A 56,596-nucleotide genomic window follows, 5' to 3' on the forward strand; every position below is an offset into this window, starting at 1 on the left:
CGCCAACGCAGGCGATAACCGCATCCGGCAGGCGTCCTTCTTTCTCCAGGATCTGCGCTTTAGTCTCTTCGCCAATCATCCGCTGGAATTCACGCACGATGGTCGGGAACGGATGCGGGCCAGCGGCGGTGCCGAGCATGTAGTGGGCTTTTTCATAGCTGCCTGACCAGTCGCGCAAAGCCTCGTTACAGGCATCTTTCAGGGTGGATGAGCCGCTATGTACCGGGATCACTTCCGCACCCATCAAGCGCATGCGGAAGACGTTCGGCGACTGGCGTTCGATATCTTTGGCGCCCATATAGATGCGGCACTTCAGGCCGAGCAGGGCGCTGGCAAGGGCTGAGGCAACGCCGTGCTGACCGGCGCCGGTTTCGGCGATAATTTCCGTTTTGCCCATGCGTTTTGCCAGCAGCGCCTGGCCGAGCACCTGATTAGTTTTGTGTGCGCCGCCGTGCAGCAGATCTTCCCGCTTCAGATACAGGGTCGTGCGCGTACCTTCGGTGAGGTTACGGCATTGGGTCAGCGCCGTCGGGCGACCGGCGTAGTTTTTAAGCAGGTCGCTAAATTCGGCCTGGAATGCAGGATCTTTCTGCGCGCTGACGAAGGCTTCTTCCAGCTGGCGCAGGGCAGGCATCAGGATCTGCGGAACGTACATCCCGCCGAATTCGCCGAAATAGGGATTCAGTAAAGTACTCATTGTTGCTCCTTAATATGCGCGCAGCGTTTGAAACACCGAGGCCAGCTTGCTGGCATCTTTAATACCCGGCTGTGACTCTACGCCTGAATTAAAATCGAGTCCGGCACAGCCGCTTTTCGCGGCTTCCACACAGTTATCGGCGCCGAGGCCGCCAGCCAACAGAACGTTACGCAGATCCTGGCCTTGCAGCAGAGACCAGTCGAAACGCTGGCCGGTGCCGCCCTGACCATTGTCGAGAACGTATTTGTCGACATGATTCAGATTGCGCGGCGGTAGCGTTTCGCCAACGCTGAGGGCTTTCCAGATTTGTACCTTGCCCGGTAATTCGGCGCGCAGGGCGTCGATATAGGCCTGGTCTTCGCTACCGTGGAGTTGCACAGCGGCTAAGCTCAGATTTTTCGCGCGGGCAATCACTTCCGCCACCGGCGAATTGCGGAACACGCCGACATAGCTCAGAGGCGCGCTGGCAATTACCGCTTGCGCCTGAGCCTCGTTCACCGCTCGCGGCGACGTCGGAACGAAAATCAATCCGCCATAGATCGCGCCGGATTCATATGCCACCTGGGCATCCTGGGGGCGGGTCAGGCCGCAGACCTTATTCTCACCGAGCAGCACGCGTTTTACGGCGGCGTTCAGATCGTCATGCTCCATCAGGGCAGAACCAATCAGGAAGCCGTTGGCAAAGTGGCTTAATTCGCGCACTTCAGCATAAGTATGGATGCCGGACTCGCTGATGACCGTGACGCCATGACCGAGGCGGGGTGCCAGGGTGCGGGTGCGGTTGAGGTCAATCGACATATCGCGCAGATCGCGATTGTTGATGCCGACCACTTTAGCCTTCAGCGCAATTGCGCGCTCCAGTTCCTCTTCATTGCTCACTTCGGTCAACACGCCCATGTTCAGGCTATGCGCGACGGCGGAGAGCTGACGATACTGCTCATCGTCCAGCACCGAAAGCATCAGCAGACAGGCATCAGCCTGGTAGTAGCGCGCCAGGTAGATTTGATAAGGATCGATAGTAAAGTCCTTACACAGAATCGGCTGCGGCGCGACCTTGCTGACCATCGGCAGAAAATCGAAGCTGCCCTGGAAATACTTCTCATCGCAAAGCACTGAGATAGCCGAGGCATAGTGCTTGTAGACACCGGCGATGGCCGCCGGGTCAAAATCTTCGCGAATCAGGCCTTTCGATGGCGAGGCCTTTTTGCACTCAAGAATAAATGCGGTGCGGGTGCCGGCGAGGGCATCGTAAAAATTGCGCTGCGTCGGTACCACTTCATTTTGAAAACTGGCTAACGGTTGTTGTTGTTTGCGGGCTTCTACCCAAATCGCTTTGTCGGCCACGATTTTTGCTAAAACGGTCTGCATTATTTACCCTCTTGCCGCTAATGCGGTCACTCTGTCATAGGCCGCTCCGCTGTGCAGCACATCGATGACTTGCTGCGCGTTGGCCTTCAGGTCTTCGCGTCCATGTAAACGCATCAACATGGCGACGTTGGCGGCAACGGCGGCTTCGTGAGCGGCTTCACCTTTACCTTGTAGTAAGCGCGTAAGAATGTCACGGTTTTCTTCCGGCGTGCCGCCTGCCAGCTGCTCCTGATGATACGGCGTCAGGCCGAAGTCGGCGGCGGTCAACTGGTAGCTCTTGATCTGACCGTTGCTGAGCTCCGCGACCACCGTCGGCGCGTGCAGCGATACTTCATCCATACCGCCGCTATGTACCACGGCAGCTCGCTGGTAGCCCAGCACGCGCAGGGTTTCCGCAATCGGCAGCACCAGTTCCGGACTGTAGACGCCAATCAGCGCCAGCGGCGGATGCGCCGGGTTGATCAGCGGCCCGAGCACGTTGAACAGGGTACGGGTTTTGAGCTGCTGGCGTACCGGCATCGCGTGACGGAAGCCGGTGTGGTATTTCGGCGCAAACAGGAAGCAAACGCCCAGTTCATCCAGCGCCTGGCGAGATTTATCGGCATTCATATCGAGATTGATACCGAATGCTGCCAGCAGGTCGGAAGAACCGGACTTGCTCGACACGCTGCGGTTGCCGTGTTTGGCGACCTTCAGGCCGCAGGCGGCAGCCACAAACGCGCTGGCGGTTGAAATATTGATACTGTTGCTGCCGTCGCCGCCGGTACCGACGATATCGGCAAACGGATAATCCGGACGCGGGAACGGCGCGGCGTTTTCCAGCAGCGCGGTAGCGGCGCCGGCGATCTCCTGCGGATGCTCGCCGCGTACCTTCATGCTGACCAGCGCGGCGGCCAGCTGCTCAGGCTTCACTTCGCCGCGCACCACTGCGGAAAACAGCTGGTGGCTCTCCTGCTGGCTCAGGGTTTCTGCCTGATACAGTTTTTCCAGAATCGGCTGGAGGGTATTAGTCTGTTCCAGCTTCTGCAGCGCCCAGGCCAGAGTCTGTTCCAGCAGACGCGCCCCTTGGGTGGTCAGAATCGATTCAGGATGGAACTGGAAGCCGCAGACGCGATCCGCGTCGTGACGCACCGCCATGACCATGCCGTTAAAGTGGGCGTTGATCGTTAGTCCGGCCGGGATATTGCTGCCCACCAGCGAGTGGTAGCGGGCGACCGGCAGAGGATTACTCAGACCGGCAAACATCGCCTGGCCGTCGTGTTCAATGCTTGAAGCCTTGCCGTGAAGGATTTCACCGGCCTGGCCGACGTAGCCGCCGTAGGCTTCAACAATCGCCTGGTGACCGAGGCAGATGCCGATAATCGGCAGTTTACCGCGCATGCGGGTCAGCAGCTCCGGCATACAGCCCGCTTCGCTCGGGGTTCCCGGGCCCGGGGAGAGCATCAATACTGGATTGTCCATGGTGCCGATGCGCTCAATCAGCGCCTGCGCCGGGACGGAATTGCGATAAATCACCACGTTATGGCCGTTCGAACGCAGCTGGTCTGCCAGGTTATAGGTGAAAGAATCGATATTATCGAGCAGCAGAATGTCGGCCATTAGAAAATCTCCTTCGCGTGGTGGGCCTGGGCGATAGCGCGCAGCACCGCGCGAGCTTTATTGCGGGTTTCATCCGCTTCTGACTGGGGAACAGAGTCGAGCACGATACCGGCGCCGGCCTGCACCGTGGCGATGCCATCCTGCACGTAGGCAGAACGAATGACGATGCAGGTATCGAGGTCGCCATGGGCGGTGAAGTAGCCCACCGCGCCGCCGTAGCTGCCCCGGCGCTTGCCTTCGGCAGCGGCAATGAGCTGCATGGCGCGCACTTTCGGCGCTCCGCTGAGGGTGCCCATATTCATACAGGCGCGATAAGCATGCAGAACGTCGAGATCGCTGCGCAGCTCGCCAACCACGCGGGAGACAAGGTGCATCACGAAGGAGTAACGGTCGACTTTGGTTAAGTCGGCAACGTAGCGGCTTCCCGGCGTGCAGATGCGCGCGAGGTCGTTACGCGCAAGGTCAACCAGCATCAGATGCTCGGAGAGCTCTTTATGGTCGGTGCGCATCTCCAGCTCAATGCGGCTATCAAGATCGCGATCCAACGAACCGTCTGCACGGCGGCCGCGCGGACGAGTACCGGCAATCGGGTAGATCTCAATCTGACGGTTGGTGGCATCGTACTTAAGCGAGCTCTCCGGCGAAGCGCCGAACAGGGTGAAGTCGTTGTCCTGCATAAAGAACATGTACGGACTGGGGTTGCTCTTTTTCAGTACATCATAAGCGGCCAGCGGCGACGGGCAGGGCAGCGAGAAACGGCGCGAAGGTACCACCTGGAAAATCTCGCCCGCGCGGATGGCGCGCTGCATTTTACGCACCACGGCGCCGTACTCTTCGTCGCTCTGGTCGCAATCGCAGCGCATCTCGGCTACCGTCGTCACCGGCAGCGGCGCCGGCGGTTCGTTCAGCTGTTGACGAAGCTGAGCGATGCGCTGCAGCAGACGCTGCTTTTCGCTTTCCAGCGGGGTGAACAGGCTCGCCTGAATGCGTGTGTTTTTAGTCTGATGGTCGATAACCAGCAGCGTTTCCGCCAGGTAGAAGCAGTAATCCGGGCAGGCGGTGTCACTTTCCAGCGGCGGTAGGTTTTCAAAGCCGGCGACGAGGTCATAGGCGAACAGACCGCCGAAGAACATGGCTTCGCGTTCGTCCTGCGGTACGGTAATCAGTTCCTGCAGCAGGCGAAAGGCGTCGAATACCGACAGTGAACACAGACGGGCATCTTCATCTAACAGCGCGCTGACCGGCGGGAAAGTTAATACCCGACCGTTTGGCTGACGCTGGTTATTAATGCCTGAAGGCAGAGCGCTGTCCAACAGCTCCAGCAGCGCCGTGCCGTTAGCGGAAAGTGCGTGAATAGTGACAGTGTCACCTAGTGCGGTAATACGCAGCGCGCTATCCACCAGCAGCAGGCTTTTCAAATCATCCTTACTGTCGATATCCGCGGATTCCAGCAGCAGGGTGGCGGGACGCGCGCCGCATAGCTGGTGGAATAGCGCCGTCGGGTTTTCCCGATAGATGGCGTCGCTGGTGAGAAGCTCGAGTGCCGGTTTTGATGTTTGCATTGTTTGTTGTCGCCTGTTCGCTGTAATAATTTGTCCAATAAAAAGCCCGCTCATTGGCGGGCCGGGTATCTGTATGCTGAGTGCAAAACGCGATCACGCCGCCCGATAACAGGAGGTGCGCCACCAGCCGTGCAGAGTGATGAGTTGCGTTTTCATTGATGATACCCCTTCATGTGAACTTGCGTACTAGTTAACTAGTCCGAGAGATTAAAGTCAACCCCCGTTTGCAGATTTTCTCTATCAGTCGGTATGATGATGCGCTTATTACTATCCTTAATCCCTTAAGCTGCAGAACATCAGTCAATTTGCCTGTGACTTAAAGTATGACGGGTACAGGTTCATGTCCAGCAGGAGTCATCTTGAGCAACACCAACTACGCAGTGATTTACGACCTGCACAGCCATACCATTGCCTCTGACGGGCGACTGACTCCAGAAGAACTTGTCCATCGCGCGCATCAGATGCGCGTCGGCACCCTGGCGATAACCGATCACGATACCGTGGCGGCGATCCCCGCGGCCCGGGCGGAGATTGAACGCGCCGGTTTACCGTTGACGCTGATATCCGGAGTGGAAATCTCCACGCTGTGGGAAAACCATGAAATCCATATTGTCGGGCTGAATATTGATATCGCCCATCCGGCAATGACCGCGCTGCTTGATGAGCAGAAAGCGCGCCGCCAGATGCGGGGACAGCAGATTGCAGAGCGGCTGGAAAAAGCGCGGATCCCTGGCGCCTGGGAAGGGGCGCTGAAGCTGGCTGACGGCGGCGCGGTAACCCGCGGCCACTTCGCCCGCTTTCTGGTGGAGGCCGGCTATGCCAACAATATGGCTGACGTTTTTAAGAAGTATCTGGCGCGCGGGAAAACCGGTTACGTTCCGCCTCAGTGGTGTACAATAAAACAAGCGATTGATGTCATTCATCATTCCGGCGGTAAAGCGGTCATTGCCCATCCCGGACGCTACGACCTCTCTGCCAAGTGGCTGAAACGACTGTTGGCCCACTTTAGCGAGCAGGGAGGCGATGCGATGGAAGTCGCCCAGTGTCAGCAGGCGCCGCACGAACGGGCTCAGCTTGCCGCTTACGCCGTGCAGTATGGCCTTCATGCCTCGCAGGGGTCTGATTTTCATCAGCCCTGTCCGTGGATCGAGCTGGGCCGCAAACTTTGGCTACCCGCTGGCGTAGAAGGGATCTGGCGCAGTTGGGAAGTGGCCGTAGAACAAAATTGAGAGGGAAGTATGAGCCAGTTTTTTTATATCCATCCGGAAAACCCACAGGCGCGGTTGATTAACCAGGCGGTGGACATCGTGCGTAAAGGCGGGGTGATCGTCTATCCAACCGACTCCGGCTACGCCTTAGGCTGCAAAATTGAAGATAAAGGCGCGATGGAGCGGATTTGCCGAATTCGTAATCTGCCAAACGGCCACAACTTTACCCTGATGTGCCGCGATCTGTCCGAGCTGTCGACCTATTCATTCGTCGATAACGTCGCCTTCCGTCTGATTAAAAATAATACGCCGGGTAATTACACCTTTATCCTTAAGGGCACCAAAGAAGTCCCGCGCCGTCTGCTGCAGGATAAGCGTAAAACCATCGGTATGCGCGTACCGTCAAATCCGATTGCCCAGATGTTGCTGGAAACGCTCGGCGAGCCGATGCTTTCCACCTCGTTGATGCTGCCGGGCAGTGATTTTACCGAATCCGACCCGGAAGAGATCAAGGATCGTCTGGAGAAGCAGGTAGACCTGATTATTCACGGCGGCTATCTGGGACAACAGCCGACCACGGTTATCGATCTTACTGAAGACGTACCGGTGGTGGTGCGTGAAGGCGTGGGTGACGTGACGCCGTTCCTGTAATGGCCCTGTTTCCAGGGAAGGAAGGGGATACAGCGAACACCATCTTGCCGTTTGCTTTATACTGACATTCAGCGCTGCCTGATGTTTTATCCACTTTAAAAGAAGCTATGATGCCGCCTGGCATCTGTCTGCTTGCCATGCGCCTGCACCGAGGCGCGTGGTAAGTTGTGCTATGTGCGTAATGCAAAGAAGCATTCATCCTCAAGTTCGTGTACCATGTTCGGCCACGCGAGAGGCGTGTCTCTGTTATGTCTGCTGCGGTGACATAAAAAAACGACACGAGCCGATGCATCATTTATTTACAGAACAGGGTGTTAGGTTGAATTCTATCCGACTCCCTGTTTTTCGAAGTATACCAGACGCCTGGGAAGGCGACACCTTAAGGAAGCTCAATGAGCGAGAAATTACAAAAAGTGCTGGCCCGCGCTGGCCACGGCTCCCGCCGTGAAATCGAAGCCAAAATCGAAGCTGGCCGCGTCAGCGTCGATGGCAAAATCGCCACCCTTGGCGATCGCGTTGAAATTGTCCCGGGTTTAAAAATTCGCATCGACGGTCACCTGATTTCGGTGAAAGAGTCTGCGGAACAGATTTGTCGCGTGCTGGCTTACTATAAGCCGGAAGGCGAACTCTGTACCCGTAATGACCCGGAAGGACGTCCGACGGTGTTCGATCGCCTGCCAAAGCTGCGCGGCGCGCGCTGGATTGCCGTCGGCCGACTGGACGTTAATACCTGCGGTCTGCTGCTGTTTACCACCGACGGTGAGCTGGCGAATCGCCTGATGCACCCGAGCCGCGAAGTGGAACGTGAGTACGCGGTGCGCGTGTTCGGGCAGATCGATGATGACAAGCTGCGCCAGCTGGCTCGCGGCGTGCAGCTTGAAGACGGCCCGGCGGCGTTTAAAACTATCAAGTTTACCGGCGGCGAGGGGATCAACCAGTGGTACAACGTCACCCTTACGGAAGGCCGTAATCGCGAAGTTCGCCGCCTGTGGGAAGCCGTTGGTGTGCAGGTCAGCCGCCTGATCCGCGTGCGCTATGGCGATATTCTGTTGCCGAAAGGCCTGCCGCGCGGCGGCTATACCGAGCTGGACCTGGCGCAGACCAACTACCTGCGCGAGCTGGTCGAACTTGCGCCGGAAACCAGCTCTAAGGTTGCGGTTGAAAAAGACCGTCGCCGTATGAAAGCGAACCAGATTCGCCGTGCGGTTAAGCGCCACAGTCAGATGGGCAATAATAATAACAACCGTCGCTCCAGCAGCCGTAATAACGGTAACGGTTAATAATTTCAGTTCCGGCGGTTACCGCCGGAATTCTTCCTCCTGTGACTCCTTTCACACTTCTGCATAAAGACAAAAAACAGGAAATCCCCGGACAAATAACGCAAAGCGGTGCGCCAGGCAACGCCATATACTGAGGCCACTGATTACAAAAACAGGTAGCCTAAAATGGATACAGCAGGAAAACTATCGGCAAGCTATGTGGTTATCGGCGTTAAAGAAAAAATAGGTTATGGCTTTGGTGATTTTGCCTCTAATTTATCGTTCGGTTTTGTTTCTCTGTTCTTACTCTTTTTCTATACCAACATTTACGGCATTAGCGCCGTACAGGCGAGCCTGATTTTTGTTATTGCGCGCGTGGTTGATGCCGCTTTTAATATTCTGATTGGCTTTGCCATCGATAAAACCCACAGCCGTTACGGTAAACTACGCCCGTGGTTGTTATATGGCTCAATTCCGCTCGGCTTTTTAACGGTGCTCTGCTTTGTGCCATTCGGCGGTGAGGCAAAATTCTATTTTGCGCTGATCTCCTATACCATTTATTGCCTGGCGTATACGGCGGTGAATACGCCTTATTCGGCTCTGACTAATCGTCTGACCCAGCATGAAGCCTCCCGCTCATCGCTATCGGTATACCGGTTTGTGCTGGCGATTGTTGGCTATCTGATTGTTTCCACTACTGCCGATATGCTGATTTCCCCGTTTAGTGATAAGCAACTGGGCTACGTCTTTGCGGTCTCTTGCTTTGCGCTGCTGGCGACCTTTTTGTTCCTTGCCTGTTTCGGAATGACCAAAGAGCGCGTTGGCGAGGAAGAGGAAACTCCCGCGCCGACGCTGCGGGAAATGTTGAAGGCGGTGGCAGGCAATGCGCCGCTTATTAACCTCTCGATGTTTACCGTCTTTTTTTATATTGCCTATACCGTGTGGATGGCGATTGCTATTTACTTCATTAAATACATTATTGGCAGCGAAGGTTTTACGTCGACCTTCTTTATGATTCAGTCCGCAGCGTATATTGTCGGCACCGTTATTTCGGAAAAAATCATTGCGCTGATAGGTAAAAAGAAAATGACTCTGGTGGCGCTGTTGATCGGCATTGTCGGCGTACTTATGCAATATTTTATCGCTGGCGACAATATCTGGCTGATTATGACTGGGGTATGCTTGTACAGCATTACGCTGGGGATGGGCTTTGTTTCCATGTGGTCAATGATTGCCGATACCGTGGAATATGCCGAGTGGCACCATGGGGTGCGTACCGAAGGCGCCATCTACGGCTTCTTTAATTTCATCACCAAAATAGCAATGGCTATCGGCGGCGGCTGTGCGGGATGGATGCTGGACTATTATCACTATGACGCGGGTAACATTACCGCCAGCGCAATTAACGGTATTAACGTACTGATGACGCTATTCCCCGGCGCGATGTTTGCTCTCAGCGCCATATTTGTCGCGTGCTATTCGCTGGATGAAAAAACCTATCGCGATATTGTGCAAAAAATCAGCCTGCGTAAACAGAACGCGCTTTAACCTCAGGGAGCCAGAGAGATGAATAACGATTTTAATACCACCCTCGCCGCGATGAGCATCGAAGATAAAGTGGCGCTACTGACCGGCAGCGGCCTGTGGCGTACCGCGTCGCTACCGCAGCACGGTATCGAAGATATCATTATGACCGACGGTACCTATGGCGTTCGCTACAGCAGCGCGCAGATTGATGGCCGGGAAAAGTGGAGCATGGATGATTTTATTTCGATCATCACCCAAACAGCAGACCAGGCCAGCGCGGAAGAACCTACCGCGAAAGGGGGAAGCGAGGCGCTCTTCAGTACGTCGCTCCCGGCGACCTGCTTTCCTAACGGTTCCAGCCTGGCGTGCAGTTGGGACGTGGAACTGGTGCATCAGATGGGGCAGGCGCTGGGAAGAGAGTGCCAGCATATGGGGGTTGGGATTCTGCTCGGACCGGGCATTAACATCCGCCGTACGCCGCTGGCTGGTCGAGGCTATGAATATTATGCCGAAGACCCGGTGGTCAGCGGCGACATTGCTGCTGCGCTGATCAACGGTCTGCAGCAGGAGGGCGTCGGCGCCAGCCTGAAACACTTTGCGGCGAACAACTCCGAGTACCGCCGTACGGAAATGGATTCGATCATTGAAGAACGGGCGCTGCGGGAAATCTACCTGGCGGGTTTCCAGCGGGCGATTACAAAATCCCAGCCGTGGACGGTCATGTCTTCGTACAATCGTCTTAACGGCGTACAAACTTCGCAGGATCCGTTTTTACTCACTCAGGTATTGCGCGATGAGTGGGGATATGACGGCCTGGTCATGTCCGACTGGTACGGTATTAAAGATCGCCCGGCATCGCTGATGGCGGGTAACGATCTGGCGATGCCGGAAACCCGCCGCGATAAACAAACTCTGCTGGCGGCTATTGAATCCGCAGAGGTGCCGATGGCGGTGGTAGACCGCGCCTGTCTACGCATGCTGAAACTGCTCGACAAGGTTCAGCGCCATCGCCGCCCGGAAACGCGAGCCGATTTCCCGGCGCACCACGCGCTGGCGCAGCGCCTGGCCGGCGAATCCATTGTCTTGCTGAAAAACGAAGATAGTCTGCTGCCGCTGCATCCGGAGAAAACACCGCGTATTGCGGTGCTGGGTAAACCAGCCCAGGAGCCGGTGATCCAGGGGTCCGGATGCGCGACAACGGTGCCGTATCTGCTCGACCGCCCGCTGGATGAAATTTTCGATCTCGCCGGGGACGATTTTAGCGTCTCATGGGCCGTAGGCGCGCCGGACGATCTGCGCAGCGATGAACAGGCGCTGTCGCAGGCCTGCCGGGTCGCTCAGGAAGCTAACGTGGCGGTGATTTTCGTCAGTACCGCCGTGGGTGAAGATGGTGAAAATGGCGATCGTCAGGATCTGAATATTCTGCCGGTGCATGAACGGTTGATTCGCGAAGTGGCGGCAGTCCAGCCGAATATCGTAGTGGTGCTGGCAAATAGCGATGCGGTGGTGATGCCGTGGCTTGGCGAGTGCAAGGCGCTGCTGGAAACGTTTTTTGCCGGACAAGGAATGGGGCGCGCGGTTGCGGAAATCCTCTTCGGCCAGCGCAACCCTTGCGGTAAATTGACGGTGACGGTGCCCAATACGCTGGAGGAAACGCCGGCCTGGCTGCACTATCCGGGCGAAAACCTGCGCCATCATTACGGAGAAGGGCTTTTTGTCGGCTATCGCTATTACGACAAGCGTTGTCTGACGCCGCAGTTTCCCTTCGGTTTTGGCTTAAGCTATACCCGGTTTGCTTACGATAATATTGCGCTCTCAGCCTCCCGTGTAGGCGCAAGCGAGACGCTTACCGTTTCGTTCGATCTGACCAACTGCGGAGAGTATGCAGGCAAGGAGATAGTTCAGCTGTACGTGAGCGCGCCTCAGGGAGAGCTGATTCGCGAAGTGCAGTCATTAAAAGCCTTCAGTAAAGTGGCGCTGGCCGCAGGGGAGTGCCGCCGGGTCAGCCTGCAGCTGCCCATCGGCGACCTGGCCTGCTATCATCCTGGCCTCGGCGACTGGGTCGTGACGCCGGGGCTCTGGCAGATCCGAGTCGGCGGCTCATCGCGGGATCTGCCGCTGACGGCGGAAATCGAAGTGGACTGCCCGCAGCGGTACGTCCCGCTTCGCGATGATAATTCGCTGCAGCAGCTGATTCAGCAGCCGGAAGCTTTTGCCCGGGTAGTCAAGTTGATTGCCGATAAGAGCCAGATGCCTGCGGAACAGGTCCGTGAAAAACTGATCCGCCTGGCGCCGGATTTGTTCTGCGGGCTGCTGATTGCGCTGACCGAGTTTCTGGCGCTGGATATTGAGCGCGACGAACTTAACGCCGTGCTGACAGGGCGCTGATCGTTGCCAATGACAGGAGAGTGCGCATGTTTCCTTTTTCAGTGACTCACCCCGGTTCGCTCACGCAGAGCGGACGACAGACGGCGAACAGCGGCTACGAGCTGATTGCCTTCGATGCCGAGAAGCTGAACGTGTTTGCCGCGGAGGTTCGCTACTGCGAGCCGCACTGGCATCCGGCTCCTGAGCTGATTACCGTACTGGCAGGGCGGTTTACGCTCGCCGTCGGCCAGCAGAGCCTGGAGCTGGCGCAGGGGGACATGCTGTACATCAATGCGGAAGAGGTTCATTCCCTCAACGCGGAGGCGGCGGGCAGCCAACTGGTCACCGTTCAGTTTTCGCCCGGCCTGTTTGACGAACTTCACCCCTCGCCGCAGCTGGAATGGAGTACCTGCGGACGATCTTACACTGCGGCGGACAGTGAAGTGCATCAGCGGCTGGCGGGGTTACTGAAACAGCTGATCGACAACCCTGCGCCGTTTCAGCGTATCGCGGCCATTTATCTGTTACTGGATGCGTTAGTCTCCGCTGGCAAGCCGACGCAGCGCGGCGAAAGTTCGCTGCGCGACGAGGCGATGATCAAAAAAGGCATAGATTTTATTAATCAACACTTTGACCAGCCGCTGACGCTGAGCGAGGTCGCCTGCCATAGCGGGATGAGCTACTCCTGGTTTTCGCGGCTGTTTAAAAAGGTGAGTCGCTATAATTTTAAAGAGTATCTGACGCTGGTGCGGCTAAACAAAGCCCGCACGCTGTTGCGCGATACCCGTACGCCGATTACCGAGATTAGCCACAGCTGCGGATTTCAGGAGCATAAATACCTGATTGCCGCCTTTAATAAATACTGCGGCGTTACGCCGACCGAATATCGCAAGCGCTTCGTTTCACGGCAAAATATTGTCGAAAGCGAACTGGCGCCGGGGGAGGATTGCCTGTGTCTGCCGCTCAACCATGCGCTGCTTGAGCGGCTGGTGGCTAGTAGTCGATCCCCATCTGCGCTTTGATACCGGCATCAAACGCGTGTTTCACCGGACGTAGTTCGCTGACGGTATCGGCCAGTTCGGTAATTTCACGGTGGCAGCCGCGTCCGGTAATAATCACCGTCTGCTGCGCCGGACGGTTGCGTAACGCGGTAAGCACCTCTTCCAGCGGCAGATAGTCGTAGGCCACCATATAGGTGAGCTCGTCCAGTAAAACGAGATCGAGGCTTTCATCGGCCAGCATGCGGCGCCCGTGCTCCCAGACCGCGAGGCAGGCGGCGGTATCGCTTTCGCGATCCTGCGTATTCCAGGTAAAACCGGTCGCCATCACCTGAAACTCGACGCCGTGGGGTTCGAGCAGATTGCGCTCGCCGTTCGGCCAGGTGCCTTTAATAAACTGCACGACGCCAGCTTTCTTACCGTGCCCGACGGCGCGGGTGACGGTACCGAAGGCGGCAGTCGTTTTACCCTTACCGTTGCCGGTAAAAACGATCACGATACCGCGCTCTTCCTGCGCGGCGGCGACGCGAGCGTCAACTTTGTCTTTTACCCGCTGCTGGCGTTCGCGGTGGCGTTCATCACTCATTGTGCGATTCCTGGTTTGCGGCCCGGCTGGGCGTCAAAAGTCATTCCCGTCTTACGACGACTGTCGTCGCCCATCAGCCACAGGTATACCGGCATGATATCAGCGGGGGTTTTCAATTTTTGCGGATCTTCCGTCGGGAACGCATTGGCGCGCATTTTGGTGCGGGTGCCGCCTGGGTTAATGCAGTTGACCCGCAGATGGCGGTTCTGATACTCCTCGGCCAGCACCTGCATCATGCCTTCGGTAGCAAATTTCGACGCGGCGTAAGCGCCCCAGTTCGCACGTCCCTGGCGGCCGACGCTGGAGGAGGTAAAGACCAGCGAACCCGATTCGGATTTGAGTAATAAAGGAAGCAGGGCCTGGGTGAGCATAAAGGTGCCGTTCACGTTCACCTGCATCACCTGCTGCCACACTTCCGGCTTTTGTTGATCCATCGGGCAAACGTCGCCCAGCAGACCCGCGTTATGTAGCACTCCGTCGAGGCGCGGGTAGTGGATGGCTATTTTCTGCGCCAGCTGCTGGCACTCCTGCGGCGTGCAGGTTAACAGGTCGAGAGTAAACCAGCTGGCGGGAATGCCGCCAGCCTGCTCATTCTCTTGCGCGACGCCGCGCAGTTTCTCTTCATTGCGTCCGACCAGAATAACGCTGGCGCTATAGCGGGAATAGGTCAGGGCGGCTTCACGGCCAATGCCGTCGCTGGCGCCGGTAACCAGGATGATGCGGTCCTGTAACAGGTGACGTTGCGGTTGATAGTGCACGGCGACTCCTCGGGCGATCTGCTGACGATCGCGCTTGCTGTTCGGTATCTCACTTTTGCGCTTTATGCCTGAAAGCGCCCGCTAATGCAATCGGCGAAGCGGAAACTCTTCGCGGAATTAATATCTTGCAACGATTTCATCGTCGCTGAAAAAAACAGGAAGGCGCCTCGCACGCGACACAAAGCACAAAGACTTCTCGCCGACGGCTGATGTACACTGTGCGCCAACGTCAGTGGTTTACACAAGGTGAAAACGTGGAATTAGTTGCTCAATATGGCCTGTTTTTGGCCAAAATCGCGACCATCGTTGTCGCAATTGCGGTTATCGTCGCCATTATTGTTAACCTGACTCAGCGCAAAAAACAGCGCGGCGAGCTGCGGGTAACCAATCTTAGCGAGCAATATAAAGAGATGAAGGAAGAGCTGGCGGTTTCGTTGCTCGATGCGCCGCAGCAGAAGCTGTGGCATAAAGCGCAAAAGAAAAAGCTTAAGCAGGAAGCTAAGGCGTCTAAGGCGCGGGCGAAGCTGGGGACGCCTGAGCCGGACGCCAAACCGCGCGTCTGGGTGATCGATTTTAAAGGCAGTATGGATGCGCATGAAGTCAGCAGTCTGCGCGAAGAGATCACCGCGGTTCTGGCGGCGGCAAAGGCGCGCGATCAGGTGGTCATTCGCCTCGAAAGCCCCGGCGGCGTGGTTCACGGCTATGGTCTTGCCGCTTCACAGCTGCAGCGTCTGCGTGACAAACAGATCCCGCTAACGGTGGCGGTTGATAAAGTCGCGGCCAGCGGCGGTTATATGATGGCCTGCGTGGCGAACAGAATCGTCTGTGCGCCGTTTGCTATCCTTGGCTCTATTGGCGTCGTCGCGCAAATCCCGAACCTTCATCGCTTCCTGAAGAATAAAGATATCGATATTGAGCTGCATACGGCAGGCCAGTACAAACGTACCCTGACGATGCTGGGCGAAAATACCGAAGAAGGGCGTCAGAAGTTCCGCGAAGACCTCAACGATACCCATCGACTGTTCAAAGATTTTGTTCACCAGATGCGTCCCGAACTCGATATTGAACAGGTAGCCACTGGCGAACACTGGTACGGCGTTCAGGCGCTGGAGAAGGGGCTTGTGGATGCGGTGGAAACCAGCGATGAGCTACTGTTGGGTCTGATGGATAAACACGAGGTGATCGGCGTGCGCTATCAGCAGCGTAAGAAAATGCTCGATCGTTTTACCGGTAGCGCCGCGGAAAGCGCTGATAAACTCCTGCTGCGCTGGTGGCAGCGCGGGCAAAAACCGCTGATGTAATCCAGACAACGCGAGGCTTCGGCCTCGCGTTTTCGTCAGGGCCGGGCAGAAGTGTTAATCCGCCAGGTGATACTTATCAGACAGTTCGTGCGCGAGGTATTTAAACATATTAAATACCGCCGTACTTTTCGCCGTGGGCAGTCCTTGCTCATCAAGATAAAACTCGCCGCTGAACACCAGCACGCCGTTACGCTGCACGACGTCGGTGGCCTCGATCCCGGCTAACGTATCTTCATGTTCGCGAATGAGTTTGTTGGCTTTTTCCAGAAGCGTCTGGCGATCGATGGGTTGGGTTGTACCTTGCATAAATGCCTCCTGTGATTCTTCGCGGGTAGTCTACGCCGCGCGACGGCGAGGGGCAAATTTTCCATTGATCTTACAGGGGTAATTGCAGGCGCCGAATAAACATCAGTTAGTGGCGGGATTTGCTTTTGCATGCTAATAAAGTTGCGTAACGAATTTTATCAGGTACAGTGTGACGCTTTCAGCGATCTGGCAACAGATTTGCTTGACATTCGGCCAAAAATTATTCGTGCTATGTCGCCTGGCAAGAAAAAGCCAGCAAACTCAGCTATCTGGTTTTATGGATGTGAAACCGGTGCAAAGGGTTGATATCCATCGACAACGACGCAACATAGGTTGTGACGTGTCGCCAGTGGATGGTGAATCAATGTGCGATGTATTCCTGGATGAATCAAATTAGGTAAAGGTGAATATGGGTAAAGCTCTCGTTATCGTTGAGTCCCCGGCAAAAGCCAAAACGATCAATAAGTATCTGGGTAATGACTACGTGGTTAAGTCCAGCGTCGGTCATATCCGCGATTTGCCGACCAGTGGCTCAGCATCTAAAAAGAGCGCCGACTCTACCTCCACCAAAGGGGCTAAAAAGCCTAAGAAGGATGAACGCGGCGCTCTGGTCAACCGTATGGGCGTGGACCCATGGCATGACTGGAATGCGCACTATGAAATACTCCCGGGTAAAGAAAAGGTCGTTTCTGAACTCAAACAGTTGGCGGAAAAAGCCGACCACATCTATCTCGCAACCGACCTTGACCGCGAAGGGGAGGCCATTGCATGGCACCTGCGGGAAGTTATCGGTGGTGATGAACAGCGCTATAGCCGCGTGGTGTTCAACGAGATTACCAAGAATGCTATCCGTCAGGCTTTCGAAAAGCCGGGCGAACTGAATATTGACCGTGTTAACGCTCAGCAGGCGCGTCGCTTTATGGACCGCGTAGTGGGCTATATGGTTTCTCCGCTGCTGTGGAAAAAAATTGCCCGCGGTCTGTCCGCAGGCCGCGTCCAGTCGGTTGCGGTACGTCTGGTGGTCGAGCGCGAGCGCGAAATTAAAGCGTTCGTTCCGGAAGAGTACTGGGAAGTTGACGCCAGCACCACCACCCCAGGCGGCGATGCATTGCCGCTGCAGGTAACGCACAACGGCGATAAGCCGTTCCGTCCGGTAAGCCGTGATGAAACCATGGCGGCCGTCGCGCTGCTTGAAAAAGCCAGCTACAGCGTGCTGGAGCGTGAAGACAAACCGACCAGCAGCAAGCCGGGCGCGCCGTTTATCACCTCCACGCTGCAGCAGGCCGCCAGCACGCGTCTTGGCTTCGGCGTGAAGAAAACCATGATGATGGCCCAGCGACTCTATGAAGCGGGACACATTACCTATATGCGTACCGACTCGACGAACCTGAGCCAGGATGCGCTGAGCATGGTGCGCGGCTACATTGGCGATAACTTCGGCAAGAAGTATCTGCCGGAGAGCGCGAATCAGTACGCCAGCAAAGAAAACTCACAGGAGGCGCACGAAGCTATTCGTCCTTCCGACGTCAACGTGCTGGCCGAAACCTTAAAAGATATGGAATCTGATGCGCAGAAACTGTATCAGCTGATCTGGCGCCAGTTTGTCGCCTGTCAGATGACTCCTGCGCAGTACGACTCCACCACGCTGACGGTAAAAGCCGGCGATTTCAAACTGAAAGCCCGCGGCCGTACGCTGCGCTTTGACGGTTGGACTAAGGTGATGCCAGCCCTGCGTAAAGGCGATGAAGATCGTACTTTACCGCTGGTCAATAAGGGCGACAGCCTGAGCCTGGTCGAACTGACGCCAGCGCAGCACTTTACCAAGCCGCCGGCGCGTTTTAGCGAAGCCTCGCTGGTTAAAGAGCTCGAAAAACGCGGCATCGGCCGTCCGTCTACCTATGCGTCAATCATTTCGACCATTCAGGATCGCGGCTACGTACGAGTGGAAAACCGCCGTTTCTATGCGGAAAAAATGGGCGAAATCGTCACCGATCGACTGGAAGAGAACTTCCGCGATCTGATGAACTACGACTTCACCGCGCAGATGGAAGACCGTCTTGACCAGGTGGCGAACCATCAGGCCGAGTGGAAGCAGGTGCTCGACAGCTTCTTCGGGGACTTCACTTCGCAGCTGCAAACGGCAGAGAAAGATCCGGAAGAGGGCGGCATGCAGCCGAACCCTATGGTGCTGACCAGCATTGACTGCCCAACCTGCGGGCGCAAGATGGGGATCAGGACCGCCAGCACCGGCGTGTTCCTTGGCTGCTCGGGCTATGCGCTGTCGCCGAAAGAGCGCTGCAAAACCACCATTAACCTGGTGCCGGAAAACGAAGTCCTCAACGTGCTGGAAGGCGATGACGCCGAAACCAATGCATTGCGGGCCAAACGTCGCTGTAAAAAATGCGGCACGGCAATGGACAGCTACCTTATCGATCCGAAGCGCAAGCTGCACGTCTGCGGTAATAACCCGACCTGCGATGGTTACGAGATTGAAGAGGGCGAATTCCGCATCAAGGGCTATGACGGTCCGATCGTTGAGTGTGAGAAATGTGGCTCCGAAATGCACCTGAAAATGGGGCGTTTTGGTAAGTACATGGCCTGCACCAACGACGAGTGTAAAAACACCCGTAAGATCCTGCGTAATGGGGAAGTGGCTCCGCCGAAAGAAGATCCGGTTCCGCTGCCGGAACTGCCGTGCGAGAAGTCAGACGCCTATTTCGTCCTGCGCGACGGCGCGGCCGGCGTATTCCTTGCCGCCAATACTTTCCCGAAATCCCGCGAAACTCGCGCGCCGCTTGTGGAAGAGCTGTTCCGCTTCCGCGATCGTCTGCCTGAGAAGCTGCGCTATCTGGCCGATGCGCCGCAGCAGGATCCGGAAGGCAACAAAACGCTGGTGCGCTTTAGCCGCAAAACTAAACAGCAGTACGTTGCTTCTGAGAAAGAGGGTAAAGCGACCGGCTGGTCAGCCTTCTATATCGACGGTAAATGGACCGAAGCGAAGAAATAACCTCTCCTGAGGGCCGCGTTGCGGCCCTTCATTCATTTCCCAGGTGACTGATCTCCCACGTTAATCTGCTTTTTTATCTCCCGCCTTATAACTGTCTTATTATTTTTTGTTAGTATCTATACATAGTAGATATAAATGATATAGTGGTTATAGCTAATCTCTTTTTTATTATCAAATCGTCTTATACATCATCGTCTTCAGGATACGTTGTGGCGTCTAAATGGCGAGTCGCAGAGAGGCAGAGCCAGACTGGATTGCCAGCCGGATCGTCGCCTGAACGTAAAATGTATTAAGCGGGTTCATTTTACGCGCTATCGGATATCAGCCATGAAACTACAGCAGCTCCGCTATATCGTTGAGGTTGTTAACCATAATCTGAACGTCTCCTCTACTGCCGAAGGTCTGTATACCTCACAGCCGGGCATCAGCAAGCAGGTTCGCATGCTGGAAGATGAGCTGGGAATTCAGATTTTCGCCCGCAGCGGCAAACATCTGACCCAGGTTACTCCTGCGGGCCAGGAGATCATCCGCATCGCTCGCGAAGTACTGTCGAAGGTGGATGCGATTAAATCGGTGGCCGGAGAGCACACCTGGCCTGACAAAGGTTCGCTGTACGTGGCGACCACGCATACCCAGGCGCGCTACGCGCTGCCGGGGGTTATCAAAGGTTTTATCGAACGCTATCCCCGCGTCTCGCTGCACATGCATCAGGGCTCGCCAACGCAAATCGCCGAGGCGGTGTCGAAAGGCAATGCCGACTTCGCTATCGCTACGGAAGCGCTTCATCTCTATGATGATTTGGTCATGCTGCCGTGCTATCACTGGAACCGTTCCGTGGTCGTGACGCCTGAACATCCGCTGGCGTCGCGAGAGTCGGTATCGATTGAAGAGCTGGCGCAGTACCCATTGGTGACCTACACCTTCGGTTTCACCGGTCGTTCTGAACTGGATACCGCCTTTAATCGCGCCGGTTTAACCCCGCGCATCGTGTTTACCGCGACTGACGCCGATGTGATTAAAACCTATGTCCGCCTGGGGCTTGGGGTAGGGGTAATAGCCAGTATGGCGGTCGACCCGGTTTCCGATCCGGACCTGGTCAAGCTGGACGCCAACGATATATTCAGCCACAGCACCACCAAAATAGGCTTCCGGCGCAGCACCTTCTTACGAAGCTATATGTATGATTTTATTCAACGATTTGCACCGCATCTGACCCGAGACGTGGTCGATACCGCGGTCGCTCTGCGCTCAAATGAAGATATTGAGGCCATGTTCAAAGATATTAAGTTACCGGAAAAATAACCGCAGAAAAAATGATGGCATCCTCACGGGGATGCCAAAACCTATAATGACCTGAATTTGAATATCTAAACGTTGTCTGAATCACAATTTTCGTTAACTCCTCATACCAGATTTGCAAATATACCTGTCGCGATCAAAATAATGATTAAAGATATCTGCCGGGAAGCGAATTCGCTGGATTAATAGCGCATCCATAATTAAGATTTATCTGTGGTTAGCAATTCTTAGCGATTGGTGGTGAAAAAATGATTAGTGATATCGATTATATGAAGTTTACGATGTCACAGGAACGTGACAAGACTGAGATAGATCCGGTTTTGAGAAGTAAGGCCTGGAGCGCCGTTATCCTTGGGCTTGCGATGTTCTGGAGCGTCATTGCTCTGGTTATCTGCAACGTTTGGTTTCTAAGCTAGAGCACCTGCCAGTCAAAATGGTTGTGTCAGTTTTATGACAAGTGAAATATTGAGAATAATTTCCATCTGATAAAAATAGCGGCAATAAGGAGGATATAATCTTTCTCTTTTTAGATTCGCTCAATAAATTTTCTCTATTGGACTAATCGGCAAAATAATGGCGATTAGTCCTTCTTTGTACTCGCGTACTAATACACCTCGGTTGTTGAAGTAAACGCACCTTCTTCAATGCTTCTCAATATTACCACCCTCTATTATTCAAATTTCCTGTCTTAATCCGCTTAACCAATTTTAGCAATTTGAGTTGTTATCAAAGTGTTACATCAAAGATGTGTTATCTTTAATAATGACCCTGAGGAGGATCAGGGGATGCTATCCCTAAGGTAAAGGAGGAGCTATGTCGTCAACCCTACGAGCAGCCAGCAAGGATTCGCTTCAGGTTAAAGATAAAACCTGGCATTACTACAGCTTACCGCTGGCCGCCAAAGAACTGGGCGATCTCTCGCGCTTGCCCAAATCACTTAAAGTGCTACTGGAAAATCTGTTGCGCTGGCAGGACGGTGATTCCGTCACCGCCGAAGATATTGATGCCCTTGCCGGATGGCTGGAGCATGCCCATGCCGACCGGGAAATTGCCTACCGTCCAGCGCGCGTTCTGATGCAGGACTTCACCGGTGTTCCCGCCGTCGTCGATCTGGCGGCGATGCGCGAAGCGGTAAAACGCCTGGGAGGCGACACCGCCAAAGTGAACCCGCTTTCTCCTGTCGACCTGGTCATTGACCATTCGGTTACGGTAGACCGTTTCGGTGATGATGATGCCTTTGAAGAAAACGTCCGGCTTGAGATGGAGCGTAACCATGAGCGCTATGTCTTCTTACGCTGGGGACAACAGGCTTTCAGCCGCTTCAGCGTGGTGCCGCCGGGCACCGGGATTTGCCACCAGGTTAACCTGGAATATCTCGGTCGGGCGGTATGGGGCGAACAGCAAAACGGCGAGTGGGTAGCCTTCCCGGACACGCTGGTCGGTACCGATTCACATACCACAATGATTAACGGTTTAGGCGTACTCGGCTGGGGCGTGGGCGGTATCGAAGCGGAAGCCGCCATGCTTGGACAGCCGGTATCCATGCTGATACCGGACGTCGTCGGCTTTAAGCTGACCGGCAAGCTACGTGAAGGTATCACCGCGACGGACCTGGTCCTGACGGTCACTCAGATGCTGCGTAAACATGGCGTAGTAGGTAAGTTTGTTGAATTCTACGGCGATGGCCTCGATTCCCTGCCGCTGGCGGACCGTGCGACTATCGCTAATATGTCGCCGGAGTATGGCGCAACCTGCGGCTTCTTCCCGATTGATGCGGTCACGCTTGACTATATGCGCCTGACCGGGCGCAGTGAAGAGCAGGTGGCGCTGGTGGAAGCCTATGCGAAAGCCCAGGGGATGTGGCGTCAGCCCGGAGATGAACCGGTCTTCACCAGCACGCTGGCGCTGGATATGGGTAGCGTCGAAGCCAGTCTGGCAGGGCCGAAGCGTCCCCAGGACCGCGTGGCTCTCGGCGATGTGCCTCATGCCTTTGCTGCCAGCACCGAACTGGAGGTGAACCACGCGCAGAAAGATAAGCGACCAATCGACTATACCTTAAACGGGCAGCAGTACTCGCTACCGGACGGGGCGGTGGTGATTGCTGCGATCACCTCCTGTACGAATACTTCCAACCCCAGCGTGCTGATGGCCGCTGGCTTGCTGGCGAGGAAAGCTGTCGAGCTGGGCCTCAAACCGCAGCCGTGGGTTAAAGCATCGCTGGCGCCGGGATCGAAGGTGGTTTCCGACTATCTGGCCCATGCAAAGCTGACGCCCTATCTGGATGAGCTGGGATTTAACCTGGTCGGTTACGGCTGTACCACCTGTATCGGTAACTCTGGGCCGCTGCCGGATCCCATTGAGCGGGCAATCAAGCAGGGCGATCTGACCGTCGGGGCCGTGCTTTCCGGCAACCGCAACTTTGAAGGACGTATTCATCCGCTGGTAAAAACTAACTGGCTGGCTTCACCGCCGCTGGTGGTCGCCTACGCTCTGGCGGGTAATATGAATCTTGACCTGACGCGTGAACCATTAGGGACCGGTAAAGAGGGTCAGCCGGTGTATCTGAAAGATATCTGGCCGAGCGGCAGCGAAGTGGCCCAGGCGGTTGAGCAGGTCTCAACGGAGATGTTCCGCAAAGAGTACGCTGAAGTATTTGAAGGGACCGCCGAGTGGAAGGCGATTAAAGTGGATCGCTCTGATACCTACGACTGGCAGGATGATTCGACCTATATTCGTCTGTCGCCCTTCTTTGATGAAATGGGCGTTGAACCTGAACCGGTGGAGGATATTCATGGCGCGCGCATTCTGGCCATGCTGGGCGACTCGGTTACCACCGACCACATCTCACCGGCGGGCAGCATTAAAGCCGACAGTCCTGCGGGGCGTTATCTGCAGAATCACGGCGTCGAACGCATCGACTTTAACTCCTACGGCTCACGTCGCGGCAACCATGAGGTGATGATGCGCGGCACCTTTGCCAACATCCGTATACGTAACGAAATGGTGCCCGGCGTGGAAGGGGGAATGACCCGCCATCTTCCGGATAGCCAGCCTATTGCTATCTACGATGCTGCAATGCTCTATAAAGCGGAGGGCACGCCGCTGGCGGTCATTGCCGGCAAAGAGTACGGTTCCGGCTCCAGCCGCGACTGGGCGGCTAAAGGCCCGCGTTTGCTGGGCGTCAGGGTGGTGATTGCCGAGTCATTCGAGCGTATCCACCGCTCCAACCTGATTGGTATGGGGATTCTGCCGCTGGAGTTTCCGCAAGGGGTAACGCGCAAAACGCTGGGGCTGAACGGCGAGGAGCGGATTGATATCAGCAACCTGCAGGCTCTACAGCCAGGTATGACGGTACCGGTCAAGCTCACCCGCGCGGACGGTAGTCAGGAGGTCATTGAGTGCCGCTGCCGTATCGATACCGCGACTGAGCTGACCTACTATCAGAACGACGGTATTTTGCACTATGTGATCCGCAATATGCTCTAAACCTGCGTCTGATATAAAAAGGGCCAGCATATGCTCTGGCCCTTTTCTTATTAATGCGGCGGATTATTTACTCAGCAGGTGGCCCATTTTCGCCGCCTTGGTATCGAGATAGTGGGCATTTTTCGGGTTGCGGCCCACGATCAGCGGCACGCGTTCGACAATGTTGATTCCGGCTTCGGTAAGGATCTCAACCTTCTTCGGATTGTTGGTCAACAGACGCACCTGTTCAACGTTTAGCAGCTTAAACATATCCGCGCACAGGGTAAAATCACGCTCATCGGCGGCAAAGCCCAGCTGATGATTAGCCTCGACGGTGTCATAACCTTGATCCTGTAAAGCGTAAGCGCGAATTTTATTCAGCAGGCCGATATTGCGCCCTTCCTGCCGGTGATACAGCAGGATACCGCGCCCCTCTTCGGCAATATGCGACAGCGCCGCTTCCAGCTGAAATCCGCAATCACAGCGCAGGCTAAAAAGGGCATCGCCCGTGAGACACTCAGAGTGTACGCGGGCCAGCACCGGGGATTGCCCCGAAATATCGCCGAAAACCAGCGCGACGTGATCCTGCCCGGTTGCCAGTTCTTCAAAACCCACCATGAGAAAATCGCCCCATGGGGTTGGCAGTTTGGCTTCTGCCACACGTTTAAGCTGCATGTGATTCTCCAGATTCTATCAGCACCTGACTGTGCTTCTGTTTGCCGCTATTTTGCCACAACGGCGCGACGTTCTCCTAATTGCGTACGGTTACCTGCGCGCAAAGCGCACAAACGAACTACTTTCCGTTATGATATTGAGGTCAAAGAATAAGGAGATGAAATGCTGTTGATTGCCAGACGAACCGCCGTTGGCGCGGCCCTGCTATTGATTATGCCTGCTGTGGTGTGGATTTCCGGCTGGAAATGGCATCCGGAACTGTCGGCAGGCATGATGAAGCTGCTGTACTGGGTGACCGAGACGGTGACGCAACCCTGGGGCATCATCACGCACGTTATTTTATGCGCCTGGTTCCTGTGGTGTCTGCGATTTCGTCTGCGCGCCGCGGTAGTCCTGTTCCTGATTCTGGGCGCCGCGATCCTGCTGGGCCAGGGTATGAAGTCGTGGATTAAAGACCGCGTTCAGGAGCCTCGCCCCTTTGTCATCTGGCTGGAACAGGCCCGGCAGGTGCCGGTCACCCAATTCTACACCTTGAAACGCAAAGAACGCGCTAAACTGGTGCATGAGCAGCTGGCCCAGGAGCAGCAAATTCCGCACTTTTTGCGTAAGCACTGGCAAAAAGAGACCGGCTTCGCTTTCCCTTCTGGTCACACCATGTTTGCTGCCAGCTGGGCGCTGCTTGGCGTAGGTCTGCTGTGGCCCCGGCGTCGTTGGGTAACCATGGCGCTGCTGCTGACGTGGGCCGTAGCGGTGATGGGGAGCCGCCTGGCGCTGGGCATGCACTGGCCGCAGGACCTGATCGTCGCGACGCTCATTTCCTGGCTGCTGGTGACCCTGGCAACCTCGCTTGCCCAGCGGTTCTGCGGTCCGCTATCGCCGCCGGGTGAAGAGGCGCAGGATATTAAAAAAAGGGCGGCAGCGCCGGAATAGTGTTGATATTGCCAGCTTCAGGCCGCATATCCTGTACTGGCGTCATGCATTTCCATTTCACCGCTGCGGCGAAAATGATACTTTATAGGGCTGAACGCGGGATTCTTACGCGCAACCCACATAACGGGAAGTCATGTGAAATATTTTCTAATTTTCTTATTGGTGTTAGCAATCTTCGTCATTTCAGTGACGCTGGGAGCGCAGAATGACCAGGTGGTCACGTTCAACTATTTGCTCGCGCAGGGTGAATTCCGTATCTCAACGCTGCTGGCCGTGCTTTTTGCTGCCGGTTTTGCCATCGGTTGGTTGATTTGCGGCCTTTTCTGGCTGCGCGTCCGCGTCTCTCTGGCGCGTGCCGAGCGCAAAATTAAGCGTCTGGAGCATCAGATTGCGCCAGCCGGCGCTGCGCCCGCTGAAGCCGGTGTTCCTGCGGTGAAGGAATAATCATTTATGCTGGAGTTGTTGTTTCTGCTTTTGCCCGTTGCCGCAGCATATGGCTGGTATATGGGGCGCAGAAGTGCACAACAGTCCAAACAGGACGATGCGAGCCGTCTGTCGCGTGACTACGTTACAGGGGTTAACTTCCTGCTGAGCAATCAGCAGGATAAAGCCGTCGATCTGTTCCTCGATATGCTGAAAGAGGATACCGGCACCGTCGAAGCCCACCTTACGCTGGGCAATCTGTTTCGCTCGCGCGGCGAAGTTGACCGCGCTATCCGCATTCACCAGAGCTTAATGGAAAGCGCCTCGTTAACTTACGATCAGCGCCTGCTGGCGGTTCAGCAGCTGGGGCGCGATTATATGGCAGCCGGGCTGTATGACCGGGCGGAGGGGATGTTTAAACAGCTGGTGGATGAAACGGATTTTCGCCTTGGTGCATTACAGCAGCTGCTGCAGATTTATCAGTCAACCAGCGACTGGCAGTCGGCGATTGAAGTGGCGGAACGCCTGGTTAAGCTCGGTAAAGAGAAGCACCGCGGCGAAATCGCCAACTTCTGGTGCGAGCTGGCGCTGCAGCAAATGGCGGGCAATGACCTGGATAAGGCCATGGCGCTACTGAAAAAAGGCGCCGCTGCGGACAAGAACAGCGCTCGCGTCTCCATCATGATGGGACGGGTGTGGATGGAGAAGGGCGACTACGCTAAAGCCGTCGAGAGCCTGGAACGGGTAATTGAGCAAGACAAAGAACTGGTCGGTGAAACCCTGGAGATGCTGCAAACCTGTTACCAGCAGCTGGGGAAAATCGACGAGTGGGAAGCGTTTTTACGCCGCTGCGCGGATGAAAACACCGGGGCGACGGCCGACCTCATGCTGGCACAAATCCTTGAGCAGCGAGAAGGAATTGAGTCCGCGCAAAACTATGTGACGCGCCAGCTGGAGCGCCACCCGACGATGCGCGTATTCCATAAGCTGATCGATTACCATATTAATGAAGCCGAAGAGGGGCGGGCGAAGCAGAGCCTGGGTGTTCTGCGCCAGATGGTGGGCGAACAGGTCCGTAGCAAGCCGCGTTACCGCTGTCAAAAATGTGGTTTCACCGCGCATACGCTGTACTGGCACTGCCCGTCGTGCCGCTCGTGGTCCACCATTAAGCCAATTCGCGGCCTGGATGGGCAGTAAATTTAAAAAAACGCGCGCTTTAGTTACAACATACTAATGGATTTATCTTCATCATCTCCTCCGGCTACGGTAGCCGAATCGTCCGGCAGACAGGGAAATGCAGCCTGTTATTTTTGCCTTATCGCAGGTAGAATGCTGCCCGTTTACCTTTTTTGCGCCGAACCGGCGCTCATCAACAATTAAGGTCCGGTCATGACGTCTACTGCTACATCTTCTTCCCGCGTTGTCACATCTTCTCCCGTCGTCGTTGCTCTTGATTATGATAACCGTGATAAAGCGCTGGCGTTTGTCGACCGTATCGACCCGCGCGACTGTCGCCTGAAGGTGGGTAAAGAAATGTTTACTCTACTGGGGCCGCAGTTTGTTCGCGACCTGCATCAGCGCGGTTTCGAGGTCTTTCTCGATCTAAAATTTCACGATATTCCGAATACCACCGCCCGCGCGGTCGCCGCAGCGGCTGAGCTCGGCGTCTGGATGGTCAACGTTCACGCTTCCGGGGGGGCGCGTATGATGACCGCCGCACGTGAAGCCTTGCAACCTTTCGGCAAAGACGCCCCGCTGTTAATTGCCGTCACCGTGCTAACCAGCATGGAAGCCAGCGATCTACAGGATCTGGGGATTACGCTTTCTCCAGCCGACTACGCCGCGAAGCTGGCGGAGCTGACCCAGCGCTGCGGTCTGGATGGCGTGGTATGCTCGGCGCAGGAAGCGGTTCGCTTTAAACAAGAACGGGGCCAGGCGTTCAGGCTGGTGACGCCTGGCATTCGTCCACAAGGCAGCGACGCCGGCGATCAGCGGCGAATTATGACGCCGGAGCAGGCGCAGGCAGCTGGCGTGGATTATATGGTCATTGGTCGCCCGGTCACTCAGTCTGCCGATCCTGCCGCTACGCTGCGCAGCATCAACGCATCGTTGAATAAGGAGGCATGATGAGCGATTCCAATAGCCGACTGGTGTACTCAACGGACAGCGGTCGTATTGATGAACCTAAACCGGTACAAGCGCGCCCGAAAGGGGACGGTATCGTGCGCATCCAGCGGCAGACAAGCGGTCGTAAGGGTAAGGGCGTCTGCCTGATTAGTGGGATTGATGAAAATGATGAAGCGCTGGCTAAACTTGCCGCCGAGCTGAAAAAGAAATGCGGCTGCGGTGGGTCGGTAAAGGACGGTGTGATTGAGATTCAGGGCGATAAGCGCGAGCTGCTAAAAACGCTTCTTGAAGCCAAAGGAATGAAGGTTAAGCTGGCTGGCGGTTAATCAATAATAAGGCCACGATAATTATCGTGGCCTTCAATTTTTTGCTGGTGTACTGGTCAGCTAATATAAACTTTAATTTAATTGCTTGCGGTTAAATTATTTACCTACCTGGTGGCCAATAATACCGCCGACTGCCGCGCCGCCCAGGGTACCCAGGGTGCTGCCATCGGTAAGCACCGCGCCACCGAGCGCACCGGCGCCTGCGCCGATAGCGGTATTACGATCGCGTTTAGACCAGTTCGAACAAGCGCTCAGAGACATTGCAACAGTGACGGCCAGAACCACAGCGGCCATTTTTTTGTTCATTGAAGTCATCATTTTTTTTCTCCTGAATAATCTATTCATGGATACAACTTCCCTTAAGCATAGCTTGTTACGCCAGCTCGGGGAGTATTCCATGAAGCTTTAGTTGCGCAGGTGTTGCTCTATTCACGCAGGTGATAGTTACTTCCTGTTATATCGCTAACATTAATTCTACTTTCAATAAATTTTTCAGGCAGGTAAAAAGTCTGAATTCAGCGGTCAGATAAGTCTCAGACGAGAGCTATGCCGGGTACGGCCCGGCATACTAAAGGCAAAGCAGGGAGAACGATCAGGGATGGTTGACGATATTTACGGTTAAGCCGCACTGCGTTAACTGGTTATGCACGGCATCGTTTAGATTGTCGTCGGTAATAATGCGGTTGAATCGGCCGATCGGCCCGAGCGGATATGGGTGCACAACGTTGAACTTCGAGCTATCGCTCAGCACAATCGCCTCACAGCCCTTTTCAAGCACCGCGTTCACCACATCGGCGCGCATCATATCTCGTCCGGTAAATCCGGTTTCGGCCTGCCAGCCGTCGATGCCGATAAAGGCCTTGCTGAAGTGAACCTGCTGAATAAACTGCCGCGTGAGAGGACCAACCATGCTTTCGCTGCGCTTCTGGTAGATTCCACCCAGCAGGATCACTTCTCCGGGCGTCTCTTTCAGTAGGTGAGCGATATAGCTGCTGACGGTGATGATAGTGATATCGCCGCGCTCGGCGAGCGTACGGGCGAGCAGGGCGTTGCAGCTGCCGTTTTCGATAAATACCGTTTCCCCGGAGGAGACGAGCGTAGCGGCCCGCGCAGCCAGCTCTCGCTTAATGGCGAAATGGGTCATCATGCGGGTTTCCACATCTTCGCTGTCCAGCGGAACGGCGAAGCCGTGGGTACGTCGCAGGTAGCTCTGCTTTTCTAATGAGTTTAAATCCTGGCGAATGGTGACTTCAGAGACACCGGTCATTTTCGCGAGATCGGCCACGCTCATACGGCCTTTATCGATGACCATTTGCAAAATACTTTGTTGTCGGGCGTTCATAGCAACTTCGCAGTTAAGGGCTGTTTGGGCGAGCGATCGGGCCAGGATGCCCGATTGCGGCGGTGTAGATTATCAAATTTCCCACGGGGCCTTAGGCTGGCCGGGTTTGTTTTCCTGTTCGTCGTTCGAAAGCGCCTGGAGTTCAGCTTTCAGAATTTCGAGGTTATGGATCGCGGAGTGATAATCCCCGGCAACCAGAATATCCAGCACGGTATCGATACGTTGGGCGAGCAGGCGAGCATTCAGATCTGACATGGCGTTATCCTGGTTACAAATGTGAATAAAATCAATGATGCTAAAAACGGATGAAAAAGAGAAGCGAAAAAAACGCACAACTTTACTCATCGACGATAATTAGCGGACAACGCGCGGAACACCTACGGGAAGGGCTAAAACGCGGCTCCGGGTAAGGGAGCCGCATTGAACAGTCTATCAGGCGGCAGGGCGCGCAATCACGCTACGGGTTTCCATGCGGACTTCGGCAATCGTGACATCGATAACATCCGTCACCTTATATACGACCTCGCCTTTAATTTGCACGGTACCGCTTTCCTGGCTGCAAACCAGCTCATCGCGTACGGCGTGGAGGAATGGGGCCGGGATAAAGGCAACCGCGCCGTTATCAACCAGTCGCACACGCATACCGCCGCGGCTGACATCGATAATTTCAGCAGCAAAGCGAGTATTAGTGCCGGCCTGCGGCTTCAGATAGCGGGCGTACAGCCAGTCGCCGACGTCGCGCTCCGCCATGCGGTTGAGGCGGCGACGTTCCGCCATTTGCACCGCAACGTCATCCTGCGGACGAGAGATGGTTTCCCCTTTGATAATCGCTTTCAGCAGACGATGGTTGATCATATCGCCGTACTTACGGATCGGGGAGGTCCAGGTAGCATAGGCTTCCAGACCCAGGCCAAAGTGCGGGCCCGGCTCGGTGCTGATTTCGGCAAAGGACTGGAAACGGCGAATACGGCTGTCGAGGAAACCGGACGGCTGCGCGTCCAGTTCGCGACGCAGCTTGCAGAAGCCCTCCAGCGTCAGTACTTCCACCGGATCAACGTGAACATCGTGGGTTTTCAGCAAGGCCGCGAGCTGCTCGGTATTGGCCGGATCGAATCCGGTATGGACGTTATACACGCCGAAACCGAGCTTATCGCGCAGCACGCGGGCGGCGCAGATGTTGGCGGCAATCATCGACTCTTCAACGATGCGATTAGCGATACGACGCGGTTCGGCAACGATATCCAGCACTTCGCCTTTTTCGCCCAGCACAAAGCGATAATCCGGACGGTCCTTGAACACCAGCGCGTGGTTTTTGCGCCATTCGCTACGGCGCAGGCAGGCATCGTGCAGCAGGTTAATTTGCTGCGCGATTATCTCGCTCTCCGGCTGCCAGCCGCCGTTATTTTCCAGCCAGTCGGACACATCATCGTAGGCCAGCTTCGCTTTCGATTCGATGGTCGCCGCGAAGAACTGAATATCGTCTTCGATGGCCCCGTCAGCAGCCAGGATCATACGGCAGGCCAGAACTGGACGAACTTCGTTGGGGCGCAGGGAGCAGAGGTCATCAGAGAGTTCGCGCGGCAGCATCGGAATGTTGAAGCCCGGCAGATAGTTGGTAAAGGCGCGAATTTTTGCCGTATTGTCCAGCTTGCTGCCTTCGGCAATCCAGGCGGTTGGATCGGCGATGGCGACAGTCAGGTGCAGCTTACCGTCAGCGGCCAACTCGGCGTACAGCGCATCGTCCATATCTTCGGTGCTGGCGCTGTCGATGGTCACGAAAGTCAGCGCCGTTAAATCGCGGCGTTCCAGACCCTCATCAAGCATCTCGGTCGCTACCCCATTCGGCGCTTCTTTTTCCAGATTATGGCGCGCCAGGGTGACCCACCATGGTGCGAAATGATCGTCGCCGAAGGTAATGTACTGGGTGAGCTCAGCGTAGAAACCGCGGTCACCTTTCAGCGGATGACGGCGCATTTCGGCAACGGCCCAGTCACCGTCTTTAAAATCATGCTCTACGCCGCGAGCAGCGCGGCAGGGGATGGCATCTTTCAGCAGCGGATGGTCAGGAACGATGGAAAGACGGTCGTCTTTCTTATGAACTTTGCCGACAAAACGCGTCAGGAACGGCTCAACCAGTTCTTCCGGCTCAGCGCTTTCGCGTTCTTTTTCAGTATTGACCACGGCAATAATACGATCGCCATGCATGACTTTTTTCATTTGCGGCGGCGGAATGAAATAGCTTTTCTGAGAGTCGACTTCGAGGAAGCCAAACCCTTTTTCCGTCCCTTTAACGACCCCTTCAACGCGCGGAGTCTGGGAATGCAGTTGCTGTTTAAGCTGCGCTAGCAGCGGGTTGTCCTGAAACATAATTTCTTATTTTCGTGGCTAAAAGAGCGGCTGACATTTTTACGCGAATATGCCTGCCGCAGCAAGCGCTGTTTCAGCATTTTACGTCTGCTGACATCCATTGCCGAGGGCGATTTTCAGACGATTCATCCAACCGCATAGCCCGCACCAGGCGAGAAGATCGATGGCGGCGGTGCGGGAAAGCCCGCATTCCGTCAATGGGCTTAGGTGGGCGGCGCTAAAACGGTCAGGGGAGCGGGTTAAAAGCTGTACGGACTGTAAAAGTCGGTGCTCGATGACATGCTCTTCTCTGCGCGACTGCGCGTCAGGAACGATACCGCGTAAAGCATCGGCAAAATCCGGACATCGCGAGGCCCAGGCGTTGAAGCAGCTGATGCTGCCGTTAATCCGCGCTGCGATCAGCGCCACCTGCGCGGCGAACGGCGGCTGATCGCTGAGGTGGCTCAGGAGCAGTTCCTGCAGATCCAGCGGCGGTTCCTGGGTCGCCAGCAGCGGCGCCAGTTCAAACAGGCCGGGATACTTTTGCCATTTTGCCAGCAGCGACTGACGCTCATCATCGGCATAGCGTAAATCTGAGTCCTCGAGTCCGGGCCGCCAGTCGCTCTCTCGGGCAAAGAAAAGCGCCTCTGGCGCATCTTCCTGCTGCGGCATCCCGGGGATCCAGCGCACCGGATAACCCAGCGCGGCGTGAAAGGCGGCGATAGCGCGCGCCTGGAAGCCGATAAAGCCAATAATCTGATTGATAAGAATAATGTCGCGACTGGTCAGGCCGACTTCGTCAAGCTGGCTGCGGGAGAGCGCGTTGATCAGTGAAGGAGAGCTCGCCAGCTGGCGGGCGTATTGGGTAATTTGCGCCAGGCGTCGATTGCTTTCACGCGAGGAGTCCGGACCGGGAAGCGGCGCCAGGCGGGCTGCGTAGTGATTGCATAGCCGCTGAACGCCATAAACCTGGGCGACGGTCAGCGCCGTGCTAAGCCGGTCATAGGCGCTAAATGTCTGTAGACGATTTACGCTCACAGAAGCGGGAAACAGGGCATCAGCCAGCCGTCTGGCAGGTGCCAGCCAGCGCGCATGCGCCTTAAGCAGATCTTCTGGTAGCGTGAGATCGAGGAGAAAACGATCTTCGACATGGGCGGCTTCAGGGACGAGCGGCAATACATCCACCGGGCAGATTGTTGACTGGGTCTCATGATACCAGTGGTTTTTGCCGTAAACGCGGCGTTGCTCCATGGGCGTTCCTTGTTCGGTATGTGGCAAACCGCCGTTTCGCGGTCATGCTATGCGGAACTATCCTGGCTTAACCCTGGGGCCGGAGAAAATATTGATACGTGCTAACAAATAGCGGATTGGAATAACAGAAGGGTAAATATGCAGAAAAGACCCCTCCTCACGGACGTAAGGAGGGTGAACAACTTATTTGATTTCCAGCTCGTTCATGGCGGCGATGTTGAAGCCGCCGTCAACGTGAACGACTTCGCCGGAGATGCCGGCAGACAGGTCGGAGCACAGGAATGCTGCGCTGTTACCCACGTCTTCAGTGGTGACGGTGCGACGGATCGGAGTGACCGCTTCGCAGTGCGCCAGCATTTTACGGAAATCTTTGATACCGGAAGCCGCCAGGGTACGGATTGGACCGGCAGAGATGGCGTTAACGCGCACGCCTTCCGGACCCATGGCGTTAGCCATGTAGCGGACGTTAGCTTCGAGGGAGGCTTTCGCCAGACCCATCACGTTGTAGTTCGGGATGGCGCGCTCTGCGCCCAGGTAGGAGAGCGTCAGCAGGGCGGAGCCCGGGTTCAGCATACCGCGGCAGGCTTTCGCCATCGCCACAAAGCTGTAGGCGCTGATATCGTGAGCGATTTTGAAACCGTCGCGGGTAACCGCATTAACGTAGTCGCCGTCCAACTGATCTGCCGGAGCATAGCCGATAGAGTGTACGAAACCGTCAAACTTAGGCCATACTTTTGCCAGCTCGGTGAACAGAGACTCGATGCTCTCGTCTTCCGCCACATCGCACGGCAGGACAATGTTAGAACCCAGCGCGGCGGCAAATTCTTCCACACGACCTTTCAGTTTTTCGTTCTGATAGGTGAACGCCAGTTCAGCCCCTTCACGGTGCATTGCTTGTGCGATGCCCCAGGCGATGGACAGTTTGCTGGCAAGGCCAGTCAACAGAATGCGCTTACCGGAAAGAAAACCCATAGCTTTTAATCCTTATCGTTATTGCGTATTTTTACTTTAACAATCATCTGGTTAGCGTTGTTATTTCAAAATAACTCAAATTTAGCCGGGAATTATATCCCACTGACGACCCCTTGTGTCACGATATTTTTCTGCCATTCGCCACGGTCTGGCGCGCTTTGGCTACCGTGCGTACAAGAGTATACCATCTGATATTGCGGCGATCTGGGGTTAGCGGCGCTCGATTTCCGCCAGTAAAAGCCGGGCGTCCTCAGAGTGCGGGATCAGCTCGCCAGGCGATTGATTCTGCCACCAGATCCCCGAGCCGGCCTGGTAAATCGTATCCGCCATCCGCCAGTGTCCCCGCAGAACCCATGCGATACCCTCCGCGCCGGGCCGCTGCGGCTCAGCGACGACGCTAACCCGCGAGGCGGCACGCGCGCGCTGGGTCATAATATTGAAATCGAGACCGCATCCGCTAATGCCTTCGCTGGCAAGAGACCATTCGCCGGCAAAAGCCCATGGCTGCCAGAGCATCAGGCGCTGAGCAATATTGTCGCCCCGTAGCCACAGCGGCTGGCCCTCAAGAAGGGTGATGACCCGGTCAACGCCGGGAAAAGGAGAAAACGGGCCATCCTTTTCCAGCGTAGCGATACTGGCGCGCCAGAGAAAGGGCGCATCTGGCGAAGCAACGCTGACAATTTCACGCGTTTCCCCACCGCCGTTTTTCCACGGCGTGACCGGCAGGGTAGAAAACTGAACCGGAACAATCATCGCAATTTTCGCCTCGGATTATTTACCGTCTTTACGCCAGGCATCGGCGGTCAGCGCCTCGCCGAAATGGCCGGCAATCAGACGTTTTGTCAGATCGTGCAGCGGAGAGGCCAGTACGTCGGCGGTGCTGCCGCGTTCGACCACTTCACCCTGGTGCATCACCAGCACCTGATCGCTGATGTGCTTCATCATGCCCAAATGCTGGGTAACGTAAATGTAGGAGATACCCTGTTTTTCCTGCAGCTCCAGCATCAGGTTAATCAGTTGGGAACGCATTGACATATCCAGCGACGCCAGCGCTTCATCGCAGACGATTACTTTCGGGCGCAGGATCAGCGCCCGCGCCAGGCCCAGACGCTGTTTTTGGCCCGGTGCCAGCATATGCGGATAATAGCTGACGTGGTCAGGCAGCAGACCAACCATGCGTAACGTTTCGATAATCTGCTTCTGCCGCGCCTCGGGTTCGAGGTCGGTATTGAGACGCAGAGGGAAATCGAGGATTTGCGAAATTCGCTGCCGTGGATTGAGCGAAGTCGACGGATCCTGAAAAATCATGCGAATCTTCTGGCTGCGGAAAGAGAAATCGCCAAACGCCAGCGGATGGTCATCAATCAGCAGTTCGCCTGTGCTGGGTTCGACCATCCCGGCGAGCATTTTCGCCAGCGTCGATTTGCCGGAGCCGTTTTCGCCGATAATCGCCAGAGTCTGGCGCTCGCGCAGGGTAAAGCTTAACGGCTTAACCGCCTCTACCGTTTGCCGGTGAAACCAGCCGGTGCGGTAGCGAAAGGTCTTACTCAGATTGCGTACTTCAAGCAATGTTTCGACCATTTCACTCTTTCTCCATGTTCAGCGGGAAGTGACAGGCATAGAGGTGGTTACGCGCGCCCACCAGCCGGGGCGTTTCGATACATTCACGCTGGGCGTAAGGGCAGCGCGGCCCGAGCCGGCAGCCGATAGGCAGCTGTTCGAGCAGCGGAATAGCGCCCGGCAAGGTATTGAGCCGACTTTTGTGCGGCATGGCGCTGCCGAAATCGGGAATCGCCCGAATCAGCGCCTGGGTATAGGGATGATGAGGAATCGTCACCAGCTCCTCGCTCGGCGCGGTTTCCACCGTCTGCCCGCAGTACATGACGTTAATTTTGTCCGCCCATTTACTGAGCATCTGCATATCGTGACTGATCAACAAAATCGTGGTGTTGTTGTTTTGGTTCAGCCGCGTCAGCAGGCGGATGATTTGCGCCTGTGTTGTCGGCTCCATGGCGTTAGTCGGTTCATCGGCAATCAGCAGCCGCGGCTGGTTAGCCAGCGCGATGGCGATCATGACCTTCTGACACTCACCGTCCGTCAGCTCGTAGGGGAAGCTGCGCATCGCATCTTTATGGTCTTTAATCCCCACGCGGTGCAAGAGCTCAATGGCGCGCCGCTTGCGCCAGCCAAAACGCTGCCACCAGCGGCCTTTAAAGGTCCAGCCGGGGATATTCTGCGTGAGTTGTTCGCCGATACGTTCGGAAGGATCGAGACAGGATTGCGGCTCCTGAAAAATCATCGAGACGTTGTGGCCCACCAGTTTACGCCGCTCGCGCACTGAGAGACGCAGCAGATCGATATCGTCGAAACGCATACGGTCGGCGGTCACCCGCCAGTTGTCTTTGGTGACGCCGCAAATCGCTTTGGCAATTAAGCTTTTACCCGAGCCGGATTCTCCGACCAGGCCGCGAATTTCCCCCTCAGCGAGGGTCAGGCTGACGCGATCGACGGCTTTCACCCAGCCTTCGTTGGTTTTGAATTCAATGGTTAAATTTCGGATATCGAGTAACGGCATTATTCCACCCCGGCGATAATTGCGCGGCGGATCCCGTCGCCCAGCAGGTTAACCAGCAGGACGCTAATCATAATGGCCGCGCCCGGCAGCATCACCGTCCACGGCGCAACGTAAATCAGCTCCAGCGCGTCGCCGAGCATCGCTCCCCACTCCGGGGAAGGTAGCTGAGCGCCGAGGTCGAGGAAACCCAGCGCGGCGATATCCAGAATCGCCATCGATAGCGCTCGGGTGATCTCCGTAACCAGCCCAGAGGTAATATTTGGCAGTACCGCGAACCATAAAATATTCAGGGTTGACGCTCCGTCAAGGCGGGCGGCGATAACATACTCTTTTTCCAGCTCGTCGTGCACCATGCTGTAAACCGAGCGTACCATGCGCGGCAGAAGCGCCAGCCAGACGGCGAACATCGCGTGGCTGAGGTGAGGTCCGGCGAAGGCGACCACGATGATGGCCAGCAGCAGTGACGGGATCGACAGCAGGGTATCGAGAATATGGTTCATTACCGCCGAGCGCAGGCCGTGGGTCGCACCGGCAATCACGCCAAGCACCAGACCCAGTAGGGTAGCGCCCAGCGTCACCACAAACGCGCCGCCGACCGTTGGCGCCGCGCCGCTCAGCAGGCGGCTAAGAACGTCGCGGCCCAGATCGTCGGTACCAAGAAAGAACGAGACTTCGCCGTAGCGCGACCATGACGGCGGCAGCAGTTGATAGCCAAGGAACTGCTGATCGATACCGTAAGGCGCGAACCAGCTGCCGAAAACGCACAGTAGCACCAGCGCCGCGCAGCCGTACAGGCCGATCATAGCGGTAGTATCGCCATAGAATTTTCGCCAAACGGTGCGCAGCGCACCCGGCGGGCGCTTCTCCAGATAGACGCTATCGTAGGGCATATGAACCTGTTTTATGTTTGTTAGTCATGATTGATGTCTTTTTAAATTCTTCAATACCAGCAACACGTTACTGCCATTTTGTGCTTTAAGATTCTTTATTTTGCATTAATTTGAAGGTTATCAATTTACGTATAATGTGCACACTGATGTGTATATCATCTTCCCGAATGTACACATTGCCTACCGACACAAAACTTAGGAAATCTCTTGGCAAAAAAAGAGACAAAATTGAGGTCATTTCAGACGCTCACGGCTTGAATGTCAGGTTGTCCACTTCCGGCAGTATAACATTCTTTTATCGTTACAGATGGAACGGGAAGGCCGTACAGCTGACGATTGGCGATTATCCAACCATATCACTATCTCATGCGCGAGAGCGTCGGCAGCAGTTCAGGGCGTGGTTGACGGAAGGACTGGATCCGAGACGGCAAACGGTGCTGGCGAAACAGAAAAATAGAAGCGCTGACAGTTAAAGAAGCGTTCGACTACTGGGAAAAGTATTACTGCCTTCCTGAAGGACTGGTCAATATAAAAGTTAATCGCCGGGACTTTAATAATCATATCGCTGCTGTGCTCGGCGACATGATCGTTGACCAGACAACAAAGGCACACTGGCTAAGCCTTTTTGATGATATGGGAAGAAGGGGGGGGACAGGGCAGATGCTGGGTTTAATGCAGCGTACATTCCGTTTCTGCTCCAACCAAGGGGTTATTAACGTAAACTCTATAGAAAGCTTAAGACGCGCTGATGTCGGGCTGACTGCTGCGGTAAAAGAACGCTGGTTAAGTGATGAGGAAATCAAAACTGTATGGAATGCTCTGCCGGAGATGAAGCACAGGCAGCAGCTGATTATGACGTTTCTAATCATGACCGGTTGCCATAGTACTGAGATAAGAACGGCTAAATGGGAATGGTTTGATTTCCAGGAGGGAACCTGGACTATTCCAGCAAGTGATTACAAAACCGGTAAGTCAGAAAGGCGGGCGCTACCTGAAGCGGTGGTCAAAATGCTGAAGACAGAAAAAGAAACATCCGTCTCAAATTATGTTGTGACACTGTCACGATAAAAAGGGCCAGAACACGATCGTCCCCCGCTGCAATCCAACATTGCTTTATTCTCAGCTCAAATCATCGCCAAAACGGGAATGAAAACATGGTCGCTCCATGACCTGAGAAGAACAATAGCGACACGCCTGTCCGAGCTCGGCGCGCCGCCACATGTTATAGAAAAATTGCTCGGCCATCATATGTCCGGCGTCATGGCGAGATATAACCTGCATGATTACCTTGATGATCAGCGCCATTGGCTTGGGGTATGGCAAACTCATCTTGAAAAGCTGATTGGTCAGCCTCTGGTTTAATACCCACCTTAGACGATCCTGCCGGAGTATTCCGGCTTTATCATCAACCCACCTCTGAAACCTCTGTCATGGCAGAAATAGCCCTATTTTCTTCCTCCCGGGAACACAGAACATCACATCAAAAAATGCACATTTTACGTTCAATTATGAATTAATAGTGGACAAGTGATAACAATTCATTGCATTAAATTGCACAACATTTCAAAAAACGGAGTTTTTGATGTCGTGTCTTTCCTCTGCCAGATACGGGTTTCTGCTGGCCAGACTCACTGCAACAGCCCTCCCGGCAGCGACCCTGAGCCCTGCGGACCAGAATGCCATTGAGCAACAACAAAAGGCATTACTGGAACAGGCGCAACAGCAGCGCGACCTACTCCGCCATTCCACACCTGATCCCTCACTACCGGAAGCCCTCCCCCGCAGAACCGACCGGTCAGTGTTTTGCACTGCGGCATATCCAACTCGAGAACGTCACGGTTCTCCCACTATCTGTGCAGCGAAAATTGGTAACTCCGATATTAAAGCAGCATCCAAAACATCATTAAACAGATTCGAAGTAAAATTTAGATAGGGGTAATAAAATGAAATATTTAACTGAGGAACAATATCAGGATCGAAAAGATTTATTGCGAGGAGCCTCTACAACGATGTTATGGAAAAATATTGACCCAGAGAGTGTGGATGGTGCCTATAAACTAACCTATCAGGAAGAAAAAGCTCTATATATCTGGTTCATTTCACGCTTACTGAAGGATGGTGACATTAAACTCGCTCGCTATGGAAAATTTCTCCCAGGAAGCATTGAAAAACAGATCGATGTTTTTGAAATGGCATTTCCCAAAACTGAGGATGAAATGGATTGTGATGCATTTGAAGGATTTTGGTTTTTAAGTGAAAACTGCCCCGCAGGTATTGTCTGGATTCACGAAAATGGCTATCAGGATTGGACTTAGGTCATGATATTTTAACATCCGCCCCGTCATTTATGATAGGGCGGATGTCATGACATACAATTACATCCAGACTGCGTACCTATTCTACGAGCCTGTCAGTAATTCTGTGTAAATGCCACTGTATTAAAGGTGATCGCTCATGCGGTCACCGAACTCGATAATAAAACGACTCATCGCCAGTCATAAGTTCTGGATCGGTATACTCCATTTTTTGATGCATTTTTGATCACCAGATAAACAACTTTCCGTACCGAGTCATCCGTCGGGAATGCTTTGCGTTTCTTTATCGCCGCCCGGATACTGCGGTTGCAGGAAGTCTTAAAGAGTAACGAGGCAAAAGAGCAGACGGCACGTATGATTGGCGCATTGACCGGGGCACTCATTACGCACACACCCGAAGGGGTATACAGCGGTGCAGACAGTGCCCAGAACGTCTATCGCTACAACATGACGGAACATATGCTGCAGCAGTATGCCCTGGATAATCAGCGGGATATTCTGGCCGCGAGTAAAGGAGATGCGGCGGCGGCGAAGCGTGTTCAGGCCCGGAGAGAAGCGGCGATTATCGTGGCAGCGGCCAGCGGTGGGGGTATGGCACTGACAGCAGGTGGTATGACTCTGATTGGTGCTGCTCCCGAGCTAGTGCTGGCTGCAAGGCTGGTTATCGCCGGTTGTAAAACAAATCCTGCGCTCTGCCTGAATCAGGCGGGTATTTATGCGGCAGATATTGTGGCACCAGAAGCACTTATCGGTACCGGAGCCATTACCACTTCCAGTACGCTGATTATCGGGAAAACCGAAGATAGCCTGAAGAAGCTTTCGCAGCAGTTGGTGAAGGTCTAGGATGAACTAAATATAAAAAAACATTAAATATTCAATCTGTTGCCAGCTTTATCAAAGGAGAAACAGCCTCCGGGGCTAATCTTACTACGAAAACGGCAGATTATGTACGTGATATTCAGAAAGTTAATACTAGCCAGTTAGTCAAGCTTTTCGATAAATCACAGCCAGATGGTAATATTAATATTTTTGGCAAGCCCATAGCGCAAGTGTTAGGCGATGGAGGAAGTAACAAGAAAGGCACAACAAAAGTTTTGGCTTCAGAATCACTTAATGATAAAGATATCTATACTTATGCACAATCACTTGCTGGAAGCACACCTCTTATCGAGGTGAGAAACGCAAAAGGTGTTGTGTACTACGCTAAGTATGACGGGAAAATTATAAATCTGAGAAATTATTCAGCTAGTGCGCAAGAGTCTAAAGCTCGATGGACAATTGATATTATCGGCTATAAAGATATAAATAAAGCTTCAAACCTCGCTGACAACAAGTTTGAACTCAAGTTTAGATAGGAGATTATATATGATTACAAAAGATGAATATAAAAAAAGGAAGGAAGCCCTTGAAGGGGCATCAATGGTTACGATTTGGGAAAATATTCACCCAGCTAGCCTGTCAGGTAAGATAACGCTGTCATTTGATGAAGAGAAAGAGTTATTTCTCTGGTTTATTGAGCGTTTAATGTATGAAGGGAAAGTAAAGCTTGGAAACGGTGGCAAGTTCTGGACGGGAACAATAAAAGAGCAGGTCTCTAAGTTTAGAGAAAGTTTCCCTAATTCTCCTGAAGAGATGGAGTGTGGCGCTTTTAATGGGTATTGGTTTTTATCTGATACTTGTCCTGCTGGGCTTGTCTGGATTCACGAAAATGGCTATCAGGATTGGACTTAGGTCATGATATTTTAACATCCGCCCCGTCATTTATGATAGGGCGGATGTCATGACATACAATTACATCCAGACTGTGTACCTATTCTACGAGCTTGTCAGTAATTCTGTGTAACTGCCACTGTATTAAAGGTGATCGCTCAGGCGGTCACCGAACTCGATAATAAAACGACTTATCGCCAGTCGTCAGTTCTGGATCGGCATACTTCATTTTTTTGATGCATTTTTGATCACCAGATAAACAACTTTCCGTACCGAGTCATCCGTCGGGAATACTTTGCGTTTCTTTATCGCCGCCCGGATAACGCTGTTCAGCGATTCTACAGCATTCGTGGTGTAGATGGCCTTGCGGATATCCGGTGGGTAGCCGAAGAACGTGTTCAGGTTTTCCCACTGTGCACGCCAGCTTTTGCTGATTTGGGGATACTTATCCTCCCATGCTTCTGTGAACGCATCAAGCGCCATCAGCGTCGCCTCTTCGGTCGGGGCCTGATAAAGCTTTTAGCCCGCTGGTGACGGCTTTGGAGTCCTTACAGGACACGTATTTCAGGCTGTTACGCACCATATGGATGATGCACAGCTGGATGTGAGCCTGCGGGTAGACGCTGTTTATCGCATCCGGGAAGCCCTTCAGACCGTCCACGCAGGCAATGAGGATGTCCTGAAGACCGCGATTTTTAAGCTCTGTCACCATACTCAGCCAGAACTTTGCGCCTTCATTTTCGGCCAACCTCATACCCAGTAATTCTTTCTGGCCTTCGATGTTGATACCCAGCGCCAGGAAGAGGGCTTTGTTGATTACGCTGCCATTCTGACGGACTTTGACAGCAATACAGTCCATATAAACAATGGGATACAGCGCACCCAGTTGTCGGTTTTGCCACCCCGTGATCTGCTCTTTTTACGGCGTCGGTGACCTTGGATATCAGCGTGGGCGATACATCGGCGTCGTACATTTCTTGCGTGCGTTTATCAGGGATAGTTTATCCCACCCCCTGGTACGTAACCCCAGAAGACAGGGTCGATATGCAGTTGCTCATCATGTTCGCTCAGGAGCAAAACCTTTGTCCCTGGCGCCACGTTGTATCGGCCGATTGGTTCTGGATCATAGGCGATATCACGCTCAGCTTCTTTGGCAAGGTAAGCCAGGTATTCTTCGCGTGTCTGTGATTGAGCAAAGCGTCCGCACATGGTTACCTCCAGTCATCAGAGTGAAAGTATAGAGGGTGTGGAGAAAAGGTAGGAAGGTAACTCCGACAGCCATATAACTGATGACTGCCGGAGTGGACGTTAAAAACAATGTGTACAAAATTGTGTATTAAAATCCGGAAAAATCACAATAATAAAAACTAACTTGTTGTATTTAAATGGTGTTTTTTTATTTGTAACTGCTATCGTAGGGCATACCATTCCTTATGTTTCAGTGGGTTAGCCATAGCCCCCAAAATATCGGATATCACGTTCACAATAATCACCAGCGCGCCGATGACCATCACGCCCGCTGAGATTGCGGCGTAGTCCTGTTGGCGAATGGCGTTAATGAGCCAGCGGCCCAGTCCCGGCCAGCTAAAGACCATTTCGGTAATCATCGCCAGCGTTAGCATGGTGGAAAACTGCAGACCCAGGCGCGGGATCACCGGCGGCAGGGCGTTATGCAGTACGTGACGGTGTAAAATCGTCCGCCGCGATACGCCGCGGGTGGCCGCTGCTTTGACATAGTTGGTGTCGTACACTTCGCTGGTGCTGATGCGCATCAGACGGATCACTTCCGTTGTCGGCGCCACTGCGAGGGTCAGCACCGGCAGCACCATATGGCGCGCCGCGCTGACGATCATTTCATGACGCCACGGCGAATCGGAAAGCCACGCGTCGATCAGCGCAAAGCCGGTGACCGATTTTACTTCGTACAGCAGGTCGAAGCGCCCGGAGACCGGGAACCAGCCCAGGGTGAGGGAGAAAAACAGGGTCAACAGCAGCGCCAGCCAGAATACGGGGATCGAGAAGCCCAGCAGAGCCAGGGCGCTAATCAGGGTATCTTGCCATTTGTTGCGCATAATCCCCGCCAGCATGCCGACGGGGATTCCGATTACCAGCGCGAAGCCGAAGGCGAGGATACACAGCTCCATCGTGGCAGGGAATACCTCTTTAAGCTGCTCGGAGATCGGCTGCCCGTTGATGCTGGAGACGCCAAAATCCCAGTGCAGCACGCCCTCAAACCAGAACCACCAGGCGTTCCACAGCGAGGCGCCCTGCAGCGGCGCGTGAGGCGTAAAATAGCTCAGGCTAAAACCGACAAACGTCAGCAGAAAGAGCGTAATCAGCAGCAGCAGCAGGCGACGCAGGGTAAAAATAATCATGGTTTTTGCACCTCGTCTTCTTTTTCCCGCGAGACCCCGGCAAAAGAGGCGTTGCCAAACGGACTCAGCACCAGGCCTTTCATGTCGTAACGATAGGCCTGAAGACGCAGGGAGGAAGCCAGCGGCAGTACCGGCAGTTCATCAGCAAGAATGCGTTGGGCCTCTTTATAAGCTTCAATGCGCGAAGCCAGCTGCTGGGATGTCAGCGCTTTTTGCAGCACGTCGTCGAATTCACGATGACACCAGTGAGCATAGTTGGTTTGTGAGGCAATCGCCGCGCAGCTCAATAGCGGACGGAAGAAGCTGTCCGGATCGTTACTGTCCGTTGCCCAGCCGGAAAGCGTCAGATCATGACTCATATCCATTAATCTGGCTTCCTGAAAACGCCCTTCGACCGGCACAATGATCACCTTCACGCCAATTTGCGCCATATCCGCCTGGATAAGCTCGGCGGTTTTCAGGGGGCTGGGGTTCCAGGCCTGCGAACTGGTCGGGACCCATAGTTTAAGCGTCAGCTGTTCCAGCCCCAGCGCTTTAAGCCTGGCGCGAGCTTCCGCAGGATTATATTCGGTGATTCTGGCGTCGTTATCATAGGCCCAGGAGGCGCGAGGCAGCATTGAAGCTGCGGTTTCCGCCGTTCCGTAATAGATTGACTGCATCAGACGCTGATTATTGATGGCCAACGCCAGCGCGTGACGGACCTCCGGATTATCGAGCGGCGGCTTAGCGGTATTGAACGCCAGCCAGGCGATGTTCATTCCCGGGCGCAGGGTCAGGCGAAGGCGCGGGTCGTCGCGCAGAATAGAGAGCTGGCTCGCAGCCGGCCAGGCCAGCACATCACACTCGCCGGTCAGCAGTTTTGACAGTCGTCCGGTACCGCCGGAGCCCAGATCGACCACCACCTGCGGCATCAGCGGTTTACCTCGCCAGTAGGCCGGGTGGCGCTGCAGACGAATATATTGCCCGCTGCGATATTCCTCAAGCTGGAACGGGCCGGTGCCAACAGGTTGACGATCGATCAGCTCCTGACGATCGCTCTGAGCCAGCTTTGCGGCATACTCCGCCGACATCACCGAGGCGTAGTGGGTAGCCAGGTGCCACAGGAAGGAAGCATCCGGTCGTTTGAGGCGAAATTCAACGGTGTGGTTATCCAGCTTACGCACGCTTTCGACGCTGTCGGCGAACTGTAAGCTATCGAAATAGGGGAAGCTGCTGCCGTTCACGTTGTGCCACGGATGGTCGCGGTTAAAAATCCGGCCAAAGGTAAAAATCACGTCGTCAGCGTTGAAATTGCGGGTCGGCTTAAACCAGGCGGTGGTCTGGAACGGCACGTTATTGCGCAGGTGGAAGCGGTAGGTGGCGCCGTTATCCAGCACCTCCCAGCTTTCTGCCAGTTCCGGGACCAGGCGGTAGGTATAGGGGTCAACATCAAGCAGTCGGTCGTACAGCTGGGCGGCAAGAGTATCGACAATCAGACCGCTGCTGACCTTTTGTGGGTTGAAGGTGTTAACCTGGCCGCTTACGCAATAAACAAAACCGCTATCGCGAATATCCGCGTTAGCAGGCAGGGCGGGCGCGGCAAAAGCTTGCCCGTACAGCATAGACACCGCTGCCAGGAGAGAAGACAATTTCAGGCGCATAGTTTCTTATTGATTATAGAGCAAGGCTCTATCTTATTAATATTAAATAACATTTACCACCACCTTATTGCTTATGGAGATAATGTAAGCGATGGTTGCGTCGGTTATTTGACCAACTAATTCAAATTCATACCGCTTATTAACTTCGAGTATACCTCTTAATTCACCCTGCGTTTGGCAACAGGCGAAGAGACGGGAAGCGCAAATATGAATTTCATCGATTCAAATGCAGAACGGCTCGCGGGCACGTATTGTCGTAAGCATAGCGCTTCTCTGCGCCGCAGACGCCCAGACGTTTGCCACATGGTAGCTTTTTATTTGCGGATTCTCCAGCGAGCCGTGCCGGCATGACCGCCGGAGAAAGGGGCGCTACAGCGGCAGGAGCCGGTTATAACGTGCAATATAGTCTTTTGGGGTGATTTCAAGCTTTCCGCCATCAGGATGGTTCGCGACATACGTACGCAGCACCAGGCCGCTTTTTTGCGGCGTGATTTCCCAGCCTTGCAGACGATAGGAATCTTCGGTTGAACGAATAAGCAGGTCTGAAAAGATCATCATGACCGTGAGCGCCGGGGCTTTGTGGCTTTTCATGGTATGAACCAGGCTGACGTGCGCGGCATAGCGGCCAAGCGTTGAGGAATTAACCGGAATCATCTGTATTTTCAGTCCATTGAGTCATCATGCGCCGATGATAGTTCACATCAGTATATCTTACCAGTTACAAATGTTTAACCATGATGACGGCCCGGGCGCATCCAAAACCCTTAACTTTGTCCCTGTTTGCCTCCGCAGGTCATGGTAACCATTCATGTGACGCTGTCACTTCATGTCATTAAGAGGCGTAAATTCATACAGCGCCAGCGCGTTGCTCTCCAGCGAATCGACGAGCTGCCATCGATCGCTTGCGGGCGTTTCTTCGCTCACGCGCAGGGCCGGGCGCGCCTGGTGCATCAGCCAGCGATACTCTTCTTCATCCGGGCCGCTCTGGCTGCGAAAAGCCTCGAAAAGCGGAAAGAGCGCGCCATGATGCCGATCGAAGAGATGATGTTTGATGCGCCAGCGTCCATCAAGGCCGAGCAGGCGCACGCTCCATGGCTGACTAAAGCGCTGGATAAACGCCTCCTCGCTGGAAAGCCAGGGATTGAAAACCACCGTATTGCGCAGCAGCAACTGGTAATGGCCGTTATCGCGCAGCAGCAGCAAATTTTTTTCGTTAATCACCACTTCGCCCCGCAGCCTGCGCCACAGCCTCAAGACCCAATACACCGGTCGCGGCAAACCGTGGAGATAGTGCAGCGCCAGGCTGGAGGTATCAAGCTTGCCGTTAGCGCCGGCTTCCCCTTGCAGCCCGGAATTCAGCCAGAACCCCGCCAGCCACACCTGGTCTGCCAGCCCCAGCAGATTATCCATCAGTAGCGCGCCGCGAAAGAAACGGCCGTTGGTGTCGCGAGTATCGCCGGTCAGGGTATTCCACGACAGTAGCCAAAGCGGTAACAGCAGCTGCCGCTGGCGCAGCGCGCTGTGGAGCTTGCGCATTTTAAGCACCGGGTAATTCTCGCTGGCGGCCAGCCTCTGGCTATCAATCTGCGCCAGATCCAGCAGTTCATTCGCATCTGCCTGGCAGGCAAGAAAATCCGCCTCGGCCAGCAGCGGTGAACAGAAGAGGGGATCGTCCTCCACGTTTTGTGAAAAGCGGTGCCAGATCCCCAGCGCCGACTGCGGCGAAAGCGCCTGGAGGATCGTTTTTTGTTGCCGCCAGGCATGCTGGCGCGCCTCATCGCTGGCCTGCGGGGACCAGTGCCAGACAAAACGCCAGCTGGCGAGGGTTGCCGGTGGAAAATGGTTGGCGGACAGGTGCAGAAAACGCTGTAGCAGATCGCCACGAGTGGTGATACCGGTATGCAGTATTACCGCCCAGCCCATCGACGCCAGCCAGCTAAAAATGCGCTGCAGGTTATACCAGCACGCATACCCGGCCAGCTGCGCATCGTCCCAGCCGGTACCGAACAGGCGGCTACTGAGAAACGGATCGTGAACGTCGATGGCGAATATCGGCAGCGAGTTGTGCAGTTCTTCGAGCTCCTGACGGACATCCTCGCGCAGCAGGTCATCCAGTTCCCGAACGGTAACGACGATGCGCGTGTGCCGCAGCGGCGTACCGCGCGCCGGTAGCTGGCGCACATCAAGATGACGGGTTTGCTGGGGATTGAGCCGCAGCGGCGGGCTATCCAACCCATTGATCTGCGGCGCATTGAGCCGGGAATATAGCCTGTCTATAGACACCGGTTGCCATAGTTCAGCCCGTTGAACGCGTGGACGAGGGGATTCAACCGCCGTTTGCGGATGCTGATGGCGAAACTGGCGCGGCGTCAGACCGTGTTCACGTTTAAACAGGTCGCTCATCACCCGACTGCTGGCAAAGCCCTGTTGCTGAGCGATTTGCTGTATCGATTTACGCGTCATCGTCAACTGCTCAGTAGCTTTACGCAGGCGAAGCCCGGTGATGTATTGCATAAAGCTGACGCCCACCTCTTTGCGGAACAGGCGCGATAGCCAGGCCTCAGAAACAAATTCGGCGGCGGCTATCTCCTGCAGCGACAGGCGTCGTTGATAGTTGGCGTCGATTCGCGCCACTACCCGATTTATTCGCTGACTCCAGCGTTCGGCTCCGCGAGGCGCCTGGGCGGTGAGGGGACGGCTGAAGCGTGACGCCAGCAGAAGAGCAATTTCGCTAAGCCAGCGGTTGGCCTCCAGCCGGTAGTGGGCTTGCGGATTGACCAGACCGAGGACCAGCAGCTGGCGCATCAGGTAGCGCAGGGTATCTTCGGCATCGCGGGTTTCGTTGCTGCTCTGGTAGGCAGAGGCAAAAAAATCGCCGTCGAGGCGGGTCAGCCATCCAGCGTTCAGCGACAGCGCCATCACGACGTTCGCCGTCTTGCTGTGCAGGCTCCAGCGGCGATGCCGATTCACTATCGCCAGTTCATCAGCCTGCAGGTTCCGGCCCGACTCGCCATCGCGGAGTTCGACGCTGCCCTCAAGCAGCCATATTAGCGTCAGCGTCTCGTTTTCCTGCTGGCTCAACTGGCGGATATCGCGAACCGTAACCTGAAAGTCGCCTGAATGATGATCCACACCGCCTCCTGAAGACAAAAAACAGCGTGTTGTTTTTTGTCATAACCGTTTTGTATGAAAAACACTCATTAATAATCCGTCACTATAAAACAAAAAAGCGCATTTTAAAGCCGCCATGGATGCATAAACTCGAAAGTGTCGTGCAAACACAACACAGGAATAATAAAAATGACACACCCGATTATTGAGGCATTACAGGTTAATGAGGCGCAGTTTGTCGCTCTTCGTCGCCGTTTCCACCAGCAGCCGGAAATCGGTTTTGAAGAGCATAAAACCAGCGAAGAGGTGGCCCGACTGCTCGGCGAGTGGGGCTATCAGGTCCATCGTGGTCTGGCGGGAACCGGCGTGGTCGGTACCTTACGCGCAGGCGACGGTCAAAAACGGTTGGGACTTCGGGCGGATATGGACGCGCTGCCGATGCATGAGATGAGCGGCAAAGCGTGGGCCAGCCAGATAGAGGGACGTTTTCATGGCTGCGGCCACGACGGTCATACCACCACGCTATTGTACGCCGCGGAATATCTGGCGCGCACGCGGCAGTTTAACGGCACGCTGCAGCTTATTTTTCAGCCGGCTGAGGAACTGCTCTACGGCGGCCGGGTTATGCTCGAAGACGGCCTGTTCGACCAGTTCCCCTGCGATGCCATTTTTGGCCTGCATAATATGCCGGGACAACCGTTAGGCAAAATCGGTCTGCGCGACGGGGCGATGATGGCCTCATCCGACACTCTCCATATTGAAGTCAAAGGGGTTGGCGGACACGGCGCGCTGCCGGAGCATACCGTCGACGCTACGCTGGTGGCCTGCCATATCACCCTGGCGCTGCAATCCATTGTCTCCCGCAATATCACGCCGTTTGAACCGGCTGTCGTGACCGTGGGCAGCATCCAGGCCGGGCATGCGCCAAATATTATCAATGACAAGGCCTTAATGAAGCTCACTGTGCGCACCTTAAACGAACAGGTTCGCGAGACCGTACTGCAGCGCATTCACGATATTGCCGTCGCTCAGGCCGAGAGCTTTAACGCCAGCGCCGCCATTACCCACGTTAACGGCAGCCCGGTTTTAAGAAACGATCCGGCAGCCAATGAGATGGTTCGGAAGGTGGCGGCTTCGCTATTTGGCGAGGACCTGGTCGGCGAAGTGAAGCCGTTTATGGGCAGCGAAGATTTTGCTTTTATGCTCGAGCGTAATCCGAACGGCTGCTATTTCACCATCGGAGCCGGGGATGAAGCGGATCGCTGTATGGTGCATAACCCGGGATATGACTTCAACGATGCCCTGTTGCTAAAAGGCGCCGCGCTGTGGTGCGCCCTGACGGAGCACTATTTGCGTTAATCTCCGCAACGAAGAGGACCCTGCTATGAGTTCTGTATCGCTAAGCGAAGCGCAGTTCGTCGGCACCGATCGCCTGCTGGCGGGTATTGTATTGAGCGTTCTGACCTTCTGGCTGTTTGCCCAGTCGGTGATTAACGTGGTTCCGGCAATGAAAAGCAGCCTTGATATTTCGCTGGAAACCCTGACCCTGGCGGTGAGCCTGAGCGCCTTGTTCAGCGGCTGCTTTGTGGTCGCCAGCGGCGGGCTGGCGGATAAATTCGGCCGCATGCGCATGACCACCCTGGGCCTGATTCTCAGCATAGCCGGCAGCGCAATGCTGGTGCTCTCCCAGGGACCCGCGCTGTTCCTGGCCGGACGCGTTTTACAGGGGCTATCGGCCGCCTGCATCATGCCGGCGACGCTGGCATTAATAAAAACCTGGTATGAAGGTAAAGCGCGCCAGCGGGCGGTCAGCTTCTGGGTCATCGGCTCCTGGGGCGGCAGCGGGCTGTGCTCGTTTGTCGGCGGGGCGATTGCTACCGGACTGGGCTGGCGCTGGATCTTTGTTTTCTCCATCGCGGTAGCGCTGGCGGCGCTGTTTTTACTGCGCGGTACGCCGGAGAGCCGCAGCGCCAGCGCGCAGCAGCATAAGCTGGACATCAGCGGCCTGCTCAGCCTGATCCTTGCGCTGGTGCTGTTAAATCTGTTTATCAGCAAAGGCCACGGCTGGGGCTGGAGCAGCGGAACCTCGCTGACGATGCTGGGCGGCGCGGTGGCGGCGGGGTTATTTTTTATCCGCAGCGGTCGGCGTAAGGGCGACGCGGCGTTGATTGATTTTGCGCTGTTTCGTAACCGGGCCTACAGCGCCGCGGTGCTGTCGAATTTTCTGCTCAACGGCGCCATCGGTACCATGATGATTGCCAGCATCTGGCTCCAGCAGGGGCACCATCTAAGCCCGCTGGAGAGCGGAATGATGACGCTCGGCTACCTGGTCACCGTGCTGGCGATGATCCGGGTGGGCGAAAAGCTGCTGCAACGCTACGGCGCGCGCTTGCCGATGATCGCCGGCCCGGTTTTTACCGCGCTTGGCATCCTGCTTATTTCCTGCACCTTTCTCGATAAATCGACCTATATCGTCACGGTCTTTTTCAGCAACGTGCTGTTTGGCTTTGGACTGGGCTGCTACGCTACTCCGTCAACGGACACCGCGGTGGTCAACGCTCCCGAGAATAAGGTCGGGGTGGCGTCGGGAATTTATAAGATGGGTAGTTCGCTCGGCGGGGCGATGGGTATAGCGGTGACAGCGTCACTTTTTGCGCTGTTTTTACCGCTGGGAATGGCCAGCGCGGCGCAGTATGCGCTGTGGTTTAACGCCGAGCTCTGTCTCGGTTCAATGACGCTGAGCGCGCTGCTGCTGCCGCGCATAGCTCAAAGCTGATGCTTTTTCAGCAGCGCCCGCAGCTGGTGATAGGTTAGCCCCAGTAGCTCGGCCGCCTGCTTTTGATTGTACTTTGCCTGTTCGAGACTTCTCTCGAGCAGGCTTTTTTCTTGCTCCTGCTGGAAAGCGCGCAAATCGAGCGGCAACGTGGGGCCGGGCGCCTTTTCTGCTGCAGCGGGCGGGGCAGTTTGCTGCTGGCGGAAGGGGTTAATAATAATATTATCCAGCTCGCTTTCACTGCTGCCGTGACGGTAAACCGACCGTTCCACCACGTTTTTTAATTCACGGATATTCCCCGGCCAGCGGTAGTTCTGCAGCGTCACGGCGGCGCGTTCGCTAAAGCCGGGAAACAACGGCAGTCCGAGTTCGCGGCACATCTGGATAGCAAACTGGGTGGCGAGCAGCATAATATCGCTCTGGCGTTCGCGCAGCGGCGGCAACTGCACCACATCGAAAGCCAACCTGTCGAGTAGGTCAGCGCGAAAGAGCCCATCTTCCACCATTTGTGGCAGATCGGCGTTGGTCGCGCACACCAGGCGGACGTTAACCTGCAGCGGCTGGCTGCCGCCGACGCGCTCGAGTTCGCCATACTCAATCACGCGCAGCAGCTTTTCCTGCACCAGCATCGGCGCGGTGGCCAGCTCATCAAGAAACAGGGTACCGCCGTCGGCGCGCTCGAAGCGCCCCGGATGGCGTTTACTGGCCCCCGTAAATGCCCCGGCTTCATGACCGAATAGCTCGGAATCGAGCAGGTTTTCATTCAGCGCAGCGCAGTTCAGCGAGATAAACGGCCCCTGCCAGCGGGAAGAGAGGAAGTGCAGGCGGCTGGCGATCAGCTCCTTACCGGTTCCGCGTTCGCCAATCACCAGCACCGGTTTATCGAGCGGCGCCAGTCTTGAGACCTGTTCCAGCACTTCCAGGAAGCTGTTGGCCTCGCCGAGCAGGTTGTCCTTGTATTCCGCCATGATGAATTTCGCCATTAAGTAGTGTGATTCACCAGGTCACTTTAGCAATGCGTTGGCCAGATAACAACCACTTCTATTAAAATCAATAAGATAAAAAGTTGGCACAGCATTTGTATTAGTGATGGCACAGGCCGGTGCCTGATACCAGAACTATGAGGATTGAAATTATGGGTATTTTTTCTCGTTTTGCCGACATCGTGAACGCCAACATTAACTCTCTGCTGGAGAAAGCGGAAGATCCGCAGAAGCTGGTTCGACTGATGATCCAGGAGATGGAAGACACGTTGGTTGAAGTGCGTTCGACCTCGGCGCGGGCGTTGGCTGAAAAGAAACAGCTGACCCGTCGTATTGAACAGGCCGTTGCGCAGCAGGCGGAATGGCAGGAGAAAGCCGAACTGGCGTTGCGTAAAGAGAAAGAGGATCTGGCTCGTGCGGCGCTGATCGAGAAGCAGAAGCTGACCGACCTGATCGCTAGCCTGGAAAATGAAGCGCAGCTGGTTGATGAAACGCTGGCGCGGATGAAAAAAGAGATTGGCGAGCTGGAGAATAAACTGAGCGAAACGCGCGCCCGTCAGCAGGCGTTGATGCTGCGCCATCAGGCCGCAAGTTCCTCCCGCGACGTTCGTCGTCAGCTGGACAGCGGCAAGATTGATGAGGCGATGGCGCGCTTTGAATCGTTTGAACGCCGTATCGATCATATGGAAGCCGAAGCCGAAAGCCACCGCTTCGGTAAAGATAAATCGCTGGATCAGCAGTTCGCCGATCTGAAAGCGGACGATGAAATCAGCGAGCAGCTGGCGGCGTTGAAAGCCAAAATGAATCAAAATAACCAGTAATGTATTCGGGCGGCACCGAGACGTGCCGCCGCCATCTGCAAGGAGTTCACATGAGCATGCTTTTTCTCGCCATCCCTTTGACGTTGTTTGTGCTGTTTGTTTTGCCGGTCTGGCTTTGGCTGCATTACAACAACCGCACCGCCAGCGGCAGTTTATCGCAAAACGAGCAGCAGCGCCTGCTGCAGCTGACCGATGACGCAAAGCGCATGCGCGAGCGTATTCAGGCGCTGGAAGCCATTCTTGACGCTGAGCATCCGAACTGGAGAGAAAAATAATGGGCGGACTGGATCTGAGTAAAAAACTGTGGCGCATTCCACAGCAGGGCATGGTCAAAGGCGTTTGCGCCGGTATCGCGCAGTACCTGGACGTGCCGGTTAAGCTGGTGCGCCTGATTACCGTACTGGCAATGATTTTTGGCCTGTTCCTGTTTGTGGTGGTGGCCTACATCATTCTCTCGTTTGCGCTGGATCCTATGCCGGAAAGCGAGCTGTATGGTGAAAAAACGCCGAGCAGCGGAGAACTGCTGGCTGCTGCGGATAAGGAGCTGGCTGCAGGGGAGCGCCGTCTGCGTGAAATGGAACGCTACGTCACCTCTGACACCTTTTCGCTACGCAGTCGTTTTCGCCAGCTATAACTGAAAGTTGAGGTTAATAATGAACATGAAATGGCAGCAGGCCGGGCAAAAAGTTAAACCGGGTCTGAAAATCGCAGGCAAGCTGGTGTTGCTCACCGCGCTGCGCTACGGCCCGGCGGGCGTCGCTGGCTGGGCGGTAAAATCCGTCGCGCGTCGGCCGCTGAAAATGCTGCTGATGCTTGTTCTGGAACCGATGCTCAGCCGGGCGGCGCAGCGGTTTTCTAAACGTCGTGGATGGCGTATGTTATGAGTGCCTAAAAACTCACTCTATCAGGATGATAAAATGCGAAAATTGTTTCTGGGTTTAGCGCTGGCGATGGCTTTACCCGCCTTCGCGGCGGAGCACTGGATTGACGTCCGCGTTCCGCAGCAGTATCAAAAAGAACACGTTAACGGCGCGGTGAACATACCGCTGGCGGATTTAAAATCGCGGATTGCGGCTGAAGTGCCGGATAAAAACGATACCATTCACGTCTATTGTAACGTTGGCCGACAGTCGGGCCAGGCTCAGCAGCTGCTGAGCGAAATGGGCTACACGCAGGTGGTGAATGCCGGCGGCCTCAGTCAAATAGCGATGCCGAAAAGCGCCAGCCACTAACCGTCAGCCCCGCCGCAGCGGGGCTATTGCACTTTATTGATTAGCCCTCATGTCTATTTCCCTCGTTCTTCAGGCTCAACAGGATGGCGATGAAGCGACTCAAAACAGAATTTAATGCGCTGGTGAATCGTGGGGTTGACCGGCATCTCCGTCTGGCCGTCACCGGTCTTAGCCGTAGCGGCAAGACCGCGTTTATTACCGCACTGGTCAATCAGCTACTGAATATCCACGCCGGGGCACGGCTGCCGCTGCTTAGCGCGGCCAGAGAAGAACGCCTGCTGGGCGTCAAGCGCGTCCCGCAGCGGGATTTTGGCATTCCGCGTTTTACCTATGACGAAGGGCTGGCCCAGCTCTATGGACAACCTCCGGTCTGGCCGACGCCCACCCGCGGCGTCAGCGAAATCCGCCTCGCTCTGCGCTATCGCTCTAACGATTCGCTGCTGCGCCATTTTAAAGAGACTTCGACGCTCTATCTGGAGATTGTCGATTATCCCGGCGAGTGGCTGCTGGATCTGCCGATGCTGGCCCAGGATTACCTGACCTGGTCACGACAGATGACCGGACTGCTGCAGGGGCAGAGGGCGGCGTGGTCGGCGCGCTGGCGGCAGCTTTGCGAAGGGCTGGATCCGCTTGCGCCCGCCGATGAAACCCGTCTGGCGGAGATCGCCGCGGCGTGGACCGATTATCTGCACAGCTGTAAGCGCGAAGGGATGCATTTTATTCAGCCCGGGCGCTTTGTGCTGCCCGGCGAAATGGCTGGCGCGCCGGCGCTGCAGTTCTTCCCCTGGCCGGACGTTGATGCCGCCGGTGAGGCTAAGCTGGCGCAGGCGGACAAACCGACCAATGCCGGAATGCTGCGCGAGCGTTTTAAATACTACTGCGAGAAAGTGGTGAAAGGCTTCTACAAAGATCATTTTCTCCGCTTCGACCGGCAGATTGTGCTGGTGGACTGCCTGCAGCCGCTTAACAGCGGGCCTCAGGCGTTTAACGACATGCGTCTCGCGCTGACGCAGCTGATGCAAAGCTTCCACTATGGCCAGCGCACGCTGTTTCGTCGTCTGTTCTCACCGGTTATCGATAAGCTGCTGTTCGCCGCGACCAAAGCCGATCACGTCACCGTCGATCAGCACAGCAATATGGTATCGCTGCTGCAGCAGCTGATTCAGGATGCCTGGCAGAACGCGGCGTTTGAAGGCATCAGCATGGATTGCCTGGGTCTGGCGTCGATTCAGGCGACGCAGAGCGGGCTTATTGAGGTGAACGGGGAGAAGATCCCTGCGCTGCGGGGGCATCGGCTAAGCGACGGACAGCCGCTGACCGTCTATCCCGGGGAAGTGCCCGCGCGCCTGCCGGGTCAGGCCTTCTGGGAGCAGCAGGGCTTTCAGTTTGAAAACTTCCGCCCGCAAGTGATGGATGTTGATAAACCGCTGCCGCATATTCGCCTCGACGCGGCGCTGGAATTTTTGATCGGAGATAAATTGCGATGACCGAACCCTTAAAACCGCGTATTGATTTCGACGGCCCGCTGGAGGTGGAAAAGGCGCAAATTCTGAAATCCGCTCGCGCTTTTGACGGCGCGGATGCGGAGAAGTTCGCCCCTGCGCGCCTTGACGCGCCGGAAGAAGAAGAGGGGGCGGCGGAAGCGGTAGTGGAGTCGGTGCTGCGGCCTAAGCGCAGCCTGTGGCGAAAGATGGTCAGCGCCGGGCTGGCTATTTTTGGCGTCAGCGTCGTAGCGCAGGGCGTGCAGTGGACGATGACCGCCTGGCAAACGCAAGACTGGATCGCCCTCGGCGGCTGCGCAGCCGGCGCGCTGATTGTCGG

Annotated in this window: 52 protein-coding genes, 4 pseudogenes and 1 other annotated feature (1 of these 57 cut by a window edge); of the genes and pseudogenes, 30 read left to right on the forward strand and 26 right to left on the reverse strand. The window is 55.2% G+C overall.

All coding sequences use genetic code 11. From position 1 onward, the window contains the following. The 4 genes from HMPREF3178_RS31485 to HMPREF3178_RS02365 all read right to left on the reverse strand — a co-directional run. On the reverse strand, positions 1–697 hold a 697-nt coding region (locus tag HMPREF3178_RS31485), incomplete at its 3' end, for a pyridoxal-phosphate dependent enzyme (protein ID WP_228705116.1). Positions 698–706: 9 nt separating this feature from the next. Next, entirely contained in the window at positions 707–2,065 is a 1,359-nt protein-coding gene (gene trpCF / locus HMPREF3178_RS02355) for a bifunctional indole-3-glycerol-phosphate synthase TrpC/phosphoribosylanthranilate isomerase TrpF (protein WP_017146065.1), read from the reverse strand. Between the two features lie 3 nt (positions 2,066–2,068). After that, the gene (trpD, locus tag HMPREF3178_RS02360) at positions 2,069–3,664 is read right to left on the reverse strand and encodes a bifunctional anthranilate synthase glutamate amidotransferase component TrpG/anthranilate phosphoribosyltransferase TrpD (RefSeq protein ID WP_017146064.1); all 1,596 of its coding nucleotides are present in this window, start codon (positions 3,662–3,664) and stop codon (positions 2,069–2,071) included. After that, positions 3,664–5,226, reverse strand: coding sequence for an anthranilate synthase component 1 (locus tag HMPREF3178_RS02365; RefSeq protein ID WP_004101370.1), 1,563 nt, complete (start codon positions 5,224–5,226; stop codon positions 3,664–3,666). Before HMPREF3178_RS02365 ends, trpD begins: the two co-directional genes overlap by 1 nt. 36 nt (positions 5,227–5,262) lie before the next feature. Beyond that, positions 5,263–5,358: a sequence feature (Trp leader region), on the reverse strand. Between the two features lie 227 nt (positions 5,359–5,585). Here HMPREF3178_RS02365 and rnm point away from each other — a divergent pair. The 6 genes from rnm to HMPREF3178_RS02395 all read left to right on the forward strand — a co-directional run bounded on the left by rnm (position 5,586) and on the right by HMPREF3178_RS02395 (position 13,260). Next, the gene (rnm, locus tag HMPREF3178_RS02370; protein WP_004112415.1) at positions 5,586–6,455 is read left to right on the forward strand and encodes an RNase RNM; all 870 of its coding nucleotides are present in this window, start codon (positions 5,586–5,588) and stop codon (positions 6,453–6,455) included. Positions 6,456–6,464: 9 nt separating this feature from the next. Beyond that, positions 6,465–7,085: an L-threonylcarbamoyladenylate synthase gene (locus HMPREF3178_RS02375; protein ID WP_004101372.1), complete on the forward strand. Its 621-nt coding sequence runs from the start codon at positions 6,465–6,467 to the stop codon at positions 7,083–7,085. A gap of 392 nt (positions 7,086–7,477) precedes the next feature. Continuing rightward, positions 7,478–8,365: a 23S rRNA pseudouridine(2605) synthase RluB gene (gene rluB / locus HMPREF3178_RS02380; protein ID WP_004101377.1), complete on the forward strand. Its 888-nt coding sequence runs from the start codon at positions 7,478–7,480 to the stop codon at positions 8,363–8,365. Positions 8,366–8,530: 165 nt separating this feature from the next. Beyond that, complete coding sequence (locus HMPREF3178_RS02385) at positions 8,531–9,892, forward strand: MFS transporter (RefSeq protein WP_004101378.1); 1,362 nt, start codon at positions 8,531–8,533, stop codon at positions 9,890–9,892. An 18-nt stretch (positions 9,893–9,910) separates the two neighbouring features. Next, positions 9,911–12,259: a beta-glucosidase gene (locus HMPREF3178_RS02390; RefSeq protein ID WP_017146063.1), complete on the forward strand. Its 2,349-nt coding sequence runs from the start codon at positions 9,911–9,913 to the stop codon at positions 12,257–12,259. A gap of 26 nt (positions 12,260–12,285) precedes the next feature. Further along, complete coding sequence (locus HMPREF3178_RS02395; RefSeq protein WP_004101380.1) at positions 12,286–13,260, forward strand: helix-turn-helix transcriptional regulator; 975 nt, start codon at positions 12,286–12,288, stop codon at positions 13,258–13,260. Here the strand turns inward: HMPREF3178_RS02395 and cobO are convergent. Continuing rightward, on the reverse strand, positions 13,232–13,822 hold the full coding sequence (cobO, locus tag HMPREF3178_RS02400) for a cob(I)yrinic acid a,c-diamide adenosyltransferase (protein ID WP_004101381.1): 591 nt from the start codon (positions 13,820–13,822) through the stop codon (positions 13,232–13,234). The genes HMPREF3178_RS02395 and cobO overlap by 29 nt on opposite strands. Further along, positions 13,819–14,580, reverse strand: coding sequence for a YciK family oxidoreductase (locus tag HMPREF3178_RS02405; RefSeq protein WP_017146062.1), 762 nt, complete (start codon positions 14,578–14,580; stop codon positions 13,819–13,821). The genes cobO and HMPREF3178_RS02405 overlap by 4 nt, the downstream gene beginning before the upstream one ends. A gap of 254 nt (positions 14,581–14,834) precedes the next feature. Between HMPREF3178_RS02405 and sohB the strand changes: the two genes are divergently transcribed. After that, on the forward strand, positions 14,835–15,881 hold the full coding sequence (gene sohB / locus HMPREF3178_RS02410; protein ID WP_016808521.1) for a protease SohB: 1,047 nt from the start codon (positions 14,835–14,837) through the stop codon (positions 15,879–15,881). A 54-nt stretch (positions 15,882–15,935) separates the two neighbouring features. Here sohB and HMPREF3178_RS02415 read toward each other — a convergent pair whose 3' ends face one another. Beyond that, entirely contained in the window at positions 15,936–16,187 is a 252-nt protein-coding gene (locus tag HMPREF3178_RS02415) for a YciN family protein (RefSeq protein WP_004101388.1), read from the reverse strand. A gap of 409 nt (positions 16,188–16,596) precedes the next feature. On the opposite strand from HMPREF3178_RS02415, the gene topA reads away from it, so the two are divergent. The 4 genes from topA (at position 16,597) to acnA (ending at position 23,979) form a co-directional block, all read left to right on the forward strand. Next, positions 16,597–19,194 carry a type I DNA topoisomerase gene (gene topA, locus HMPREF3178_RS02420; protein WP_004101389.1) on the forward strand — a complete coding sequence of 866 codons (2,598 nt, stop codon included), beginning with the start codon at positions 16,597–16,599 and terminating at the stop codon, positions 19,192–19,194. Between the two features lie 327 nt (positions 19,195–19,521). After that, positions 19,522–20,496 carry an HTH-type transcriptional regulator CysB gene (cysB, locus tag HMPREF3178_RS02425; RefSeq protein ID WP_004101390.1) on the forward strand — a complete coding sequence of 325 codons (975 nt, stop codon included), beginning with the start codon at positions 19,522–19,524 and terminating at the stop codon, positions 20,494–20,496. A gap of 245 nt (positions 20,497–20,741) precedes the next feature. Then, positions 20,742–20,909, forward strand: coding sequence for a YmiA family putative membrane protein (locus HMPREF3178_RS29315; protein WP_004101391.1), 168 nt, complete (start codon positions 20,742–20,744; stop codon positions 20,907–20,909). A gap of 397 nt (positions 20,910–21,306) precedes the next feature. Continuing rightward, positions 21,307–23,979, forward strand: coding sequence for an aconitate hydratase AcnA (gene acnA, locus HMPREF3178_RS02430; protein ID WP_070584985.1), 2,673 nt, complete (start codon positions 21,307–21,309; stop codon positions 23,977–23,979). Between the two features lie 63 nt (positions 23,980–24,042). On the opposite strand, the gene ribA is transcribed toward acnA, so the two are convergent. Then, entirely contained in the window at positions 24,043–24,633 is a 591-nt protein-coding gene (gene ribA / locus HMPREF3178_RS02435) for a GTP cyclohydrolase II (protein ID WP_004101393.1), read from the reverse strand. Positions 24,634–24,795: 162 nt separating this feature from the next. Between ribA and pgpB the strand changes: the two genes are divergently transcribed. The 5 genes from pgpB to yciH all read left to right on the forward strand — a co-directional run bounded on the left by pgpB (position 24,796) and on the right by yciH (position 28,439). Next, positions 24,796–25,563 carry a phosphatidylglycerophosphatase B gene (pgpB, locus tag HMPREF3178_RS02440; RefSeq protein WP_017146060.1) on the forward strand — a complete coding sequence of 256 codons (768 nt, stop codon included), beginning with the start codon at positions 24,796–24,798 and terminating at the stop codon, positions 25,561–25,563. A 135-nt stretch (positions 25,564–25,698) separates the two neighbouring features. Continuing rightward, positions 25,699–26,007: a LapA family protein gene (locus HMPREF3178_RS02445; RefSeq protein ID WP_004101395.1), complete on the forward strand. Its 309-nt coding sequence runs from the start codon at positions 25,699–25,701 to the stop codon at positions 26,005–26,007. A gap of 6 nt (positions 26,008–26,013) precedes the next feature. Continuing rightward, positions 26,014–27,183, forward strand: coding sequence for a lipopolysaccharide assembly protein LapB (gene lapB / locus HMPREF3178_RS02450; protein ID WP_004101396.1), 1,170 nt, complete (start codon positions 26,014–26,016; stop codon positions 27,181–27,183). 192 nt (positions 27,184–27,375) lie between these two features. Continuing rightward, entirely contained in the window at positions 27,376–28,113 is a 738-nt protein-coding gene (gene pyrF / locus HMPREF3178_RS02455; protein WP_017146059.1) for an orotidine-5'-phosphate decarboxylase, read from the forward strand. After that, a complete protein-coding gene (yciH, locus tag HMPREF3178_RS02460; protein WP_004112434.1) occupies positions 28,113–28,439 on the forward strand; it encodes a stress response translation initiation inhibitor YciH in 327 nt (108 codons plus the stop codon). Before pyrF ends, yciH begins: the two co-directional genes overlap by 1 nt. 96 nt (positions 28,440–28,535) lie before the next feature. Here the strand turns inward: yciH and osmB are convergent, their stop codons facing one another. The 10 genes from osmB to sapC form a co-directional block, all read right to left on the reverse strand. Further along, positions 28,536–28,754, reverse strand: coding sequence for an osmotically-inducible lipoprotein OsmB (gene osmB / locus HMPREF3178_RS02465; protein WP_004139496.1), 219 nt, complete (start codon positions 28,752–28,754; stop codon positions 28,536–28,538). 277 nt (positions 28,755–29,031) lie between these two features. After that, positions 29,032–29,781, reverse strand: a complete 750-nt coding sequence (locus HMPREF3178_RS02470; protein ID WP_004101403.1) for a DNA-binding transcriptional regulator YciT — start codon at positions 29,779–29,781, stop codon at positions 29,032–29,034. A 72-nt stretch (positions 29,782–29,853) separates the two neighbouring features. Further along, positions 29,854–30,036: a YciZ family protein gene (locus HMPREF3178_RS02475; RefSeq protein ID WP_004101405.1), complete on the reverse strand. Its 183-nt coding sequence runs from the start codon at positions 30,034–30,036 to the stop codon at positions 29,854–29,856. Positions 30,037–30,213: 177 nt separating this feature from the next. After that, positions 30,214–32,148, reverse strand: a complete 1,935-nt coding sequence (locus HMPREF3178_RS02480; protein WP_017146058.1) for an exoribonuclease II — start codon at positions 32,146–32,148, stop codon at positions 30,214–30,216. 81 nt (positions 32,149–32,229) lie between these two features. Next, the gene (locus HMPREF3178_RS02485; protein ID WP_017146057.1) at positions 32,230–33,378 is read right to left on the reverse strand and encodes a carboxymuconolactone decarboxylase family protein; all 1,149 of its coding nucleotides are present in this window, start codon (positions 33,376–33,378) and stop codon (positions 32,230–32,232) included. Positions 33,379–33,561: 183 nt separating this feature from the next. Further along, a complete protein-coding gene (fabI, locus tag HMPREF3178_RS02490; protein WP_004101419.1) occupies positions 33,562–34,350 on the reverse strand; it encodes an enoyl-ACP reductase FabI in 789 nt (262 codons plus the stop codon). A gap of 210 nt (positions 34,351–34,560) precedes the next feature. After that, the gene (locus HMPREF3178_RS02495) at positions 34,561–35,103 is read right to left on the reverse strand and encodes a HutD/Ves family protein (protein ID WP_017146056.1); all 543 of its coding nucleotides are present in this window, start codon (positions 35,101–35,103) and stop codon (positions 34,561–34,563) included. 18 nt (positions 35,104–35,121) lie between these two features. After that, positions 35,122–35,931 carry a putrescine export ABC transporter ATP-binding protein SapF gene (gene sapF, locus HMPREF3178_RS02500; RefSeq protein WP_004101423.1) on the reverse strand — a complete coding sequence of 270 codons (810 nt, stop codon included), beginning with the start codon at positions 35,929–35,931 and terminating at the stop codon, positions 35,122–35,124. A 1-nt stretch (position 35,932) separates the two neighbouring features. Then, the gene (gene sapD / locus HMPREF3178_RS02505) at positions 35,933–36,925 is read right to left on the reverse strand and encodes a putrescine export ABC transporter ATP-binding protein SapD (RefSeq protein WP_004101425.1); all 993 of its coding nucleotides are present in this window, start codon (positions 36,923–36,925) and stop codon (positions 35,933–35,935) included. After that, a complete protein-coding gene (sapC, locus tag HMPREF3178_RS02510; RefSeq protein WP_004101427.1) occupies positions 36,925–37,815 on the reverse strand; it encodes a putrescine export ABC transporter permease SapC in 891 nt (296 codons plus the stop codon). The genes sapD and sapC overlap by 1 nt, the downstream gene beginning before the upstream one ends. A gap of 146 nt (positions 37,816–37,961) precedes the next feature. On the opposite strand from sapC, the pseudogene HMPREF3178_RS02515 reads away from it, so the two are divergent. Together HMPREF3178_RS02515 and HMPREF3178_RS02520 are read left to right on the forward strand one after the other, a co-directional pair. Next, positions 37,962–39,177, forward strand: a pseudogene (locus HMPREF3178_RS02515) (tyrosine-type recombinase/integrase). Positions 39,178–39,824: 647 nt separating this feature from the next. Then, entirely contained in the window at positions 39,825–40,130 is a 306-nt protein-coding gene (locus tag HMPREF3178_RS02520) for a DUF596 domain-containing protein (protein ID WP_017146054.1), read from the forward strand. A 180-nt stretch (positions 40,131–40,310) separates the two neighbouring features. Here HMPREF3178_RS02520 and HMPREF3178_RS32150 read toward each other — a convergent pair. Beyond that, positions 40,311–40,444, reverse strand: a pseudogene (locus tag HMPREF3178_RS32150) (IS256 family transposase); the annotation flags it as partial. Between HMPREF3178_RS32150 and HMPREF3178_RS31490 the strand changes: the two are divergent. The 3 genes from HMPREF3178_RS31490 (at position 40,404) to HMPREF3178_RS02530 (ending at position 41,861) form a co-directional block, all read left to right on the forward strand. Then, positions 40,404–40,973 (forward strand): hypothetical protein, encoded by a 570-nt coding sequence (locus HMPREF3178_RS31490; RefSeq protein ID WP_017146053.1) that lies wholly within the window; start codon positions 40,404–40,406, stop codon positions 40,971–40,973. The pseudogene HMPREF3178_RS32150 and the gene HMPREF3178_RS31490 overlap by 41 nt on opposite strands. Before the next feature lie 206 nt (positions 40,974–41,179). Next, positions 41,180–41,485 (forward strand): hypothetical protein, encoded by a 306-nt coding sequence (locus tag HMPREF3178_RS31495; RefSeq protein ID WP_047719922.1) that lies wholly within the window; start codon positions 41,180–41,182, stop codon positions 41,483–41,485. Between the two features lie 10 nt (positions 41,486–41,495). Then, entirely contained in the window at positions 41,496–41,861 is a 366-nt protein-coding gene (locus HMPREF3178_RS02530; RefSeq protein WP_017146051.1) for a DUF596 domain-containing protein, read from the forward strand. A 183-nt stretch (positions 41,862–42,044) separates the two neighbouring features. Here HMPREF3178_RS02530 and HMPREF3178_RS02535 read toward each other — a convergent pair. The 6 genes and pseudogenes from HMPREF3178_RS02535 to HMPREF3178_RS02555 form a co-directional block, all read right to left on the reverse strand. Next, positions 42,045–42,820, reverse strand: a pseudogene (locus HMPREF3178_RS02535) (IS256 family transposase); the annotation flags it as partial. Then, a pseudogene (locus tag HMPREF3178_RS29340) lies at positions 42,790–43,049 on the reverse strand (SOS response-associated peptidase family protein); the annotation flags it as partial. The pseudogenes HMPREF3178_RS29340 and HMPREF3178_RS02535, both read right to left, overlap by 31 nt. A 200-nt stretch (positions 43,050–43,249) precedes the next feature. Next, the gene (sapB, locus tag HMPREF3178_RS02540; RefSeq protein ID WP_004101442.1) at positions 43,250–44,215 is read right to left on the reverse strand and encodes a putrescine export ABC transporter permease SapB; all 966 of its coding nucleotides are present in this window, start codon (positions 44,213–44,215) and stop codon (positions 43,250–43,252) included. Further along, a complete protein-coding gene (gene sapA / locus HMPREF3178_RS02545; protein WP_004101448.1) occupies positions 44,212–45,855 on the reverse strand; it encodes an ABC transporter substrate-binding protein SapA in 1,644 nt (547 codons plus the stop codon). Before sapA ends, sapB begins: the two co-directional genes overlap by 4 nt. A gap of 369 nt (positions 45,856–46,224) precedes the next feature. Next, on the reverse strand, positions 46,225–46,509 hold the full coding sequence (locus HMPREF3178_RS02550) for a hypothetical protein (protein ID WP_016808546.1): 285 nt from the start codon (positions 46,507–46,509) through the stop codon (positions 46,225–46,227). A gap of 165 nt (positions 46,510–46,674) precedes the next feature. Next, the gene (locus HMPREF3178_RS02555; RefSeq protein ID WP_017146050.1) at positions 46,675–48,987 is read right to left on the reverse strand and encodes a helix-turn-helix domain-containing protein; all 2,313 of its coding nucleotides are present in this window, start codon (positions 48,985–48,987) and stop codon (positions 46,675–46,677) included. A gap of 168 nt (positions 48,988–49,155) precedes the next feature. Between HMPREF3178_RS02555 and HMPREF3178_RS02560 the strand changes: the two genes are divergently transcribed. Together HMPREF3178_RS02560 and HMPREF3178_RS02565 are read left to right on the forward strand one after the other, a co-directional pair. Further along, entirely contained in the window at positions 49,156–50,325 is a 1,170-nt protein-coding gene (locus HMPREF3178_RS02560) for a M20 aminoacylase family protein (protein WP_017146049.1), read from the forward strand. A 25-nt stretch (positions 50,326–50,350) separates the two neighbouring features. Then, entirely contained in the window at positions 50,351–51,742 is a 1,392-nt protein-coding gene (locus HMPREF3178_RS02565; RefSeq protein ID WP_017146048.1) for an MFS transporter, read from the forward strand. On the opposite strand, the gene pspF is transcribed toward HMPREF3178_RS02565, so the two are convergent. Continuing rightward, positions 51,733–52,722 (reverse strand): phage shock protein operon transcriptional activator, encoded by a 990-nt coding sequence (pspF, locus tag HMPREF3178_RS02570; protein ID WP_017146047.1) that lies wholly within the window; start codon positions 52,720–52,722, stop codon positions 51,733–51,735. The genes HMPREF3178_RS02565 and pspF overlap by 10 nt on opposite strands. 152 nt (positions 52,723–52,874) lie before the next feature. Here pspF and pspA point away from each other — a divergent pair, with 152 nt between their 5' ends. The 7 genes from pspA to HMPREF3178_RS02605 all read left to right on the forward strand — a co-directional run. Further along, a complete protein-coding gene (gene pspA / locus HMPREF3178_RS02575) occupies positions 52,875–53,543 on the forward strand; it encodes a phage shock protein PspA (protein ID WP_004101456.1) in 669 nt (222 codons plus the stop codon). A 50-nt stretch (positions 53,544–53,593) separates the two neighbouring features. Beyond that, positions 53,594–53,818, forward strand: coding sequence for an envelope stress response membrane protein PspB (gene pspB, locus HMPREF3178_RS02580; protein ID WP_004101459.1), 225 nt, complete (start codon positions 53,594–53,596; stop codon positions 53,816–53,818). Continuing rightward, a complete protein-coding gene (gene pspC, locus HMPREF3178_RS02585) occupies positions 53,818–54,177 on the forward strand; it encodes an envelope stress response membrane protein PspC (protein ID WP_004101461.1) in 360 nt (119 codons plus the stop codon). The genes pspB and pspC overlap by 1 nt, the downstream gene beginning before the upstream one ends. A 19-nt stretch (positions 54,178–54,196) precedes the next feature. Then, positions 54,197–54,427, forward strand: a complete 231-nt coding sequence (gene pspD / locus HMPREF3178_RS02590; RefSeq protein ID WP_004101464.1) for a phage shock protein PspD — start codon at positions 54,197–54,199, stop codon at positions 54,425–54,427. Positions 54,428–54,460: 33 nt separating this feature from the next. Further along, a complete protein-coding gene (gene pspE, locus HMPREF3178_RS02595) occupies positions 54,461–54,775 on the forward strand; it encodes a thiosulfate sulfurtransferase PspE (RefSeq protein ID WP_017146046.1) in 315 nt (104 codons plus the stop codon). 89 nt (positions 54,776–54,864) lie between these two features. Next, the gene (locus HMPREF3178_RS02600; RefSeq protein ID WP_024274060.1) at positions 54,865–56,262 is read left to right on the forward strand and encodes a YcjX family GTP-binding protein; all 1,398 of its coding nucleotides are present in this window, start codon (positions 54,865–54,867) and stop codon (positions 56,260–56,262) included. Continuing rightward, positions 56,259–56,596: the 5' end (the start) of a YcjF family protein gene (locus HMPREF3178_RS02605; protein WP_017146044.1), read on the forward strand. The gene runs 724 nt beyond the window's last position; the window shows 338 of its 1,062 coding nt (coding positions 1–338); it begins with the start codon at positions 56,259–56,261; its stop codon lies off the right edge, out of view. The genes HMPREF3178_RS02600 and HMPREF3178_RS02605 overlap by 4 nt, the downstream gene beginning before the upstream one ends.

The sequence above is a fragment of the Klebsiella sp. HMSC09D12 genome, assembly GCF_001808475.1.
In the GTDB taxonomy this organism is placed as follows: domain Bacteria; phylum Pseudomonadota; class Gammaproteobacteria; order Enterobacterales; family Enterobacteriaceae; genus Klebsiella; species Klebsiella oxytoca.

What these genes read in the sequence shown, in the direction of transcription:
- yciH (WP_004112434.1), top strand. Translation starts at nt 28,113, where the DNA reads ATGAGCGATTCCAATAGCCGACTGGTGTACTCAACGGACAGCGGTCGT.
- pyrF (WP_017146059.1), top strand. Translation starts at nt 27,376, where the DNA reads ATGACGTCTACTGCTACATCTTCTTCCCGCGTTGTCACATCTTCTCCC.
- HMPREF3178_RS02485 (WP_017146057.1), bottom strand. Translation starts at nt 33,378, where the DNA reads ATGGAGCAACGCCGCGTTTACGGCAAAAACCACTGGTATCATGAGACC.
- topA (WP_004101389.1), top strand. Translation starts at nt 16,597, where the DNA reads ATGGGTAAAGCTCTCGTTATCGTTGAGTCCCCGGCAAAAGCCAAAACG.
- HMPREF3178_RS02415 (WP_004101388.1), bottom strand. Translation starts at nt 16,187, where the DNA reads ATGCAAGGTACAACCCAACCCATCGATCGCCAGACGCTTCTGGAAAAA.
- cysB (WP_004101390.1), top strand. Translation starts at nt 19,522, where the DNA reads ATGAAACTACAGCAGCTCCGCTATATCGTTGAGGTTGTTAACCATAAT.
- sapD (WP_004101425.1), bottom strand. Translation starts at nt 36,925, where the DNA reads ATGCCGTTACTCGATATCCGAAATTTAACCATTGAATTCAAAACCAAC.
- sapA (WP_004101448.1), bottom strand. Translation starts at nt 45,855, where the DNA reads ATGCGCCTGAAATTGTCTTCTCTCCTGGCAGCGGTGTCTATGCTGTAC.
- HMPREF3178_RS02480 (WP_017146058.1), bottom strand. Translation starts at nt 32,148, where the DNA reads ATGTTTCAGGACAACCCGCTGCTAGCGCAGCTTAAACAGCAACTGCAT.
- pgpB (WP_017146060.1), top strand. Translation starts at nt 24,796, where the DNA reads ATGCTGTTGATTGCCAGACGAACCGCCGTTGGCGCGGCCCTGCTATTG.
- ribA (WP_004101393.1), bottom strand. Translation starts at nt 24,633, where the DNA reads ATGCAGCTTAAACGTGTGGCAGAAGCCAAACTGCCAACCCCATGGGGC.
- pspC (WP_004101461.1), top strand. Translation starts at nt 53,818, where the DNA reads ATGGGCGGACTGGATCTGAGTAAAAAACTGTGGCGCATTCCACAGCAG.
- HMPREF3178_RS02530 (WP_017146051.1), top strand. Translation starts at nt 41,496, where the DNA reads ATGATTACAAAAGATGAATATAAAAAAAGGAAGGAAGCCCTTGAAGGG.
- pspA (WP_004101456.1), top strand. Translation starts at nt 52,875, where the DNA reads ATGGGTATTTTTTCTCGTTTTGCCGACATCGTGAACGCCAACATTAAC.
- trpD (WP_017146064.1), bottom strand. Translation starts at nt 3,664, where the DNA reads ATGGCCGACATTCTGCTGCTCGATAATATCGATTCTTTCACCTATAAC.
- HMPREF3178_RS02385 (WP_004101378.1), top strand. Translation starts at nt 8,531, where the DNA reads ATGGATACAGCAGGAAAACTATCGGCAAGCTATGTGGTTATCGGCGTT.
- sapF (WP_004101423.1), bottom strand. Translation starts at nt 35,931, where the DNA reads ATGGTCGAAACATTGCTTGAAGTACGCAATCTGAGTAAGACCTTTCGC.
- HMPREF3178_RS02390 (WP_017146063.1), top strand. Translation starts at nt 9,911, where the DNA reads ATGAATAACGATTTTAATACCACCCTCGCCGCGATGAGCATCGAAGAT.
- HMPREF3178_RS02520 (WP_017146054.1), top strand. Translation starts at nt 39,825, where the DNA reads ATGTTATGGAAAAATATTGACCCAGAGAGTGTGGATGGTGCCTATAAA.
- HMPREF3178_RS02550 (WP_016808546.1), bottom strand. Translation starts at nt 46,509, where the DNA reads ATGATTCCGGTTAATTCCTCAACGCTTGGCCGCTATGCCGCGCACGTC.
- pspB (WP_004101459.1), top strand. Translation starts at nt 53,594, where the DNA reads ATGAGCATGCTTTTTCTCGCCATCCCTTTGACGTTGTTTGTGCTGTTT.
- HMPREF3178_RS02560 (WP_017146049.1), top strand. Translation starts at nt 49,156, where the DNA reads ATGACACACCCGATTATTGAGGCATTACAGGTTAATGAGGCGCAGTTT.
- HMPREF3178_RS02475 (WP_004101405.1), bottom strand. Translation starts at nt 30,036, where the DNA reads ATGTCAGATCTGAATGCTCGCCTGCTCGCCCAACGTATCGATACCGTG.
- HMPREF3178_RS02565 (WP_017146048.1), top strand. Translation starts at nt 50,351, where the DNA reads ATGAGTTCTGTATCGCTAAGCGAAGCGCAGTTCGTCGGCACCGATCGC.
- HMPREF3178_RS02375 (WP_004101372.1), top strand. Translation starts at nt 6,465, where the DNA reads ATGAGCCAGTTTTTTTATATCCATCCGGAAAACCCACAGGCGCGGTTG.
- HMPREF3178_RS02470 (WP_004101403.1), bottom strand. Translation starts at nt 29,781, where the DNA reads ATGAACGCCCGACAACAAAGTATTTTGCAAATGGTCATCGATAAAGGC.
- HMPREF3178_RS02395 (WP_004101380.1), top strand. Translation starts at nt 12,286, where the DNA reads ATGTTTCCTTTTTCAGTGACTCACCCCGGTTCGCTCACGCAGAGCGGA.
- fabI (WP_004101419.1), bottom strand. Translation starts at nt 34,350, where the DNA reads ATGGGTTTTCTTTCCGGTAAGCGCATTCTGTTGACTGGCCTTGCCAGC.
- pspF (WP_017146047.1), bottom strand. Translation starts at nt 52,722, where the DNA reads ATGGCGAAATTCATCATGGCGGAATACAAGGACAACCTGCTCGGCGAG.
- acnA (WP_070584985.1), top strand. Translation starts at nt 21,307, where the DNA reads ATGTCGTCAACCCTACGAGCAGCCAGCAAGGATTCGCTTCAGGTTAAA.
- cobO (WP_004101381.1), bottom strand. Translation starts at nt 13,822, where the DNA reads ATGAGTGATGAACGCCACCGCGAACGCCAGCAGCGGGTAAAAGACAAA.
- HMPREF3178_RS02495 (WP_017146056.1), bottom strand. Translation starts at nt 35,103, where the DNA reads ATGATTGTTCCGGTTCAGTTTTCTACCCTGCCGGTCACGCCGTGGAAA.
- trpCF (WP_017146065.1), bottom strand. Translation starts at nt 2,065, where the DNA reads ATGCAGACCGTTTTAGCAAAAATCGTGGCCGACAAAGCGATTTGGGTA.
- pspD (WP_004101464.1), top strand. Translation starts at nt 54,197, where the DNA reads ATGAACATGAAATGGCAGCAGGCCGGGCAAAAAGTTAAACCGGGTCTG.
- HMPREF3178_RS29315 (WP_004101391.1), top strand. Translation starts at nt 20,742, where the DNA reads ATGATTAGTGATATCGATTATATGAAGTTTACGATGTCACAGGAACGT.
- sapB (WP_004101442.1), bottom strand. Translation starts at nt 44,215, where the DNA reads ATGATTATTTTTACCCTGCGTCGCCTGCTGCTGCTGCTGATTACGCTC.
- HMPREF3178_RS02600 (WP_024274060.1), top strand. Translation starts at nt 54,865, where the DNA reads ATGAAGCGACTCAAAACAGAATTTAATGCGCTGGTGAATCGTGGGGTT.
- rluB (WP_004101377.1), top strand. Translation starts at nt 7,478, where the DNA reads ATGAGCGAGAAATTACAAAAAGTGCTGGCCCGCGCTGGCCACGGCTCC.
- sapC (WP_004101427.1), bottom strand. Translation starts at nt 37,815, where the DNA reads ATGCCCTACGATAGCGTCTATCTGGAGAAGCGCCCGCCGGGTGCGCTG.
- pspE (WP_017146046.1), top strand. Translation starts at nt 54,461, where the DNA reads ATGCGAAAATTGTTTCTGGGTTTAGCGCTGGCGATGGCTTTACCCGCC.
- lapB (WP_004101396.1), top strand. Translation starts at nt 26,014, where the DNA reads ATGCTGGAGTTGTTGTTTCTGCTTTTGCCCGTTGCCGCAGCATATGGC.
- osmB (WP_004139496.1), bottom strand. Translation starts at nt 28,754, where the DNA reads ATGACTTCAATGAACAAAAAAATGGCCGCTGTGGTTCTGGCCGTCACT.
- HMPREF3178_RS02365 (WP_004101370.1), bottom strand. Translation starts at nt 5,226, where the DNA reads ATGCAAACATCAAAACCGGCACTCGAGCTTCTCACCAGCGACGCCATC.